Genomic DNA, 57,671 nt, shown 5'->3' with positions numbered 1-57,671 from the left:
AGCAGGCCTTTGATGGTCTCCGAGTCATGCTCGTTCATCTGACATCCATACGTATATACAATATAGTGTTTGCCTTTCCCTATGTTTTTCAGTTCATCGGGAACGGCATTTTCGTAAAGCACCTGGACGTCTTCCTTGCCCCGCTGTTTCTCCTGACGATGATTCGGTTCCGATTTGATGTTAATCTCACGGCCCCGGATTCTTATCTTTTTGCTGAATTCATCTTGCGAAATTACTTTGGCATCGGAGAAATCAAAATATTGGGAGTAATCCTTTTTTGAGTCTTTAGCCATTTCCTTCGGTCACTCCTTACAGCCTCTATTAATAAAAAATCGTTCATTCATCCCTGTTCCACGTGAATTTCTTGTCGGGAACATTAAAAGAGCATTACAGCAAATTATAGCATGAATTGGGCTGTAGTTCCACATCCAAACGGCATGTCCCTTCGTCTAATCCGAAACATGTCATGCTCAGAAGAACACTCAGAAAATACAAAAACCTGAGCCTTGCCATCAGGGCTGGAATTAACCGGCCCTTGTTGGCTGTGCTCAGGTTTATACGTTACTCAGACCGCCCCAATTGGCGGCTGAAGCTATTACATGTAATTAATCGATGATTTCAGCAGTGTCGCCATTACGAGCGCCAGCAGCATTAGCTTCATCTGTATCAATATGCATGTCCAGTGCGAAAGAATCGGATACACGAGCCAGTACATTTTCCAGTACAAGACCGCGATCTCCGCCGAGGCGAACTTTCAGCATTTGTTTGTCCTCGATACCCCATTTAGCAGCATCAGAAGTATGGAAGTGAATGTGACGAGCAGCAACGATAACCCCTTTATCAATCGTTACCTCGCCAGCAGGACCTTTAATTGTGATTCCTGGTGTACCTTCAATGCTTCCAGATTCACGTACAGGTGCTTTAACACCAATCGCAAATGAATCTGTCATGGAGATCTCCAGTTGCGTTTCAGGGCGAACAGGTCCAAGGATACGCACTTTATCAAACTGTCCTTTCGAACCAATTACCGCTACAGTTTCGTTAGCAGCGTATTGGCCAGGCTGGGACAGAGGTTTAAATTCAGTCAGTTCATAACCTTTGCCAAACAAAATTTCAACGTGCTCTTGGGATACATGAATGTGACGGGCAGATACGCCCACAGGTACTGTTTTACTCATTGTAAATTTCACTCCTTGTTTATCTATGGCCTGTACTCAGGCTCTTAACAATCCAATGGTATTATACTCCTTTTTGGAGTGAAATGAAAACGAACTGGTGAAAATTCATGAAATACACTTATTTCACCATCATTCCCGTCCTTTATTTGGAAAACAAGCCTCATTCCACCCATTGGGTCGGTCCCAGAGCCCACTTCACAATTTCACGGAAGCCCCCTTTATCTTCGGATTGTTCTCTGGCAAGTGTTCCCCCAGATAACTCATTGCATTCCCCCACAACCAGCCACGAACCAGATGTTCATCATAATGTTTGAGCAGGATTTCCGTCAGTCTCGGATAATGTCCTGAATGTTCAAGTCTCTGAATATACGTTGAAATTCCATCAAAATCGGACCCCATCATCAGGTGATGCTGCCCGCCCAGAGAACAGATCTCCTCAATATGAGGCAACAAATCTTCTATACTTACCACACCCTCCTGCTTTACAAACCAGGGCACAAACGTCAGTCCGATCCGCCCTTCCCGGGCAATGATGGCCTGAATCTGATCATCTTTCAGATTACGCACATGGGGACATACGCTATAGCTGTTGGAGTGGGAGGCGATAAATGGACGTTTGCTCAAGTCAGCCAGTTCCCAGAAACCTTTCTCCGTCAAATGTGACACATCTAACAGCATTCCCATTTCATTACACTGGCGCACCAGTTCTTTCCCCTTCTCGGTCAGACCTGCTCCTCGCTTCTCCATTACTCCGTCAGCCGCCCAATTGGCATAATTCCACGTTAGTCCAATAATTCGAACACCCATCTGATAACATAACTCCAGATAGAACAGGTTGCCCTCCAGGCCATCTACACCCTCCAGTGTGATTAATCCCCACGGACCCTCTGTCTGCCCCACCTGAGCCACCTGTTCACGCCATAACAACGTCTGTGTGCCGCCAGGCCGCTCCTGACTTCTCTCCACACGTCTACAATAAATCTCCAATTGCCCCATCACATGTTCAAACTTGCCTCTGCCAAGTACTTCGGGTAAATAGATGGCGAACGCCTGCAATCCTACATTCCCCTCATTCAAACGTTGCAAGTTCACATCCAGTTGTGGAGCATCTTGGAATGAAAGAGCAGGCTGCATCAAAATTTTGCTCAGTGCATCACAGTGAAAATCAGCTACACGCCAATCAGACACGGACATCTTAAACCCTCCTCCATATTTTATTGCAAAAAAAACGCAAAAAAACCTGTCTACATCGTAAACAGGTTCAATGCATACTACATGTATTATCTGGGCTCCACAATCAGCTTAATGGCCGTTCGGTCCTCGCCGTCGATCACAATGTCTGTAAAAGCTGGAATACAAATCAGGTCAACTCCGCTTGGTGCTACAAATCCCCGGGCTATCGCTACCGCTTTAATGGCTTGGTTCAGTGCTCCCGCTCCAATTGCCTGCAGTTCAGCATTTCCACGTTCACGAAGAACCCCTGCAAGAGCGCCGGCTACAGAATTAGGATTGGACTTTGCTGAAACTTTTAATACATCCATGGTAAGTACCTCCCTGGGAATGTTGAAAGTTTGTTTCCACTTACTAGATGTTATTCGCGGGAGGCAAAAAAATTCCTTCTTTTTAGACGGGTTTCCCTGCAAAATGGGACAATACCCCTATTCCATGCGCCACTCGTCCTCCGTCAGACGAATTTTTTCGATGCGTGTTGCCGCACCTGTGGTTTCATCAATTTCAACAAAAACACCATGGAAGTGCCATTTGCCATCATCCACAACAAAACGTACAGGTAGTTGGGTGTAGAACTTACGCAGCACGGCCTCACGCTCCATACCCAATATGCCGTCACGAGGTCCTACCATGCCTGCATCCGTCAAGTAAGCTGTTCCTCCAGGCAAAATCCGATCATCATTACTCTGTACATGCGTATGTGTACCTACAACGAGAGACGCACGTCCATCCAGATGCCATCCCATGGCAATCTTTTCTGACGTCGCTTCAGCATGCATATCAACTAAAATACATTTATAGTCTTGGCGTAGCTCATCTACAATTTCATCAGCTACACGGAATGGACAATCCAGAGCAGGCAGGAATGTTCTTCCTTGCAGATTGACAATCGCTAGCTCTTTCCCTTCGCCTTTGACAACCGTGTATCCTCGTCCTGGTGTGCCTGGTGGAAAGTTCGCTGGACGAATCATGCGCGGCTCATCATCTATAAAATCAAAAATATCTTTATTGTCCCAAGTATGATTACCAAGTGTAATACCATGTACACCCCAGTTGAAAAACTCATTTGCGATTGCACCGGTAATGCCGCGACCTGCTGCCGCATTTTCACCATTCACAATCACTACATGTGGCTTATACTTCGATTTCAGATACGGTAAATTTTCCTTTAATGCCTTACGTCCCACGTTACCTACAATGTCACCAATAAACAAAACTTTCATTGATTACTGCCTCCTCAATTCCTGCAAAGTCCTCTTACTTCAAATGTTGAACCTTTGCAGGACTCTATCTCATGCTCCATAATGTGTAGTTGCCTTTTAACAGGCTATCAACAGGAAAAGTGGCCCACTACTGCGGCCACTTTTCCGTAATGCTCTATTTTGCGTATTCAACCGCACGGGTTTCCCGGATGACGGTGACTTTGATGTGACCCGGATAGTCGAGTTCATTCTCAATCATCTTCGTGATGTCACGGGCTAAGCGGAAGGCTTCAGCATCATCGATCTTCTCAGGCTGTACCATAACGCGAACTTCGCGTCCGGCCTGAATGGCGTACGATTTCTCGACACCTTCGAAGGATTCTGAGATTTCTTCCAGCTTCTCCAGTCGTTTGATATACGTTTCCAGCGTTTCGCGGCGTGCGCCTGGTCTTGCTGCGGATAGCGCATCTGCTGCGCCAACCAACATGGCAATGACCGAAGTCGCTTCGCAATCTCCGTGATGGGACGCGATACTGTTGATTACAACCGGATGTTCTTTGTATTTCTTCGCCAGTTCCACGCCAATTTCGACGTGTGATCCTTCCACTTCGTGATCCAGCGCTTTACCGATGTCATGCAATAGACCTGCACGTCTTGCCAGAGTTACGTCTTCTCCGAGTTCGCCAGCCATCAGTCCAGCCAGATAAGCGACTTCCATGGAATGTTTCAAGACGTTCTGACCGTAACTTGTACGGAACTTCAACCGGCCCAAAATTTTGATCAGATCCGGATGCAGACCATGCACGCCCACTTCAAAGGTAGCTTGCTCACCGTATTCACGGATGCGCTCATCCACTTCTTTGCGGGATTTCTCAACCATCTCTTCAATCCGTGCCGGGTGAATACGTCCATCAGCCACCAGTTTCTCCAGGGCAGTACGGGCGATCTCACGGCGAATCGGGTCAAAGCCCGACAGAATAACAGCTTCTGGCGTATCATCGATAATGAGGTCAATCCCTGTAAGGGTTTCAAGCGCACGGATGTTACGTCCTTCACGACCGATAATCCGGCCTTTCATTTCTTCATTTGGCAGAGTAACAACAGATACCGTTGTTTCCGCTACGTGGTCAGCCGCACAACGTTGGATGGCGAGTGTAATAATCTCGCGGGACTTTTTGTCCGCTTCTTCCTTCGCTTGTTGTTCAATGTCCTTGATCATTTGAGCCGTCTCATGACGAACTTCCTGTTCTACGTTGGACAGTATGATACTGCGTGCGTCTTCCATGGTGAGGTTGGATATACGTTCCAACTCTGTCACCTGGTTTTTGTAGATCATTTCGATCTGCTGCTGAGTCTCATCAATTCGTTTCTCTTTGTTAGCCACTTGCTCTTCTTTACGTTCGAGTGATTCCAATTTTTTATCCAGCGACTCTTCTTTTTGCAACAATCGTCTTTCTTGTCGTTGAATTTCATTCCGACGTTCACGAGTGTCTTTTTCAGCTTCAGCGCGAATGCGATGGATTTCATCCTTCGCCTCCAGCACTGTTTCTTTCTTCAGTGCTTCTGCCTCTTTCTTCGCGTTCTCCACGATTTGTACGGCAGCTTGTTCCGCACTAGAGATTTTAGCCTCTGCAAGAGATTTGCGAATAAAATATCCTACTCCGAACCCAATGAATAGCGCGGCTGCAACGAGAGCGATCGTGATTGCAATTTCCATACTGTTCACCTCCTCGTTGGTTCCTCCAAGGCATTCCTTGGGTCAATTTGCAGTTTTCAAACCTTACATATGTTTGGGAATAACGAATACTCACGGCGATCCCCCGCCGATTTTCATTTCACATGTACATGTTTCCACGTACTATTCACTGTTTCCAGCGAACCCATAATTAAGAATGGTATAAATCTTAAGAAACCGAAACCGCTTTTTTGGAAGGAAAAAGGGTTGTCCATTTCTTACAGACTCATGTCCATTTTAGTATTTGACGAAAGAAATTGTCAAGAGAATGCAGTATAGAGACTCTAGTCTGCTAATCCCATAACAACGCTTCGTCATCTTCAGGGTCCCCAGCCTCATCTTCTTCAATTAAACAATTCACGACCCGGCGCACCATATCCATTGAAAAACCACGTCTCATTAGGAAGGGAAGCGTTTTATTTTTCTTCTCTTTGACGTCCCCTTTGACCTGATTCCATTTTTTGCGTCCGGCACTCAAGGCAGTCTCAAATTCCGCATCTGTACTAATACCTTCTAGTGCCTCAACAATGAGATCATTGGCAATGCCCTTTTGACGCAGCTCTTGCCTTATCCACAGTTTTCCCTTCCGCTTGCCCTCCATACGCTGTCTTGTCCATTCCTTCGCAAATAGATCATCATCCACTAACTTCTCCCGCTCAAGGCGATCCAGCGTCTCTTCAATTAATGGTGCAGCAAACTCCTTCTGACGAAGTTTCTGACTTAATTCATGGCGCGTACGTGGCTTATGCTCCAAAAAACGCAGAGACTGTGCATACGTCCGCTGTCGCTCATCAGCTACAATGATTTCCTCCAGATCCTTCTTCATAAACGTATTGCCTTGAGTCATCCTGTATTTAATCATCACATCTTCAAGAACCGTAATGGAGTGGATACCAAAAGTGATTCGATAACGAGCTTGCCTGCTCTTCGTTCGTTCTACACGTGTAATAATAAGTTCTTCGTTGTCCGGAAATTGGGATAGGCCATCCTGTTCTGCTTCTTCATATAAATCCTCGTCATGTTGATCCATTCAGGTCTCCCCTTTCATAACATTTTCATTCTGACTACGCCAAGCACATCTCCACACATAAGACAAAGAACACTAATAATACAAAAGACCGGGAACTCTGCCCGGCCTTTACTCCACAGTTAGCGTGCTAACAGCCCCTGTCCATTGGGACAGGGGCTGTTAGACAGCATGAGCACTCCCACTACAATCCATTATCCAGATTGATCCAAGCTCAATCAGATAAGTTTACGGAGTCCAGTGGGAAACACCCTCAGGGTCCTCCCTACAAGGGAGGATTTGAGAGATTACTCGTTGATTTCAAACAATTCTTGTTCTTCTTCTGCTTCTTTTTGTTGCTCTTCACTAGTTGGCGCAGGAACTGCGGTAGTCAAGTTACTAGCTACCCGAATTTTTTGTTCAATGATTTCAGCAATGTCTTTATGCTCTTTCATGAACTGCTTTGCGTTCTCACGGCCTTGTCCTAAACGCTCGCCTTCGTAGGAGTACCATGCACCACTTTTATTAACGATATCCAGCTCTGTACCAATGTCAATGATACTGCCTTCTCTCGAAATACCCTCGCCATACATGATATCCACTTCCGCTTGTTTAAACGGAGGTGCCACTTTGTTTTTCACAACTTTAATACGAGTACGGTTACCAATCATGTCATTGCCTGATTTGATACTCTCAATACGACGCACATCCAGACGTACTGTGGAATAAAACTTCAGAGCACGACCACCAGGTGTTGTTTCCGGGTTACCAAACATAACGCCGACTTTCTCACGAAGCTGGTTAATGAAGATTGCGATTGTTTTGGATTTGCTGATTGCACCAGACAATTTACGCAACGCCTGAGACATCAAACGCGCTTGCAAACCAACGTGTGAATCACCCATTTCGCCTTCAATCTCTGCTTTTGGAACCAAGGCAGCTACGGAGTCAATAACAACGATATCTACTGCACCACTGCGTACAAGAGCTTCTGCAATTTCCAGCCCTTGCTCACCCGTATCTGGCTGAGATAGAAGCAATTCGTCAATGTTAACACCCAATTTGCTTGCATATTGAGGATCAAGAGCATGCTCGGCATCGATAAATGCTGCTTGTCCACCAACACGTTGTACTTCAGCAATCGCATGTAATGCGACAGTTGTTTTACCTGAGGATTCAGGTCCATATATTTCAACAATACGGCCTTTAGGCAAGCCGCCTGTTCCTAATGCAATATCCAAAGCCAAGGAACCACTGGGAATAATTTCCACATTCATATGAGTGGACTCACCCAGTTTCATGATGGATCCTTTACCAAATTGCTTCTCTATTTGACGGAGCGCCATATCAAGCGCGGCACGACGGTCTGACAATAAGCTCACACCCTTTACTGTTTATAAGATAATGATACCTTGTTTTAACACGTTTGCCAAGCTTTTTTTCGAACATACATTCGTTTTTTTGTAAAGGCCGAGGCGCCTCTTCCTCAAGGAAACTTTCCATTAAACAGAAAAAAGAACCGTAAACAAGGCTGTAAAGCCTAATTCTACGGTTCTTCCGTCTTCCTTAATTATACTTGCTTGGAACTGTAAATGCAATCGAAGCTATTAACTAATCAATCCATCGCCACAAGTTTTTGCCATAAGCGATAGAGAATCGCTTTGGCTGAACGAATGCGAACAGTCTCACGATTACCATTAATACGCAGCTCATGAATTTCCGTCTCTTTTCCACGTTCAGCAAGAGCGATGAAGACAAGTCCGGGTGGTTTACGTTCCGAATATCCCGGTCCAGCTACACCGGTAACAGCCAGGCCAAAATCAGCATCGCCAATCATACGGATCTGTTCAGCAAGCACTTTTGCAACCTCAGGACTTACCGCCCCTGGTGCATCTTCACCTTCCAGATAATCATGAGGCACATTTAGCAACTTTTCTTTAATTTCATTGGAGTAACAAACAATTCCACCTTTGAGCATTGACGCACTTCCGGGTACAGAGGTCAGACTTTGCATGACAAGCCCTCCTGTACAGCTCTCAGCAGCGCTGAGCGTCAACCCCATGTCAGACATCATGGTTACAATCGTGTACTCTATAGGCACATCCTCGTTCGCGTAGAGATGTTCTGTCAAACGCTCCCGAATCTGAACCTCCATCGCATCCAGCTTCAGCTTCGCCTCTCCCTCACTCGCAGCCTTCGTGGAGACACGTACCGTAACTTCGCCTTCGCTCGCGTAAGGAGCAATCGTGGGGTCTGTCTGCGCGTCAATCAGATCCAATAGTCGATCTTCCAAAGCAGATTCACCAATACCTGCGAATTTGAGCATTCGGGAATAGATTGGCATCTCTTCTGTGAGCACATGCTGGAACAGCCAAGGCTTGACTTCCTGTTCAAACATTGGAATCAACTCTTTAGGTGGTCCAGGCATTACAACATAATATTTGTCATTGTCAGAAATCGCATTTCCCGCCGCAAGTCCTGTTTCGTTGGCAAGAGGTGTGCCGCCATCAATAACGATCGCCTGACGTCGGTTATTCTCTGTCATGTCCACATTACGATCTCTGAAAAAGCTCTCAATTTTGTCCATTGCCATTCGATCTGTATGCAGTTTCCGGTTAAGAACAGCTGCGAGCGCATCCTTGGTCAGATCATCTTGGGTAGGTCCGATGCCACCGGAAAACAAAATAACGTCTGCACGGCCCTGCGCAATGCGTATAGCTTCACTAAGACGGTTCAGGTTATCCCCAACCACCGTTTGGAAATATACATCGATCCCCATCGCAGCCAATTCACGGGATAGGTATCTGGCATTGGTATTGACGATTTGTCCAAGCAGTAGCTCTGTGCCAACTGCAATGATTTCTGCCTTCATTGAGCATCCTCCTGTACACGTGGTGAGTGATCAAAGGGCAATAGGATAATTTCCTATTGCCCCTGACCCAATGCTTCCTTCATGATTACCCATTTAAGAACAAACCATTATGCTTTTGTTAAATGAAGCAAATTTTTGTTTTTGATAAAGTAATCGATACCCGACCAGATGGTAATAAGCGCTGCTGCCCATACCGCAATAATATCGACGTGAATACCCGTGTATGAAAACGGGAAATTGTTCAACAGCAACAGCACAATCGCCACAATCTGCACTACAGTCTTCAGCTTGCCCCAAGCACTAGCGGCAACAACCGAACCATCCAGCAATGCAATTTGACGCAAGCCGGTAACTGCGAATTCACGACTAATAATAACAACTGCAATCCAGGAATCCAGCTTGCCCATCTCCACAAGCGAGATCAAAACTGCAGTAACCAGCAGCTTGTCTGCGAGTGGATCGAGCAGTTTCCCCAGATTGGTAACCATGTTATTTTTCCGCGCAAGGTATCCGTCAATTCCATCTGTGCTTGCGGCGATGATAAAAATAACAGCAGCAATCAGTTGATTATACGGAAGCGAAAAGCTTCCAAGCTGCAACGGCTCTGGATAAAATGGAAAATCCACGAGCAGGAACACCATCAAAAAAGGGATTAAGCAAATTCGTGCAAGCGTAATCCGGTTGGGTAAATTCACAAGACGCCCTCCCTCATATCCTCCATTACTCCAAACAATCATCATAATCCCGTTATCATCATCCGGAACATGAAATGTACAGTTTCAATGTCAATCCATATTAACATGATCCCACTATGTAGAAACGCAAAAAATAAAGTCAACCGCTCAAAAGCAAAACCGCTTTAAACGTTCCGGTGACTTCCAGAAGATGTACTGCTTTTCACAAAGTCAGCAAACGATGAGGACTGGACTTGATGCATGACTGCCAGCAATGCACACTTAGTATAATATACGCCCAATACAGTGTCAAAAAACACTTTTGCTACAAAAAGGCCATATTACTTGAAATTTGTATATTGCAAATCCAGAGGTAGGTTAGCACCATTTAGCAGCTGCATGACAGCTTGCAAATCATTTTTACTCTTACCAGTTACCCGGAGTTGGTCTCCCTGAATCTGACTCTTCACCTTCATCTTGGAATCGCGAATTAGAATATTGATTTTCTTGGCGATGTCCTGATCAATCCCCTGTTTAAAATTCAAACGCTGTCGGACTGTACCAGAAGACGCTGGCTCTACCTTTGCGTAATCAATGTTTTTCAATGGTAGACCACGCTTCGCCATTTTGGATTGCAGCACGTCAATGACAGCCTTGAGTTTGGTCTCATCATCAGATACGATCGTTAACGCATCCTTATCCAGTTTCAGGCTGCTCTTGCTGCCCTTGAAGTCATAACGAGTGCCAATTTCCTTCTCGGTTTGTGTAACGGCATTTGTCAGTTCTTGCAAGTCCATTTTGGACACGATATCAAATGAATTTTCTGAACTCAAACCAGTCACCCTTTCAGTTAATCGTATGTTCTGTAACATTATAGAGGATACCTTAAGCAAAAGTCTAATTTCAAGCTGTTTTAGACAAAGAAAAAAGCATTTTTGGCTTCCACTTGAAGTGGCTGCCAAAAATGCTTGCTGGTCCAGCTTCCAACCTAATAGCGGCTGCGGTTGGGCTGTCTGAACATATCGAGCACACCCAAAAGCACATGTGCAAGTCCAAAACCCAATATTCCGTAACCCCAAGCACTTGGAGTCAGGTAATAACCCAGGAGGCTGACAATGATCCCTAAACCTGTTACGATCCAGCTGACTGTCACAGCCATCCACCTCACTTCACCAAAAGTTAACTGCAAGTTAAGACACGGTTATTGTCTCCTGCAGTTGACCCGGTTATTCGTTCCCCGTGGTACCCCCTGTACCGTCCGTTGATCCATTTTCAACACCTGTAGAAGAAGTAGTACTACTACTACTGTCTTCACCAAGCTTCAAACGGATCCGATTGGTCGCCTTGCCATCCGTTACAACTTGCCCGCCAACCTCAATCGTGGTCGCTGCAGCGTAACCGGACTTAATATACATGCCTGCACTATCCAACTCAAAGGTATAGCTGTCACCTTCGGCTGTGTTACCATACTCCAACTTCTCTCCACTGGAGTTTTCGCCTTTGTACACTTCCAGCCAGCTATGACCTGTTGCTTTGATCGTAACCGTTACAGGTTGCCCTGCACTACCGTTAACTTTAAAGTTCGTAATATTTCCTGATTTCCCATCTTCCGCAACAGTCACATTAGACGGTGAATTGTCAGTTGGTTCTTCCTCAGTTTCATCCGTCTGTCCGTCCGTTTGGCCATCAGTTTGACCATCAGTTTGACCGTCCGTCTGTCCTTCCGTGTCTGTACCGCCGCCGTTACCGCCAGCTTCGCCCTCACCAGTACCGTCAGTACCTGAATCTGTCGCAGGCGGATTAGATGCCTGTCCGTTGTCGGCAGGTTGATCCGGTTTATCCTCAGGCTGTTGTTGACTGTCCGTAATTTTGACCTGATCAAGCCCCGGATTATCTGATTCATCACCATTGTTATACACCACGTATACATACAACAGTACTACGATCAAAACAGGGAATGTCCACATCAGCGCGACAGACATCCACCGATTACTACGCTCAACCGGACGGCTGGAACGCTTCTGTATAACCGGTTCCATCGTTGCTTCCGCCTCTTCTGCGGGTACGTCTTTTTTGTGTCCCTCCAGCAGCTCATCAGGGTTCAGTCCCACGGTCTCCGCATAGGTTTTGATGAAAGCACGCACGTAGAAGCTACCCGGCAGCACTTTATAGTCTCCTGCTTCTATGGCCTCCAGATACCTCTTGCGAATTTTTGTCATTTCCTGTACATCGTCAAGACTCATCCCTTTTTGCAGCCGGGCCTCCCTTAACTGCTGACCCAGTTCAGACATGCCATCTCCTCCTTATGTTTATCTCTTGAGTTGTTGCTAATCTATTTCATGATTCCGTACGGTTCCTTACAATTCGTCGGTGTAGCTAGCCGTAAACGTATCATAAATAATTTCTTCATTCGGATTGTTGCGAAGTTCAATAATAATATCAAAATCATTAAAATCATATTCGGATTCCTGTACAAAAATATCCGGATGTTCAATAACTTTGGTGCTAGGCATGGTCATAATATCCTGCAACAGGTTGTAATGCCGCTCACTGGAGCGTATCGTGCTAACAATACCGTCGATAATGAACACATTGTTCGGGTTCAATTCGTCTTCGGACATTTGACTCCTTATCGTCTGACGAAGAAGTGTAGAGGAAACAAACGTCCATCGCTTCATTGCACATACGCTACCCGCAATAATGGACTCCGTTTTACCAACACGAGGCATTCCGCGCAAACCAATGACCTGATTGCCTTCCCTCTTAAATACTTCACCCAAAAAGTCCACAAGTAACCCAAGTTCATCTCGTGTGAAACGAAATGTCTTGCGATCATCCGAGTCACGGTCAATGTATCTGCCATGACGCACGGCCAAAATATCCACCAATTTAGGTTGACGCAAAGCCGATACGGTGATGCTGTTTACTTTGCCAAGCATTTCACCAAGCAAACGGATTTTTTCATCATCATCCGATTCAAGCAGCATGCCTCGAGTTTTGCCTTCAACACCGTTAATGGTCAATATATTCACTTCAAGCATCCCCAGCATAGAGGCAATATCGCCTAACAAACCGGGTCTGTTCTTATGTATTTTATATTCCATGTACCATTGTTTAGATTCCATTTCAACACCCCGTAATGCATTATTCCACATTATTCGACAGCAACAGAACGTGTCCACTGGACAACAATCTGAGACATCTTCTAAAAATGGGTCACGTTAATGATATATAAAATGAAAATGAATTACAAGAACAGCTCTGTAATCCGTTTGTAATCATTAGAGAAAAGCCCCCTTGCGGGAGCTCTTCATCTGTAATCTTATGCGTTTTGTTTGGCCAATTTGACCATCAGGCACGCAATCGTACGACGCTCATCTGCATCGCCGACATCCCATAACTCTTTCAATGCCCGGTTGGAATGGTTCGCCGGATCGACTTTCTCATCAAGGAAGTCGCCGATTTCATACGCAAGTTTGTTGATGGTTTCTTCACTCATCCCCATCTTCTCTGCTTGCAGTACGCGGTCACCCAGGAACTTCTTCCATGTGTCAAAACTGGAGAGCACTGTTTTTTCTGTTGACATGATAAATCCTCCTTAGATGACGCATGAGATTTAAAATCAACAGTTGTAATATGTGCTTTCGAGGCATTTTATATACGAGCATTTTGAAAATAATCTAGAGACGGTTGCTTCCAGGCAATCTTCACCTGTTTCGTCTACAACCAGTCAAATTTTCTTGCTTTTTTACGTTAACCAACCGCCATTCGGACTGATAATCTGCCCATTGATATAACCAGATTCAGGGAGTGCCAGAAAATAAACCAGTGATGAGATTTCATCAGGTTGAGCAAGTCTTCCTGCCGGAATTTCCTCTTCCAGCATCTTCAGTTCACTCTGATCCAGATGGTTCAGCATGGATGTCTGAACGGCGCCAGGAGCAACGGCATTTACGGTTACTCCGGAAGGTGCGAGTTCTTTCGCCAGCGCTTTGGTGAATGCATTCACCCCACCCTTGGTTGTGGAATACAGCACCTCACAAGAAGCACCAGACAGTCCCCAGATCGACGATACGTTAATGATTCGGCCATACCTTTGGGAGATCATGTGAGGCATCATTTCCTGTGTGCACATAAACGTGCCTTTGAGGTTAATCGCCATCACTTCATCCCAGATCTCCTCTGTAACATCAGACAACATCCCGTAGTGCGAGATTCCTGCATTATTCACAAGAATATCTGGCATGAGATTATGCGACTCGAGCTTCTCACGCATGCGCTCAATCTGTTCCCGGCTGCGAAGATCCGCAGACACGGTCATGATTTTTCCACTGCCCTGTTCCATACACCGTCTGGCGGCTTCATTGGCTGCCTCATGCGATTTCATATAGTGTATAACAACATTCATTCCCACTCTGGCGAAGCGTTCTGCGATAGCCGCTCCAATGCCACCGCTTGCGCCAGTTACCAGTACAGTCATTTCCCCGATTGCCTTCAATTGTCCTGTTCCCCTCTCCATATCAAGGACTCACGACTAGCGATACAGCCAGTTGATCCCAGCGAATATGCTCTCTCAGTCTGAGATTTACATCTTCCAGTGTAATCGATTCATAGAGCGGGAGCATATTGAAAAAATCACCGCCACGGAATTGCTGACGTGTAAATTCATGCGCAATGTTCTCCGGAGAATTGAGCATACGCAAATATCCGCCTATTTTCTTTTTGCGTGCACGTTCAAAATCCGTGGATTCGAACCCATTTTCTACAATGGCATCCACTTCTTCACGTATACGCGCGAGCAGTTGATCCGGGTCTTTTGTATCACCACCAATGGCTGAAAACGCATATTGCGGCGAACTGTTATACTCATGGCCAAAGCTGTCCGAGATCAGATCTTCATCGTAGAGCTTCTGAAATAATCGTGTGCTTGAGCCAAACAAAAGATCCATCATCAGCTGTGTTGTCATATCTCGCCGTAACAACTGTTCTCCGGTAAGTCCAATGTCTGTCTCCTTGAATCCAAACAGACATTTGGGCAGTGAAACAGCCAGTTTTGCTTCCCGTCTGGCTTCTCCTACCTGCTCAGGCTCCGGTTCGAAGAAACGTTGAATGCTCCCCTGTGGCTTATAATCCTTCTGCTCCTGGTTCGATCGAACCATATCAATGACTTCCTGTGGATCTACACCACCCACCACAAACAAGAGCATATTACTCGGGTGATAGAAGGTGTTATAACACTCATACAACATCTCTTTGGTAATCGTACGGATGGATTCCACCGTTCCTGCAATATCGATATGCACCGGATGTTTCTGATACATGGCTTCGATCAATCCAAAATAAACACGCCAATCCGGATTATCAGCATACATGTCAATTTCCTGTCCGATGATGCCTTTTTCCTTTTCCACATTTTGATCCGTGAAGTAAGGATTTTGCACAAAGTTGACTAATGTTTGTATATTTTCATTCACATATTCGGTCGCTGAAAACAAATAAACCGTCTGATCAAAGCTCGTAAACGCATTAGCTGAAGCACCATGAGACGCAAATGTTGCAAAAATATCACCTGTTGGTTCTTCAAACATTTTATGCTCCAGGAAATGAGCAATCCCATCCGGGACCTTCACTTCTTCCTGCCCTTCAACCTGAAAATGATTATCCACCGATCCATACTTGGTTGCAAACGTAGCATACGTTTTCTGGAATCCCGGTTTAGGCAAAATATAGACATGCAGTCCGTTATCCATTACTTCGTAATATAGTGTCTCCTGCAAATGCTCATACCGAATGCTCTCCACCGATTATTCCTCCTTCTCATCCCGCAAGAAATAAATCGTATCCAGACGGAATTGTTCTGCCGCCTCACGCACATCTTCCTTGCTAATATGTTCTACTTGAGCCAACAGTTCTTCAGCCGTTCTTTCTTTGCCAGACAACTGTCGATTGAAGTCATAAGCGATCATCTCAAAAGCAGAATCCTGCATTTCCTTAAGCAGGTTACGGATCATCGCTTTGGTCTGGGACATTTCAAGGTCACTGATTGTACCGCTTTTCATTTCTTCCAGCTGCTGCTTGATGATCGTGACGGCCTTCTCATAATTCGGGATTTCAATCCCGGATTGAATCGTTGCAATGCCCTTATGTCCGTCATATCGCGAAGATGCGTAATACGCCAGGCTTTCTTTTTCACGAACATTGACAAACAGTTTGGAATGAGGATAACCACCGAGAATCCCGTTGTACATTAGTGCTGCAGCATACTGAGGATCTCCATAAGTGATAGATGTACGGAGTCCCATATTGAGTTTTCCCTGACTCACATTCAGTCGCTCAACAACGGTCTCCACTTCCTTATCTCCTCGAACCGCTGCCTGTGTCTGGTAATCAGAAGAGGACGTTCGATCTACATTGAAATGACGTTGAACGAGGTTCTCAACCTCCTCCAATGTCGTATCACCCACCACATACAGATCCATACTCGCCTGTTGCAGCCACTCCTGATAAGACGCAGTCAGTGTGTCAGGCTCAATTCCGGGCAGATCCTTTCGCTCACCCAGTGGGTGAAGACGGTACGGCTCGTTCTTGCACATTTCCTCAATACTGCGTTCAGCGGCATAGCGCATTTTATCATTCACGATGGACTCCAGCTTTTTACGAACAGTCTCTCGCTCTGCTTGTACATAAGACGTCCTGAAATGTCCATTCTCCTGTGCAGGTCGTGTAAGAACCTCTCCTAGGAAGGCAAATGAACGATCCAGTAGCTGTTCATCGCCTCCAACAAAAGAATCATTAATGGTATCCATTCGGAACTGTACGATCTGGTAATCCCCTCGTTTATAAACGTCAAAACCAAAACCTGCTCCATAGAGATGCTCCAGTTGCTCACGAAATTGCGTTGTTTCCGGATAGGACTCCGTGCCGCGTCGCAGAACAAAAGGTGTCAGCGCTACTTTGGTTACTGTATCTTCCCGTAAGGGAACTCCTGCATATAACGATATAGCAAACGTTTTGAAACGTTTAGTCGGAAGCACATGTATACGAAACTCTCTCTTGTTACCTCGTTCGAATCCTGATGTATTCAAATGTCAAAACCCCTTTACGGCGTCATTTGTCATGCAATCGTATTAAGCTAAACGTAACAACCATTTTAACCCATTCAAAAGGCAAGAAGCAACCGAAGTCACGCCTTCTGGTTGCTTCCAACATCATCACATACAAAAGATATGCTGTCCGATTGTTTTCACTTGTGGGCGGGTCCAGATCCATTTGGATGTTGCTGTCTTCGGGTTAAAATAATAGAGACATCCACCGGACGGATCCCAACCATTCAGCGCCTGCTCAACTGCCTTTTTGGCTTGTGCGTTCGGTTCCAGATAGATCTGTCCGTCCGCTACAGCCGTAAATGCACCTGGTTGAAAAATTACACCAGAAGGCGTACTTGGAAAGCTAGGTGAATTTACGCGATTCAAAATTACTGCTGCTACTGCGACTTGACCTTCAAACGGTTCACCCCGGGCTTCACCATACACAGCGTTAGCCATAATCTTGAGTTCATTCTCTGAGAGACCAAGGGCATTGGCAGATCCCATATTATCTTGCTCTTTATCTGCCGTATTGTTGCCGCCTCCACCCCCACCTGAGGATTCCTTGTGTAGCGGCGGCTCTGTTGGCGACCATTTGGTTGACGCATTGTACAGCTTGAGCTTGGTCTCAGCTCCAACCACACCATCTGCCTTCATGCCAAACTCGGATTGAAACCATTTGACGGATTTCAGCGTACTGCTGCCAAAATTACTGTCGATTTTACCATTGTAAAATCCCAGGTACTTCAGACGCCCCTGAAGCTCATATACATCCTGACCGTAACTTCCATATTTCACTGTATTGCTGCTAAACGTAGGCAAGGCCTTTTCTTCTACCTGCGGTGTACGCTCGGCTGAACTTTCAGTTGCTGTATTCGCAGGAAGCAAATAACGAATCCCCAATGCGGATATCAGCAAAATAGCAGTGAAAAGCCATAGGTTCATTTTTCGCATCGACTGTGCTCTACCTTTCTCTTGTGGGATTAACAGAATCGCTAAGCTTATTATGACAAGCCTGCTTATTTCCTATGCACCAAATCATCCGATCTTTGGAGTAGATGGCAAAACTTCAGTCTCCTGAGCAAGCAAAAAGCCCTCAACCAATATGGTTGAGGACTTAAACGATTCGTTGTAAGCATGTTACATGTTACACTACGAGCTTATTTTATTCTGCTGATACTGTTCAAGTGAAACCAGTACTTCCCTTGGTTTGCTGCCCTCGTAAGGACCGATTACACCCCGGGCTTCCATGGAGTCAATTAAACGCGCTGCACGTGTGTAACCAACCCGCATACGACGTTGCAACAGGGAGACTGAAGCTTGTTTTGCCTCCAAAATAATCTGTACAGCTTGCTCATATAACTCATCTTGTACTTCATCTGCTGCCTGAATGGAATCATCCACTTCAGGTACAATGGATTCATCATACTGCGCTTCACCTTGACCACGTACGTAGTTTACAATATTCTCGACTTCTTCATCGCTCATAAACGCACCTTGTACACGAACCGGTTTTGATGCGCCCATTGGCATGAACAACATGTCTCCACGACCCAACAGCTTCTCAGCCCCACCCATATCCAGAATCGTTCGGGAATCGACTTGGGAGGATACGCCGAAGGCAATCCGCGATGGAATGTTAGCCTTGATTACCCCGGTAATAACGTCAACAGATGGACGTTGTGTGGCAATAATTAGATGGATTCCGGCTGCACGAGCCATCTGAGCAAGTCGTGCAATGGCATCCTCCACATCTCCGGCTGCAACCATCATCAGATCTGCAAGCTCATCCACAATGACAACGATATAAGGCAGAACAGCCGCAGGATTATCTTTCATCAGGTTATTGTAACCCTCGACGTTACGCGTGCCTGATTTGGAGAACAGTTCATATCGTTTCTCCATCTCAACCACAATCTTTTTGAGAGCAAGTGACGCTCGTTTAGGATCAGTTACTACTGGTGCCATCAGATGTGGAATTCCGTTATATACGTTCAACTCAACCATCTTGGGATCGACCATCAGGAACTTCACTTCATCCGGCTTGGCTTTGTACAATATGCTGGTAATAATTCCGTTGATACACACCGACTTACCGGAACCTGTAGCACCCGCGACCAGCAAATGGGGCATACGAGCCAAGTTACCAATAATCGTCTGACCCGAGATATCTCGGCCAAATGCAATGGTCACTTTGGATTCTGCATCCTGGAACGTTGCTGTCTCCATTACTTCACGCATCGTTACAACCGATACCTCGCCATTAGGTACTTCGATACCAATAGCAGACTTTCCGGGAATCGGTGCTTCCATCCGAATATCCTTTGCCGCCAGAGCCAACGCGATATCATCAGTTAGGCTGACAATCCTGCTGACCTTAACACCAATATCAGGCTGAATTTCATACCTTGTAACGGCAGGGCCCCGGACCACTTCAAGCACCTTGGCGCGAACACCGAAACTCTCCAGTGTAGCTTCCAGCTTGCGTGCTGTCTGCATATAATCCTTCTGGTCACCCGCCTTGCCCCCATTGTTTGGCTTGGCAAGGAGACGGAATGACGGCAGCTTGTACGGCTTAGGAGGTGGCGGTGGTGGTTTCACCGGTTGTGTTTCCTGCCCTTCAGGAGTAGGAGTATCTGTTCCCTGTATTGCATCATTAGGTACTTCTTCTCCACTCTGAATCTCATCCACAGTATTCAACCCGTTCGTACCCGCATCGGATGCAGACCACTCTGTCTCTACCAGTTCATCCGTTATTTTAATGGCATGCTCACCCTGTTGTACTACGTTTGGATCGGCCAGATCATCCGGGAAAGGATAAGCATCGTCCAGATCATCTTCAATGCTTGCCTCTTCTGCTCTGACGTGCTCGAAAAAGTCTCGAATGATCGGCGCTGAGTTAGGTTTAGCCTGAACAGGAACACGTGATGAAGCTGATTTGTTCACTACGTCTTCGGTCGCATCCTGCCACGCCTCTACATTGTGATCTTGTTCGGCGCGGTACACAATCTGTTCTGTTTCTGCCGAATCGACCTCATCCATTTCACGTCCTGATGTCGCCCGTTCCCGATTAGCTCCCCATTTCCCAAAAAGCTGGAAGAATATTGGCGATTTTCGTTTTGGCAGATGCTGTTCCTCTAATTCATCCTCATACTCGTCTTCGTCATCTTCAACAGGAACAGGCACCACTTTACGAGCGTTACCTTTCTTCCTTCCATCAGATGCTGAAGCAGAACGTGCAGAGGGCCTCGACTCCAGCTTCTTGTACATCGAACTCCCGGCATCCCAAATCTTTGTACGGAATATTCGAATCAGATCCACATAAGATAGACTTGTGATCAGCATAAAACTGATGATAAACATGACAATCATGATGAGTCTCGCCCCAAGGCTGCCGAACAGCCACAGGAAAAGAGCAAATTGCCCAGCTCCGAGATAACCACCGCTGATGTCCTTATTAAGCATGGAGTCCCTCTCACCTGGCGCAGCAGGAGTTAGTAACTCGGTTTGCATATCATTATGTACCTGTGTAATTACAGCACCAGGCTCAAGCGCACCAACCGGAATGAGCTTCTGGTGCATTGCAGAGACAGTACTCATCAGGGTTAAAGCAAAGACCAGCAATACCAGTCCTGTTTTGCGTGTAGTCCAGCCACTCGGCCATTTCCGGTGAATCATCACCATAAGACCATAATAAATACCAACAAGTGGAATCGCAAAATAAAACTTACCAAGCATCAGTCCGAACATCTTGGAAAGCGAACGTCCAACGGTGGCTTCACCCGATAATGCTATGACAGCAAGGGTAATAAGCACAATCCCGTAAATTTCATATTTTAAAACGCCGCTAAAACCAGCGCCCTTTTTTTTCCTCTTTTTTCTTCTGGCCAAAATCAGGTCACCCCCAGAAGAATATTATACCATACAAATATAATCCGTACATATGTTCTTTTTCTGCTCAATTTGTCTGAATTCGTCGCGTTATGCTGATCCCAAGTTACCCGAAAGCGGAATGGTCGAACCGGGCATATTAGCAGGATTGAGATAGGCTTCAAGTGGACAATCCAGCAAACGTACAATGACGGCTTCATTGTCATTAACAGGTCTCACCTGCATCAATAAACCATTCATCTTGATCTCCTTTGTATCTTCGCCCTCTTTCCACATACCCGACCAGAGTTGTTCCGGGGGCATCACTGTATATAATGTCATTGGGTATAACCTCCCGCCTGCAGGGTCTGTCTCTTGTCTCCTATGAGCTGATTTAACTGAGCAATGGCTTGTCCAATTCCGCCTACTGCATCCATCAATCCATATTTCACTGCATCTGCGCTTCCTACAGCTGTGCCGATGTCCCGATTCAACTCACCGGTCTTAAACATCAGCTCTTTGAACATCTCTTCAGAGATATTCGAATGCGAAGTCACAAATCGAACAACCCTTTCCTGCATTTTCTCCATATACTCAAACGTTTGAGGTACACCAATGACAAGGCCGTTCATCCGAATCGGATGGATCGTCATCGTTGCACTTCCGGCAATCAGGGAATACGTTGAAGCTACAGCAATCGGTACTCCAATGCTATGCCCGCCTCCAATGACCACAGTAACCGTAGGTTTGCTCAGAGAAGCAATCATCTCTGCAATGGCCAGACCCGCTTCTACATCTCCACCTACCGTGTTCAAAATGATCAGAATACCTTCAATACGCTGATTCTGTTCCGCAGCCACCAGCTGTGGAATGATATGCTCATACTTTGTTGTTTTATTTTGTGGTGGCAAAATCAAATGCCCTTCGACCTGTCCAATAATGGTCATACAAAAAATATTCGATTCACCTGCAGGCGACTGTGTCTGCCCAAATTGCTGAATAGTCTCTGTCACGGGAGAGATGGCCTTGTCCTCCTGAATCGGAATCTCCGGCGCTTCAACTTCCGGTTGATTGGATCTTGATGCCTGCTTGCCATTCATACGTTCATTCATTTCAATAATCCCCTTCTCCATAAACATTTAATGTATTTCCTTAGTATGGGGATTTTTCCAACCGCCTTATACCCGGTACAGCAAATTGCTTCACATATTGATCCTATTGCAGATCTTCCTGAAAACGCAAAAAAAGCCCCTTCTCTACGAGGAACCGTCCAATATTACTCGTAGAGAAGGGGCGACTGTGTGCCTGAATATATGTTTTTGTTTAGCCTATTTTAAACTTCCATAATGATTGGCAAAATCATCGGTCTACGACGAGTTTGCTCATACAGGAAGCGTCCCAGTGCATCTTTAACATTTGTTTTGAGTGAAGCCCACTCGTTAACGTTCTCACTCATCAACTTCTGCAATGTGCTGCTAACGATCCGGTTGGCCTCATCCAGTAGTCCTTCCGATTCACGTACATACACAAATCCACGAGAGATGATGTCAGGACCGGAAACAATTTTTCCATCCTGTTTGCTCAGTGTTACCACAACAACAAGGATACCATCTTGTGACAACAATTTGCGGTCACGAAGTACAATGTTACCCACATCACCTACACCCAAGCCGTCGATCAACACATTACCTGCAGTAACTTTACCTGCTCTACGTGCTGCTCCACCTTGAATTTCGATCACTTCACCGATATCCGTGATGAAAATGTTCTCAGGTTCTACCCCTACAGATTCAGCAAGAACCGCGTGGCGACGCTGCATACGGAATTCACCGTGAATTGGCAAGAAGAATTTCGGTTTCATCAGGTTGAGCATCAGTTTCAGCTCTTCCTGGCTACCGTGACCAGATACGTGGACGCCACTGTTAGCACCGCTGTAATGCACGTTAGCACCCAGACGGAACAATTCATCAATCGTACGGCCTACATATTTTTCATTACCTGGAACCGGTGTTGCTGCGATAATGACGGTATCACCTGGCAGGATGTCCACTTTACGGTGTGTGGAACGAGCCATACGTGTCAATGCTGACATTGGCTCTCCTTGACTTCCTGTGCAGAGAATCACGACACGATCAGCTGCCATCTTGCCTACTTCTTCAGGTTCAATGATCATGCCATCCGGAATCTCAAGATAACCCAGTTCGGAAGCAATACCAACCACGTTCACCATGCTGCGTCCGATAACTGCAACTTTACGTCCAGTCACTTCTGCTGCATTGATCACCTGTTGGATACGGTGTACGTTGGAAGCAAATGTCGCTACAACAACACGTTGACTAGCTTTACGGAAGATATCTTCCAGAACGATACCCACATTTTTCTCCGATGGTGTGAATCCAGGTTTCTCAGCGTTTGTACTGTCGGACAACAGCGCTAACACGCCATTTGTTCCGATCTGTGCCATACGCTGAAGATCTGCATATTGACCATTGACTGGAGTATGGTCGAATTTGAAGTCACCTGTGTGAACAACTGCACCTTCCGGTGTTTCGACACATACACCAACTGAATCCGGAATACTATGGTTAGTAGCGAAGAACGATGCTTTCAGAACAGATCCAAGTTGGATCTCGGAATCAGCATCAATCAGAATACGTTTTGTTTCACCCAGCAAATTCGCTTCTTTCAACTTGTTTTCTACAAGTCCAAGCGTAAGTCTTGTTCCGTATACAGGAACATTCAGATGTTTGAGAACATATGGCAGACCACCAATGTGATCTTCATGTCCGTGAGTAAGGATGATTCCTCTTACTTTGTCACGGTTCTCAGTCAGGTAAGAAATGTCAGGGATGACAATATCAATACCAAGCATATCTTCTTCCGGGAATTTAAGACCAGCATCTACGACTACAATGTCGTTGGCGTATTGGATGACGTACATATTTTTACCAATCTCGCCTACGCCGCCCAAAGCAAAAATCATCAGTTTATCGTTATTATTTTTCTTAGACAAATGAATCTAAACCTCCTATGGTAGTTGGACGTCGTACCTTATTATTTATTGTAAGTTAAGAAAAGTAGTCCATACATCACATACCCACCTATCGGGATGAATGCAAAAGAACACCTTTATTCACGATATTTGGAAGAAGTTCTTCGAAGTTATTCCCTTTGACCAACAAGTTGGATTTGAAATTCCCTCTTAGCCGTTCCTTCCTTTTTCACCGCAAAGCTACACCACGAAACGATGTCGCTTTCAATTTCAAAAAAATACCGCACCCAGTCACTTGACATCATTATACATGATTAAAAACAAAAAAAACAAGTCACTCTCTCGTTAACCTGTAGGTTTCCCCTTAGCAGTGGAAAAGAAACCTCACATTACTCGTAAAAAAAAGAACCGCAGCCTCTACGAAGAGGAGCGGTTCTTTTGCTAATCTGAAGGATATTCCCATGATTAATAAAATAGTCCATATACAACCAAAATGATTACAAATTAAGCAAACCTTTGATATAAACCTTCTCCTCTTCCGTTGGCGGAATAAGGGGCAACCGTACGGAGCCAACGTCTAGACCACGCAATGTCAGCGCATATTTTACCGCTACCGGGTTCGGTAGAGGCTGTGGACACTCAAACAGGCCTTTGAACACTGGGAACAACTGCTGATGAATCTGAGCAGCCTGAAGAGGTGCTCCGCCATAGAAGGCGTCAATCATTTTTTTCATTTCTGCCCCTACGACATGACTGGCCACGCTGACAATTCCATGTGCTCCAACCGCAATCGCTGGTAAGCCTGAAGCATCATCACCGGAATAAACTCTGAAATTTTCTGGAGCACTTGCTGCAATCAGTGTAACCTGCTCCATAGACGCACATTCCTTCGTAGCGACGATGTTAGGAATCTGTGCAAGACGAAGCGTTGTGGCTGCTGACAGGCTGGTTACTGTACGCCCAGGCACATTGTAGAGCATAACAGGTAGTTTGGTTGAGTTTGCAATTGCTTCAAAATGTTTGAACAAACCTTCTTGACTTGGTTTGTTGTAATACGGAACAACCAGCAATATGCCATCCACTCCGGCACGTTCAGCTTCCTGTGTCAAATGGATGGAATGTGCCGTGTTATTGCTTCCCGTTCCGGCTATAATTTTGCACCGACCGGCCGCATGTTTCACTGCAAATTCGAATAATTGAACTTTCTCAGTATCACTAAGTGTTGGAGACTCCCCTGTTGTTCCAGAAACCACAAGCGTCTCCGACTTTTGATCTACAATCAGATAGTCGATTAGACGTGCCGTTTCCTCCCAATGAATCTCTCCTTGTTCATTGAACGGAGTGACCATTGCTGTAATCAATCTTCCAAAGTCCAATTCGATTCCTCCTTCAAAACAGGTTTGGCTCCTCTAACTTCAGTTATTTACAAATGAAGTTCGAATGAGGCGTGAAGTGCCCTCAGGGCCTGAACCATATCTTCTTTTTTTACGAGTACCCAGATCGTTGTGTTCGAATCTGCCGATTGCAGGATCTGAATGTCTGCCAGTGTCAAGGACTCCACGATTCGAGCCATGATTCCAGGTACACCATTAATGCCTCCGCCAATGACGGACACTTTGGCACAACCGGAAAGGCTTTGTGGCTTGAGACCTATCTCCTGCAATACCTGTATTGCTTTCTCGGAATCACTGTCAAAAACCGTATAGACAACTCCCGAGGGGGTAACATTAATAAAATCAACGCTAATTGAATTCTCAGCCATGGTTTTGAACACTTTTAGTTGCAATCGATCTGCACCACCAGGCACATCCACCGTAATTTGCGTTACATTGCTCACGTAGGCGATGCCTGTTACATAACGGTCAACAATGCCTGTCTGCACATCCTGGAATCCTTCCGGATGCGTAACCAGCGTTCCTTCCGTGTCTGCAAAAGTAGATCTTACCCGTACTGGAATCTGGGATTGCATCGCAATCTCAACCGCACGTGGATGGATAACCTTGGCCCCGTGGTGGGCCATGTTACAGATCTCTGCATAACTCACAACAGTCAGTGGACGTGCATCCTCAACAATTCGCGGATCAGCGGTTAGTATCCCGTTCACATCTGTGTAGATATCCACCATTTCAGCACGTAATGCTGCACCGAGAGCTGTAGCAGACGTATCGCTTCCCCCACGACCCAGTGTCGTGAAGTCTCCGTTCTCTGTCTGCCCCTGGAATCCGGTTACAACAACGACACGGCCAAGCTGAAGCTGCTCCAACACACGAACAGGACGGACATCCAATATCCGGGCATTCCCGAAATTGTCGTCCGTCACAAAACCTGCTTGTGCACCGGTCAGCACTGTAGTTGGAATGCCTTCATGTTCGAGTAAACTGCTCAACGTTGTCGCAGATATGATTTCACCACAGCACAGCAGTAAATCCTTTTCGCGTGCGGATAGTGCGTTTCCGTTCTGTGCAGCCCAGTCTAGCAACGTATCAGTCGCATATGGCTCGCCGCGGCGCCCCATCGCAGACACAACGATGACCAGACTCAATCCTGCTTCAAGTTCACGTTTAACGTGACGGAGCACATGCTCTCTCGCCTGAACAGTGGAGAGAGACGTGCCTCCGAATTTCTGTACCATGATACGCATCTTTATTCCTCCATTTGTGTACGCAAGAAGACTGGACACGGGTCAAATCAACAAATGGATCACTCTAGGGAGCGTTCTGATGCGATAATTTCAGCATTTTATACGGCATTCCATCCCGCTCCTTTTTTTGTAATTGTCTAGGACAATCGCAAATTTAAGGTCGCGGTTGTTATCGAGGTCATGACGCATACATTCACAATAGACCTCTCCCGCTTGCTTAACCTGTACTGCCCGCAAGCAGGAATGCCTTATATACAGGAACGTGGACATAGTAGCTGTTCAATCCAGCATATCGTCCCCCATGATTTTCTTTGTCTCTCGAACCCCTTCATTTCTCCAAGCGCATAAACGTTGTCACCGAATCATTGTTCCATCAAGCCTGTGAAGAACGCTCCACAATCATCGGCTGCAACTGTTTGCCCTCAAGAGCACTCCAGCAAGCCTCTGGAATCAATTCCATTTTGGCGACTAACGAGTTTGGTTTTTTCACTGGATCGTCTTGCCCAAATGGCACAAAATACAAGTATTTAGCCACGAGCAATTTGGCGATATTCGCAGCATTCAATCCCAGACCGTCATTCGTGGAAATCGCGAGCACAAGCGGACGCTGATTGCGCATCTGCGCTTTGGCTGCCATAAGCACTGGACTGTCGGTCATCGCATTAGCCAGCTTGCTTGTTGTATTCCCTGTGCATGGAGCAATCACCAGCACATCAAGCAGCTTGGAAGGCCCTAATGGCTCCGCTTCAACAATTGTAGAAATGATATCATTACCTGTTATATCTTTCAACTGTTTTTGCCAATTTTGCGCCGTACCAAAGCGTGTATCCGTCGTCAGAACCGAATTCGAAATAATCGGAATGACGTTGGCACCTTCAGCTACGAAGCGGCTAATTACCGGCATAACCTCTTCAAACGTACAATGAGAACCCGTAATTGCATAACCTACCGTTTTTCCCTGCCAGTTCATGATTTAACCTCCCGTGCGTTCTGTTCTTCCAAAAGCAAACGGATCAACGCGTCGGCAATAATGCCGCCAGCCGTTTTGGGAGCAACAATGCCGGGGAGGCCAGGCGCAAGTAGCGCTTTGATACCGCGTTTGTCGGCATACCTGAAATCACAGCCGCCAGGAGCGGATGCGAGGTCGATAATGACAGCCTTTTGCGGCATTCTGGACAGGATTTGTGCTGTGATTATCATAGTCGGTATCGTATTAAAAAGCAAGTCAACTTCCCCGGTTTGAGCGGCCAAATCCGTTGTCATGAAAGGCTTCCAGCCCATTATTGTAGCGCGGGCAGCATCCTCTTCCCGCCTGATTCCCACCCGTACATTTGCTCCAAGTCCCTGCAATGTTTTGGCCATTGTGAATCCTGTTCGACCAATGCCAAGCACAATGCATTCCGAACCATGGATTGTGAAGTCCGTCTCCCGAATAGCTATGGCGATGGCTCCCTCAGCTGTTGGAATAGAGTTATAAAGTGCAATATCATCACGATCAAGTACTTCAACAAGTCGCAGCCCATTTTCAAGACAAAGTTCGCGCAAGAACGGCTTTGCCATACCTGTGAACACAATACAATGCTCTGGTAATGCTGCAATATGTTCCTTTTTCAAATAGATCGGTGTGTCACTGAATGAAGTACTTACTTTTCCCTGGTCATCGCAACCGACAACAGGCAGTACCAGTACATCTGCGGAAGCAAACACTTCATCCTCCAGTTCCTGGTGCTCGATCCCTGGAATGGAACGCTCTATTTTATCGAAACCCACCACACTTACCGTTGCATCCAGCTCAGCGCACTTTTGAATGACTTCAAGCTGCCGCGCATCTCCGCCCAGGACTACAATCCGGACTCCGGTCAGCATCGGGACGTCACTCCTTTCACCACATGTATGCCTTATCGTATGCAGGGGCCCACAGGGGGGTGAAAACAATAATTGCATTCCACCTTCCGTTTCTCGAATGTAAAAAAGAGCCGCCCCTGTCAGGGACGACTCTAAAGAATGGGTATATTTACGTTGCTTATTTCCCGGTATGACCGAATCCGCCTTCGCCACGTACCGTTTCCGAAAGTTCATTCACTTCCGTCAATTCAACCGCAGGCACGGTCTGGAAGACGATCTGTGCGATGCGCTCTCCCCGTACAATCGTGAACGGTTCCTGACCCAGATTAATCAACAGCACTTTAACTTCTCCGCGATAATCCGCATCAATGGTCCCCGGTGTGTTGAGGCAGGTAATACCATGTTTGAAAGCCAGTCCGCTCCGAGGACGAATCTGTGCTTCCAATCCAGCTGGCATTGCCATCGCAAGTCCGGTAGGAATCAGCGTACGCTGACCCGGCTGCAGAACAACATCTTCTTGAAGTGCAGCTACTACATCAAAGCCGGATGCCAGCTCCGACATTTTTTGAGGCAGTTTAATATCTTCATTGCCCGGCAGTTTCTGTATTTGAACGTAATGCAACAAAATCATCCCTTCTCAATCCAGCGATCGTTTTATCTGAAGCGCCAACCATAGCAAGTGCAAAAGGTTCAGCAAACATCAGATCAAGTACCGCGTTAATATCGTCCATGGTAACTTGCTCAATTTTGGTGATCATCTCATCCAGCGTATGGTGTCTGCCCAGCATGAGTTCGTTTTTACCCAGACGATTCATGCGACTGCCTGTGCTTTCCAAGCTCAGAATCAAGCTGCCTTTGAGCTGTTCTTTTCCTTTACGAAGTTCATCTTCGGACAAGCCGTTTACAGCCAGATCGCGCAGAACCTCTTTGGTCAGATCGAGCACTTCTTTGGTCTGTTTTGGTGCTGTACCCGCATATATCGTGAAAAGTCCGCTGTCCGCATGAGAGCTATGATAGGAATACACGGAGTACGCAAGACCCCGTTTCTCACGAATTTCCTGGAACAGTCTGGAGCTCATGCCTCCACCAATGGCGTTATTCAGAACAACCATAGCGAATTGCAGCGGATCTCCGATTTTACAGCCCGGGAACGAAATACAGATATGATTCTGTTCCGTTTTCTTTTTGTGAAAGAGCTGTCCGCTTTGGAAGGCTGGCATCGTGACTGCTTCCGTTACTCCATTTACATCAAAAGCACCAAAATGTTTCTCCATCAGATCAATTACACTGTCATCAATATTACCCGCGATACTAATGACCGTGTTCTCAATCGTGTAGTGCTCCTTCATATATGCACGCAGATGACTGGAATCCATCGCTTTGAGACGTTCTTCCGTACCCAGGATTGGGTATGCGAGTGGATGCTCACCATAGGCGGCCAAGGCCATCAGATCATGAACCATATCATCAGGCGTATCTTCATACATCGAGATTTCTTCCAGAATGACGTTTTTCTCCTTGATCAATTCACCATCATCCATTTTGGAGCGGAAAAACATATCAGACAATACATCAACCGCAATCGGCAAATGTTCATCCAACACTTTAGCATAATAACACGTGTATTCTTTGGAAGTGAACGCGTTCACGTTACCGCCAATCGCATCGAACTGCTCCGCAATCGCCTTGGCATCATAACGATCTGTTCCTTTGAACAGCATGTGTTCAATAAAATGTGATACTCCGTTACTTGCAGGTTGCTCATTGCGCGAACCTGTCTTGACCCATATTCCGAAAGACACAGAACGGCAGGTCGGTATCTGTTCCATGACAACTCTGAGGCCATTGCCCAGCTGAATTTTTTTCATGGTTGGCCCTCCTACATCTCTATAATTGCCTTGATCTCAACCTTGAAATTGAAATCGACATTTGGTTCCAACTGTTTGATATTAACAAAAAAACAACGTTCACTCAACCGCAGAGGTATTTACACGTTCCGAGGACAGCGTCTCACTTACTGTTCCGAGCACCAAACCTTTGGCCCGTATGGATTGAATCATACCCTTTAAAGCTCCCGAAGAAGCAGCTGTAGGGTGCATTAGAATTAAAGTGCCTGCCTCGGTATTTTTAGCAATTTTGGCAACAACAGCATCCGGGCTTGGTTTACGCCAATCCACAGTATCTACTGTCCATAACACGGTTTGCAGTCCCATGGATGAAGCAATGTCAACGGTCTTTTGATTAAAGTCACCGGAAGGCGGAGCAAACCAACGATTCTCTACGCCCAGTGTTTTATGGAGCAGATCCTGGGTTTTGCTAATTTCCAGCTTGGCCCGTTCTGCGCTCAATCGGCTCATATTAGGGTGAGAATATGCATGATTGGACATCTCATGCCCACGCTTCTGGATTTCTTTGGCCAGTTCAACGTTTTTGCTTAACCAACTTCCATCCAGAAAAAAAGTAGCCTTCACTTTCTCGGCATCAAGCGTATCCAGCATCGGTTTAATGTATTCGTTCCCCCAGGCCACATTAATCATAAAAGAAACCATCGGTTTGTTTGCATTGCCCCGATAGATCGGATGTGCACCCAAATCTTTAAGCTGAATCTCCGGCTCAATCTGACGGTAGACATACGCTATTTTGGTATTCAACGTTCCACTCAGCGCCTTACGGTATGTCGCTTCCACATCAATCTCCATGCCATTATAACCAGGAATCGCTTTCCATACCCGATCCACTCTGGCATTCACCGGAGCAATTTTCGTTTCAGCCGCTTTATCCCGAATCGCAGACAACAGCGCATCTTCTCCAGTTGCCTCCTTAAACATGTCAAAAGCATTTTGCGTACCTGGCCCATCACGGATCTCCGTAATGTATGTACGTACACTGCCAACTTGTCCGATCAATATGACCGCAGTCACACCCGCCAGAACAGCCGCCAGCTTTTTGGATTGGTTTCCCACAGCTCCATCCTCCCGCCGTCTTTGTCCCCATCATATGAGGACAAGGGCAAAAATATGAATGCTAAGCCATGGTTTCATCCTTGCTTTACATATTTAAACGTTAAAAAAAGAGCCAGAAATTCACATTCTGTCTCTTCATTCAATCTATCCATTTATAACCTGTCGCTTCGGTATCCTAGGATTGAGCCGGAGCTTCAGCAGTCAAAACTGCTTTACGGGACAAGTTGATTCGACCTTGTGGGTCAATTTCCGTTACTTTTACCGTAATGGAATCACCGATAGCTACAACATCTTCCACTTTGGCAACACGTTCAGTTGACAGTTGCGAGATGTGCACCAGACCTTCTTTGTTCGGAAGTACTTCAACGAATGCACCGAATTTCTCTACGCGTTTTACTTTGCCGACATAAATCTCGCCGACCAATACTTCGCGCACAATACCTTCGATGATCGCTTTGGCTTTATCATTCATCTCCTGGTTGGAAGAAGCGATAAAGACACGTCCATCCTGTTCAATATCAATTTTAACACCGGTTTCTTCGATGATTTTATTGATAATTTTACCACCTGCACCGATCACATCACGGATTTTGTCCGGATTGATATGCATCGTTGTAATTTTAGGTGCATATTGTGATAACTGCTCACGTGGCGTATTCATCACTTCAGTCATTTTGCTCAAGATATGCAAACGACCTTCTTTGGCTTGAGCCAATGCTTCAGACAAAATTTGACGATCAATACCATCAATTTTGATGTCCATTTGAATCGCAGTTACACCTTCAGGTGTTCCGGCTACTTTGAAGTCCATATCACCGAGGTGATCTTCCATACCTTGAATATCACTCAGAATGGATACATGATCTCCATCTTTGATCAGACCCATAGCTACACCCGCAACTGGAGCTTTGATTGGTACACCTGCATCCATCATAGCCAGTGTGCTGGCACAGATACTTGCCTGGGAAGTTGAACCGTTGGATTCCAGAACTTCAGATACGAGACGAATCGTGTATGGGAAGTCTGTTTCGGAAGGGATGACTTTGGAAAGCGCACGCTCACCCAGAGCACCATGTCCGATTTCGCGACGGCCTGGAGCACGTAATGGACGAGCTTCACCTACGCTGAATGGTGGGAAATTATAGTGATGCATGAAACGTTTCGTTTCTTCAAGACTGATTCCGTCCAAAATCTGAACGTCGCCCAGTGCACCAAGGGTACAGATGCTAAGTGCTTGTGTTTGTCCACGTGTGAACAAACCTGAACCGTGCGTACGTGGCAGCAGGGAAGTATCACATTCAATTGGACGAATCTCAGCAAGTCCACGTCCGTCCGGACGAACTTTATCATGCGTGATCAGACGGCGCACTTCTTCTTTAACGATATCGTGCAGGACTTCCTTCACGTCTTTAAGCAATTCAGGACTTTCAATATATTTCTCTTCGAAGTGAGCAACAGTTTCGTCATTCACTAGATCGATTGCATCTTGACGAGCATGCTTCTCGGCAATTTTAACGGCTTCAACCAGACGAGCACTTGCGAAATCACGCACACTGCTGTTGACTTCCGCATTAACGGCATGTAACTTAACAGCCATTTTTTCTTTACCAGCAACTTGCACGAGTTGTTCGATTACCGCAACAATATTTTTGATCTCGTCATGTCCAAACATGATTGCTTCAAGCATTACTTCTTCCGGTAATTCGTTTGCTTCAGCCTCAACCATCATGATGGCATCCTTGGTTCCTGCAACCACCAGCTCAAGTTCACTGATTTCAAGCTGTGCAATCGTTGGGTTAATGATGAACTCGCCATCAATACGTCCAACTTTCACGCCACCAATCGGTCCGCTGAATGGAACATCCGAAATGCTCAATGCTGCTGATGTACCAATCATTGCAGCGATTTGCGGTTCGCAATCCTGGTCCACACTCATAACGATATTCAGAACTTGTACATCATTCCGGAAGCCTTCCGGGAACAATGGACGAATTGGACGGTCTGTCAGACGGCTTGAAAGAATGGCTTTCTCACTCGGTCTGCCTTCCCGTTTAATAAATCCACCCGGGATTTTACCTACGGCGTACAATCTTTCTTCATAGTTCACCGTTAATGGGAAAAAGTCCAAATCTTTCGGCTCACTTGATGCTGTCACGGTACACAATACCACGGTATCCCCGTATGTTACCTTAACGGCAGCATTAGCCTGCTTGGCCAAACGCCCGGTTTCAAACGTAAGCTTTCTTCCGCCAAGCTGCATTTCAACACGCTGTTCCATGAAATTCCTCCTTTTATTCGTCCTAACTCAATGGATTCTGCATATTCACAGTATTTCCTGCTTGTCCTGCATTCATTAGCTATGTAAGATCTTGCAACATGCTAATCTGCACAACAAAAGCTCCTCACGGAGCCCCATCTACAAATATATGGCAACATGTTCATCTACAAAACAACCCGGCTGTAGGTTCCGCTTGTCCTTTTAGACAAAAGAATGACGGATAACAGCCAGGTTGGTTTTGAAAACATGTACGATAATTAACGACGCAATCCGAGTTTTTCGATCAGTGCGCTGTAACGTTTAACATCTTTGTTTTTCACGTAAGCCAAAAGCTTACGACGTTGACCTACCATTTTCAAAAGTCCACGACGTGAGTGGTGGTCTTTCTTATGCGTACGCAAGTGGTCTGTCAAACTTCTGATGTTTTCCGTAAGGATAGCAACTTGCACCTCTGGAGATCCTGTATCGGACTCGTGAGTTTTGTGCTCGTCGATCAGTTGTTGTTTACGTTCTTGAGTCAATGCCATCCTGTTCACCTCCTTCAATATAATCGCCATTAGCCTCGTCACCGCCGGTGAGAGCAAGCAACCAAGCCAAGGTTAATGTTGTCTCAATCGACAACGTAGTACAGTATATCATAATTGCCTAGTTAAAGTAAATGTAAACATACATTTAATCCTGAACCTTTAAGATAACAGGCGGCCGGCAGTTAATGCATCTTCACGAATCTGGCTGATCAAGGCATCAATGGAGTCAAACTTTCGTTCTGCACGAATATAGTGAACGAGCTCAACCTTTAGTTCCTGGTCATATAGGTGTCCATCAAAATCAAGCAGGTGCACTTCAAACGTAGGTTTCATCCCGCTTTCGTGAAACGTAGGTTTCACACCGAGATTCATTACGCCATGCAGTTCCTGTTCGCCATACTGCACACGAACAGCGTAAACACCCTTCGACGGGGTAACGTAATGATCCGTGAGTTCAAGGTTGGCTGTAGGAAATCCAATCGTTCGTCCACGCTTCTCCCCGTGAATGACGGTTCCTCTGATGCTGTAAGGTCGGCCAAGCCAGTGACTGGCCTCATCCATCTCCCCACGCTTCAACAAGCCACGAATGAGAGAACTGCTCACTTTTTCACCATTTAACAAGAAAGGAGGAACGGTTTCCACCGTCATCTCTCCTTCTCCCAAAGTACGAAGAAGTTGTTCATCCCCTGCACCCTTGTGACCAAAACGGAAGTCAAAACCCACCACCGCTGTTCGTGTCTGAAGAGGAATCAACAAGTCGTGTACAAATTGTTGCGGCCTCAACCGTGAGAAATCTTCATTGAACTCCACCACATACAGTACATCAACGCCCATTCCTGCCAAGATGTCTTCTTTATCTCTCAAGGGAGTTAAATAACCCTCGTAATCCCCTTTGCGCATAACTTCCTTCGGATGTGGATGAAAGGTCATGACCGCTGCCTGCATGCCCGTTTCCCGCGCAATGCGGACAGCTGATAAAATGACACTTGCATGTCCGAGATGCAGTCCGTCGAATTGACCAATCGCAAGCACTTGGGGCAGTGTGCTCAGCTCAGTCGAATGTAACGTCTGCGGATAGGTTAGCATTACGGTTTTCACAATCATTCACCTGCATTTCACTAGATAGGCCAAGCTTGAGCATCACCACAACTCCAAGCCCGAGACCTCTTTATTCCGGCAAAAAGACTTTAACTGCCCTCACCGTTGGTTTTAGTTCATCCCGTTCAAATATCCCCAGAAACGTACCATCCTGAGCATACAACCGCAATAAACCAGGTTGCTCTACAGGCGGTTCCAGAAGACGTGCAGACAGTTTCTGACCTTGAAGTGCTCCTTTGGCCTGTTCTTCTCCAACCTTGTGGGCCGGAATTGAAGCAATAGCCTCGTCAACAGGAATCAGCGCCTCCGCCAAAGTCCCGTCAGCCATAAGTTGTTCCACTTCTTCAATACGAAGACAACGATCTGCAGAGATACCTGCCGATATCGTACGCTCCAGTTGAACCATGGTCGATGGATATCCGAGTTGCCGGCCAATGTCTACACACAATGTACGAATATAGGTACCTTTTGAACACAAGGCCCGGAAGGATATATCGGTGGTCTCACCCTGAGTCTCAATCCCTGTAAGTTCGAGCTCATAGATTGTGACCTCACGGCTCTTACGCTCTACCGTCTTACCTTCACGAGCAAGTTCATAAAGACGTTTACCGTCTACCTTTACCGCAGAATACATGGGTGGTACCTGAGAGATCGTGCCCAGAAACTGTTCAAGCACCTGTTGAACCTGTTCCTGTGTTACTTCCACAGTCGTTTCAGCCCGCTCAATGACTTCCCCTGTCATATCCTCTGTGTCAGTAGAGAGTCCCAATCTGAGCGTAGCAAGATATTCCTTCGGAAGCTCCTGCATGTACTCCACCACACGTGTCGCCCGTCCAAGACAGAGCGGCAGAACGCCTGTAACTTGTGGGTCAAGTGTCCCCGTATGCCCAATGCGCTTCATTTTTAGAATGCGACGCATTTTGGCTACAACATCATGAGAAGTAAATCCCGCCGGTTTATATACCGGAAGTACACCTTCAAATGGCTTTACCATTGTGAATTCACCTGCTTCAGTACTTTTGCGACAATATCATCAAGTTTTCCTTCCAGACGACATCCGGCTGCGAGCACATGCCCGCCTCCGCCAAAGGTCTGTGCTAGTGCAGCAACATCAATCTTCCCAGCTGAACGCAAAGAAACCTTGACTGCATTCTCGTTGATGACTTTGAAAAAGATACCAACTTCCACGCCCTGAATGTTGCGCGGATAGTTCACTACCCCTTCAAGATCTTCATTAGCTGCTCCACAAGCCACCATATCATCTGGTGTAATAACAACCCAGGCTATCTTTCCATCATCTGTCATCTGCAGGCTTGATAGTGCCTGATTCAAAATCCGAACTTGCGGAAGAGTCACCTGCTCCAACAATGTCTGGGCGAGATAGGGTCCATCCACGCCATGTTCAAGCAGTCTGGAAGCCGTTGTCATTACATTTGGACTGGTGTTGGCATAGCGGAACCCACCTGTATCCGTAAGCAATCCTGTATAAACTGCCGTCGCAACATCTTTATCCCATGTTACTTGGAACAGGTTAAGAAAATCGAACAAAATTTCAGCCGTTGCAGCAGCATCTGATTTAATGATGTTGACTGTACCATAACCGTCATTTGTAGGGTGATGATCAATATTCAAAATAACAGCATCGTCTTCGAAATAATGACGTGTCAAACCTACTCTGGCAAAGTCTGCACAATCCACACAGATAACAGCTTTGTATTTTCGCTGCGGTGGTTCTTCGGTCATGTTCACAATGTTGCCTGCTTCCCACAAAAATTGCATGCGCCCGGGGATTTCACCTTCATTAATCATCGTGAATGTCTTACCCAGACATGACAGCAGCCAGCCCACCGTTACCGTCGAGCTGACTGCGTCACCGTCCGGCTGTACATGCGACACGACCAGGTAATCATCATGCTCCAGCAGAAATTGCTTTCCCGCCTGGAGCGCCTGTTCATAAGTGTGCATTGCCGTCTCCTCTATTCTGTTACTGGGATTCGTTCTTGTCGGAACCAATATCGCCAAGCAGCTTCTCAATTCGGCTGCCATAAGCGATGGATTCATCAATCTTAAATATCAATTCGGGAACATGCCGGAACCGGATACGTTTACCCAGCTCGGAACGCAAAAATCCATTTGCTTTTGCCAGAGCTTTGAGCGTGTTATCTTTTTGTTCCTGTTCACCGAAGACACTCAGATAAACTTTGGCTTGCGACAAGTCTCCTGTCACTTCGACTCCCGTTACCGTAATAAAGCCGATACGTGGATCTTTCAGTTCAGACTGGATGAGTAGACTGATTTCTTTCTTGATCTGCTCGCCCACTCTACCTGTACGAATCTTAGCCATCGTTGTTCACCTCATGCTTCCTTGCTTATCGTTGTACTGTCTCCATAATGAAAGCTTCGATAACGTCGCCTTCTTTGAGATCATTATATTTATCCAGTGTGATACCGCACTCGTAACCTTGTGCTACTTCTTTGGCATCATCTTTATAACGTTTCAGGGAATCCAGCTTACCTTCGTAAAGGACAATGCCATCACGAATCAGGCGTGCTTCCGCAGAACGCGTAATTTTACCCGAGGTAACCATACAACCAGCGATGGTACCCACTTTACTGATGGAGAACGTGCTCCGAACTTCAGCATGACCGATAACTTTTTCTTTGTAGATCGGATCAAGCATACCTTTCATCGCTTGTTCAATTTCTTCGATAACACTGTAGATTACGCGATGTAGACGAATGTCTACTTGCTCTTGATCTGCAGTTGCTTTCGCCTGGTTATCAGGACGAACGTTGAAACCAATCACGATGGCATTGGATGCTGCCGCCAAAATGATGTCGGACTCAGTGATTGCACCAGCGCCGCTATGAATGATTTTCACGCGTACACCTTCAACTTCGATCTTCGCAAGGGAACCTTTCAATGCTTCAACCGAACCTTGTACGTCACCTTTGATGATTACGTTCAGATCTTTGATCTCACCATCTTTGATGTGCTGGAACAGATCATCCAACGTTACGCGAGTATGTGTACCCAGATCGGATTCACGTTGCGTAATCGCACGTTTGTCAGCGATGGAACGCGCTTTGCGCTCATCTTCAAACACCATGAATGGATCTCCCGCACCTGGAACTTCAGTCAAACCTGTGATTTCTACAGGTGTTGAAGGTCCAGCCTCTTTCAGACGACGACCTTTGTCATTGACCATCGCACGGACACGACCGAAGCAGTTACCTGCTACGAAAGCATCGCCGACTTTCAATGTACCGTGCTGTACGAGGATACGTGCAACTGGGCCACGTCCTTTATCCAGCTCGGCTTCAATCACTGTACCACGGGCACGTTTGTCCGGGTTCGCTTTGTATTCGTTCACTTCTGCAACGAGCAGAATCATTTCAAGCAGACCTTCCAGACCCATTCTTTGTTTCGCTGATACGTTAACAAAGATGGTATCTCCGCCCCATTCTTCCGGAACGAGTTCATAGTTAGTCAATTCTTGTTTTACTTTATCCGGATCAGCGCCCGGTTTGTCAATTTTATTGACAGCCACGATAATTGGAAGCCCCGCAGCTTTGGCATGGTTAATTGCCTCAACTGTTTGTGGCATAACACCGTCATCGGCAGCTACGACAATAATTGTAATATCCGTAACCTGTGCTCCACGTGCACGCATTGCTGTAAACGCTTCATGACCCGGAGTATCCAGGAACGTAATTTTTTTGTTGTTGATTTCGACTTGGTATGCACCAATATGTTGCGTGATTCCGCCTGCTTCGCCGCCTGTTACATTCGTGGAACGAATGGCATCCAGCAAAGTTGTTTTACCATGGTCAACGTGACCCATGATTGTTACTACCGGAGGACGAGCTTGCAAGTCAGCAGCATCATCATTCTCTTCCAGTGTTTCGAAACGGTCATCTTCAAGCACAATCTTCACTTCAACCTCAACACCGAATTCACCTGAAAGCAGAAGGATCGTTTCGATATCAAGCTCTTGGTTGATTGTTGCCATAACGCCCATAGCGATGAGCTTTTTGATAACTTCGGAAGCATCCTTATGCAGCAACTTCGCTGTTTCACCTACGGTCATATCACCACGAACGATGATTTTCTTAGGTGTGTTATCAATTTTCTCACGTTGTTGGTACTGTTGTTGATTTCTGTTGCGGTTGTTCTTTCCACCACGGTTACCACGGAAGTTGCCACCACGATTGTCATCATAACGACGTCCACCGCCACCGCTGTTCGAACGGTTACCACTATTGTTGTTGCTGCCAGTAGTACCACCTGGGCCGCTTCTGCGTTGGCCTTGTCCTTGGCTCTGACCTTGGCCACCGCTACGGTTGCCAGCAGTACCTGTATTGCCACCGCTGTTAGGTCCTGAAGTTCTTACTTGACCGCCACCGCTGTTATTTGGACGTTGACCCGATCCTTGCGGACGGGATGCAGTACTGCTTTGTCCACCTTGAGCTGGTCTTGGACGGTTAGTTGATTGTCCTCCTTGGCTTGAGCCTTGGGAAGAGTTCGTTCTGTTGCGGCTGTCTTGGCCGCTGGGTCTTTGGGTGCCATTGTTATTGTTGGAATTTGGTCTATTGTTCATACCTACCTGCTTTTCCTGTTGTATTTTTGTTTGTACGGGACTACCGGATGGATTACTGCTCTTCGGCGTGTTCACTCCGCCGGCCGGCTTGTTGCTGTCCACTGGTTTGTCACTGCGCACTGCCGAAGTAGCAACTGGTTTTGCATCGTTGCCTTGTTTCGAAGCAGCAGTGGATTTTATATCTTTAAAAAATTGTTCCACCTTACCGACTGAACCATTCTCCATGACACTCATATGATTGTTTACGGGAATTTCCAGCTTTTTAAGAATGGTTATAATTTCTTTACTACTCATATTAAGGGACTTCGCATATTCATAAACTCGCAATTTATCCTTGTTTTCCTGTTTACTCAATATACTCCACCTCCGACATTATACCGACTTGCTTGGAGATCATTTTTGCAAACCCTCGATCCGTTACTGCAAGAACAACACGCGTGTCTTTACCGATACTTGAACCCAGACTATCCCGGTCAAATCCGATCAACAGAGGAACCTTATAAGTTCCACATTTATCGCGAAATTTCTTTTGTGTATTGGCTGAGGCGTCACCCGCAACAATAACCATTTTAGCTTCGGAAGAACGGATCGCTTTAAGTACAATTTCTTCACCTGTTACAAGTTTGCCTGCACGCATAGAGAGTCCCAGATAAGACAGCGTTTTAATATTAGTCATGTTCACGCTCCTGTGCTGCTTTGAATTCATCCTCAACCGCGATGAAGTCAGCTGCTAATTGCTCGTAAATTTCAGGTGAGACTTTGCCTTTTAACGCCCGATCCAAAGCCCGGTTTTTGAGTGCAAGCTTAAAACAGGACTCTTTGCCGCATAAATAGGCACCACGTCCGGATTTTTTGCCAGTCAAATCGATCAGCACTTCATCCTCTGGCGTTTTAACAATGCGAATCAGCTGCTTTTTGGGCATCATTTCTTGGCATGCCACACATTTGCGCAGCGGCACTTTTTTTGGTTTCATACGTCAGCGCCCCCCGTACTTTACTTTAGTCGACGGAGACGGAATCCTGATGCATTTCAGAAGAAGAATCTTTTTCTCTGCCGAATTCCTGTTCCGCCTGGCTCTCGCTCTTAATGTCGATTTTCCAGCCGGTTAATTTGGCTGCCAATCTGGCATTTTGGCCTTTGATACCAATTGCGAGCGACAGTTGATAGTCCGGAACGATAACCCGAGCCATCTTTTCTTCCTCAAATACATGAACTTCCAATACTTTGGAAGGACTCAGTGCATTAGCAACATATTCGTCAACTTGATCGGAGAAACGAACGATGTCGATTTTTTCACCGCGCAGCTCACCCACAATGGTCTGCACGCGCATTCCCTTAGGACCTACACAAGATCCAACTGGATCAACTTCCTCGTTGCGGGAATGAACGGCAATCTTGGAGCGGAACCCTGCTTCGCGAGCGACGGAGCGAATCTCAACTACACCGTCAAAGATCTCAGGCACTTCCAGTTCAAAGAGACGTTTCAAGAGGCCCGGATGGGTACGGGACAAAATGATTTGCGGCCCTTTGGTCGTATTCTCGACCTTGGTGATATACGCCTTAATACGGTCACCATGAACAAACTTCTCGTTCGGCATCAATTCGGTCAGCGGTAAAGCCGCTTCGATTTTGCCCAGATCGATGTAGATATTGCGCAAATCCTGACGCTGCACCACTCCCGTAACGATATCTTCTTCCTTATCTACGAAAGCGTTGTAGATCAGGCCGCGTTCGGCTTCACGAATCCGCTGGGTCACTACCTGTTTGGCAGTTTGTGCCGCGATACGTCCGAAATCACGCGGCGTAACTTCAATCTCCGCAATATCTTCCAGCTGGAAGTGTGGGTTGATTTCTCGTGCAGCAGGCAATGAAATTTCGGTACGTGAATCCAGGACTTCTTCCACGATCAATTTACGGGCATACACCCGAATAACTCCCGTATTACGGTTCATGTCAACACGCACATTCTGGGCCGTGTTGAAATTCCGCTTGTAGCTGGAAATTAGTGCAGCCTCGATCGCTTCAAACAGCACATCCTTGCTGATCCCTTTTTCCCGTTCCAATTCATTCATTGCTTCAATAAAATCCATACTCATGAATGTTGATCCCCCTTTCAAACATGGCATCTCATACGTAAAACGGCGAAAGGCTCTGAACTCATGAGCACCTTGCCGTTATCGTGAGATGTGTCTTTTTCATTAATAAAGTGAACAAGGCACTTAAAACAAAATAGCTAGGCGCGCACTGGCAACCTTATCATAAGAAATGGCATGCTGTTTTTTGCCTGCTTCGATCACGAGTTCCCCGTCATCAAAGGAAAGCAGCTTGCCTTCAAATTCCTTCAATCCGTTCACCGGCTCGTAGGTTGTAACAAAAACATTTTTGCCTACAGATTTGGTAACGTCCTCAGGTTTTTTCAGTGGACGCTCCGCACCGGGAGAAGACACTTCAAGGAAATAGATGGTTGGAATCGGATCGTTCTCATCCAGCTTGGCGCTCAGCTTTTCGCTGATCAAGACGCAATCGTCGATGTCGATGCCACCCTCTTTGTCGACATACACCCGTAAAAACCAGTTGCTGCCTTCTTTGACGTATTCGATGTCAACCAGCTCGAAGCCTTGTTCGTTCAAGTAGGGTTGGATCATTTCTTCCACGGTAGATTTAATGTTCGTTGTGCTCAAAACCAATAACCTCCAACTTAGGTTACACCAGCAAAAAAGCACTGGCAGATTATTCAATACCCAAGATTCTTGTATACCAAAGACTAAAGAGTGGGTTTCCCCACTCTTTAGAAATTCGTACTATCTCGTTCACTTCAAAAATTATAACATAGTCTGGTAATAGTGACAAGTAAGCGATGGTTCAGGCAGTTTACTTACTAATGAAGGAAAAATCACGTCCCCCCAACAATCGCTATGTTTAAATCCAAATTCAATCCTAGAAAAGGGAAAGCTGATTGCTCTCTGGCAAGCCACGGAAACATCCCATATTCGACAGGAGTTCAACAATGGTCTTACTTGCTTTCGACTTCTGCTGGAAGTCCTCAACCGATAGAAACTCACCATGATCTCTTGCTGCAGCAATATTGCGAGCAGCATTATCCCCGATTCCTGCCAACGCCGAAAATGGAGGGATTAGTGATTTTCCGTCAACGATGAACTTTGTCGCTTCCGAACGGTATAAGTCAATGGACTTCAGCGAGAATCCGCGTGCTGCCATTTCCAGACCCATTTCCAGGACAGGTAACATGTTTTTCTCTTTGGGAGGTGCCTGGAAACCTAATTGCTCAATTTCCGTAATTTTGCGATAGATCGCGTCATATCCCTGACACATGAGTTCGATATCAATCTCATCCGCCCGAACGGTAAAGTAAGTTGCGTAATATTCAATCGGATGATACAGCTTGAAGAACGCCGTACGTACTGCCGAAATAACATAAGCGGCCGCGTGAGCCTTCGGGAACATGTACTGGATTTTGAGACATGAATCAATGTACCATTGAGGCACTTTACAATTCTTCATCTCGTCAATCCATTCCTGTGGCAGCCCCCGTCCCTTACGAACACTCTCGGTAATCTTAAAGGCAAGACTTGCGTCCATTCCCGTTTTATAGATCAGGAATAACATTATATCATCCCGACAACCAATTACCGTCTTAATGTTACACGTTCCGTTCTTAATCAGATCCTGAGCGTTTCCAAGCCATACCCCTGTACCGTGGGACAATCCGGAAATCTGCAGTAAATCGGCAAAAGACGTCGGCTGGGATTCAACAAGCATCTGACGTACAAACTTCGTTCCCATCTCTGGCACGCCAAACGTCGCGACTGGCGACCTAATCTGTTCCGGTGTAACACCCAGTGCGTCGGTTGAGTTAAACATGCTCATGACTTTGGGATCATTCATCGGAATGGTCGTGGGATCGACACCTGTCAAATCCTGTAACATCCGCATCATAGTTGGATCATCGTGCCCCAGAATATCAAGTTTCAGCAAGTTTTCTTCAAAAGCATGATAATCAAAGTGTGTCGTTTTCCACTCCGCATTAACGTCGTCAGCTGGGAACTGAACAGGTGTAACGTCTTCGACCTCAATATAATCAGGTACAACGACAATACCGCCGGGATGCTGTCCAGTACTCCGTTTCACCCCAGTACAGCCAGAGGCCAAACGATTCAATTCAGCTCCGCGCCATTTCTTGTGATGTTCTTCCTCATACTTCTTGGCAAAACCAAATGCTGTTTTCTCAGCCACCGTACCAATGGTCCCCGCACGGAAAACACTCTTCTCACTAAAGAGTACTTTCGTATAGTTATGAGCATGAGGCTGATAATCACCAGAGAAGTTCAAGTCAATATCGGGAACTTTATCTCCTTTAAATCCAAGGAAGGTCTCAAACGGAATATCTTGGCCTTCTCCTTTAAGTGTGCCACCACAATCCGGACACTCTTTCTCTGGAAGGTCAAATCCACTCCGAACACTGCCGTCCAGGAACCACTCGCTGTGTTTGCATTCTGAATTCACACAAATATAATGAGCAGGTAGTGGATTAACCTCGGATATACCCAGGAATGTAGCAACAACAGAGGAGCCTACCGATCCCCGTGAACCTACGAGATAACCATCCTGATTCGATTTTTTAACCAAGCGTTCCGAGATCAGATAGTTGGCAGAAAAACCGTATTTAATAATTGGAATGAGCTCTTTCTCTAGTCGTGCCACGATTACTTCTGGTAATTCCTCGCCATAGATGGACTTGGCAGTGTTATAACAGGTATTACGGATTTCTTCGTCTGCACCTTCCAGAATCGGAGTAAACAGTTTGTCCGGGAATAACTTAATTTCCTCAAATCGATCAGACAACTCCACCGTATTTGTAACAACGACTTCGTAAGCTTTATCTTGGCCCAGGAACTGGAACTCTTCCAGCATTTCCTCTGTCGTTCTAAAATGTGCATCCGGTTTACGCTGATCTTTCAGTGGACTAAATCCTGTAATACCGTGAATGGTGATATCCCGATATAACTTGTCACGCGGTTCCAAATAGTGCACGTTACCTGTGGCTATGACCGGTTTATTAAGTTTTGCACCTATATCAATGACTTTACGGATCGCTGTTTTGATTTCTTCGGGTGTAGCTACCAACCCTTTATCCACCAAATGCATATACATGGTAAGTGGTTGGATCTCCAGTATGTCATAGAACTCAGCGATCTCTTCCGCTTCTTCGAGCGATTTGTTAAGTACCGCTTCGAAAAATTCACCTTTTTCACAGCCTGATATAACAACAAGGCCTTCACGCAAATTAATCAGTTTTGATTTGGGAATGCACGGTACCCGCTTGAAATGTTCCGTATGAGAGAGAGATACCAGCTTATATAGATTTTTCTTACCGACATCATTTAATGCATAGATTCCACAATGGAAAGGTCTTGTATTCGACAAGTCGACACCTACATAATCGTTCAAGCGATCAAGCCTCGTTAATCCTTTCATCTGAGCAGCATCATTTAATAATCCGATCAGGATACCCGCGAGTGCAACCGTATCATCAATGGCACGGTGATGACTTTCGAGTCCAACCTTATATTTATCCGCCATCGTATTCAGACGGTGGTTCTTATTTTTTGGAAATAACAATCTCGCCAGTTCCAACGTATCAAGGACCGGGTTAGGAAGCTCTGGCAATCCAATTTGCTTCAGGGAAGCCTGGATAAAGCCCATGTCAAAACGTGCATTATGCGCAACAAGCACACCATCACCAGCAAACTGCACAAAATCACGAATAACAGGCTCCAGCTCAGGTGCGTCTTTTACCATGTCATCATTAATATTGGTCAACTGCTGAATGTTGTAGGGAATGCGTTCATGCGGATTCACAAACGTTGCAAACCGGTCAATTTCTTTACCATCTTGCATCTTCACGGCAGCAATCTCAATAATTTTGTTCTGCGTTACCGACAGACCTGTGGTTTCGATATCAAATACGATGTATGTCGCTGTTTGCAGATCCAATGGCTGAGGAGCCATTACAACGGCAACAGAGTCATTCACAACATTGGCCTCAAGGCCGTAGATCATTTTAATCCCGTTTTTCTTAGCAGCCTTGGAAGCCTCGGGATATACCTGCACACCACCATGATCAGTGACAGCAATCGCCTTATGTCCCCACTCGGCTGCCATTTTCACGTATTTGTCAATTGAAGTTACAGCATCCATCGTACTCATTGTAGAGTGCAAATGGAACTCCACCCGTTTCTCTGGTGCATTATCTTTGCGAGACGGCGGTGCTTTAACTTCAATCAAATCCGAAGGAATCATGGCGAGTTCAGGAATTTGCATAAACCGGTCATATTCTACACGACCACGCACTTTTACCCATTTACCGTTAGCCAGCAAACTGAGAATTTTAACATCCTCTTTTGTTTTGGCAAACATCTTCATTTGCATGGAATCCGTGAAGTCGGTCAGGTAGAAGGTAAACAACGTATTTCCGTTTCGCAATTCTTTACGATCCAGTCCAAACACCGAACCTTGAAGCGTGACCTTTTTCTCTTCATCTTGGATTTCCTGCATGGGTACTGCTGGCTCCTTGATGTCATAACCCATTTGCAAACGCAGATCACCCTGCTCCTCATCCACCGGGATTTCTGTGTCCACTTCACTCATCATCTTTTCGATGACCTCAAGTTCCTCTACACGTTTTTGGGCCTGGAACTGTTCCATGGCCTCTTTATTGCTTCCTACTTCGCCCACTTGCATCTTGATGCGAAGAGGTAGATGAAAGTATTTTTCATAGAATTTCGTAATAGCCTGATCAATCTGTTTCTTACGAGCCAATTCCATCGACGTTGCATCACTCATTGTCAGTTGTAGGAGATCCTCTTCACATTCAAAGGTTGTCCGATTCATCCAGCCATTTACAGACGGAATCTCACGGGTAACCCACTCCAGAAACAGATTCCAATATTCACTGACGATATCACCATTTTGTACCTTGTCCGTATATTTGAAGCCAAATGAAATTTTGGCGATATGATTCATCTTCTCTTGAATATGCAGACAAAATGTGCGATAGATTGGAGCGGGTACCAATGTGTCCTTCGCAATCAGAATATTCCATTCGCGATTACTTCGATTGGTCTCTACTTGTTCAATCCATCCATCCAAAAAATAGGGCTCTAACAGACCAGCCGGAAGCTCTGCCTGTTTCATCAACAACTCAAACCGTTTTCTCTTCTCCTCGAATCCGCTCATCGTGTTCCTCCTTGTACCCCCTTAAAGCATGAAAAGCCCCTGCATTCAAAAATGTCACCGATCCGAACTCGCACCGACTCATTTTATCCGACAGAAGCTCTCCATTCATTACCCTTACAGTCCGTACGTGCCATTATATAAATTGAACAAAAAGATATTTACACTTACCACTCCGATAACAGAACAACCTTCCGATCGCTGTTATCCCCAGATTTTTTGATTCCTTTTACAAAGGGGAAAATCCGGGGATAAAGGCGCAGCGTATGCTTCCGATGTAGCTTTCTTTCAGAAAGCTTTTAGCTCCGCTTCTTCAGGTTATTTCTGTTCTCTACGTTCTCATGTAAATGTTTAGTTCAAAGTATATAGCCAGGTCATCCTGACTTAATACGCTCTTGCAAACACAACCGTGTGTTCTGCCTGTTCACCACAAGCCAGGCACGTATGCTTTTCTTCCGCAGGCTGGAACGGAATGTTCCGGCTTGTTGCACCTGTGACTTCTCTTACTTTATCTTCGCAAGCTTCTGAACCGCACCATCCAGCCAGTGTAAACCCGCGTTTATTTTCCATCAGTTCTTTCATCTCATCGAGTGTATCCACGGAGTAGAAGTTATCCGACATAAATGTGCGAGCACGCTCTAACATATCAACCTGGATCTGTGTCAGCATAGACTGGATTTCTTCTACCAGGTTTGCTTGTTCTACTACTTTCTTCTCACCTGTGATGCGTGATACGAGTACACAAACACCATTTTCCATATCACGTGGACCAATCTCCAGACGAATCGGAACACCGCGCATCTCGTATTCATTGAATTTCCAACCTGGGCGAACATCGCTGCGATCATCCATTTTCACACGGACTCCAGCTTTTTTCAACTCAGTGAACAACTCATCTGCACGCCCAACAACAGCATCACGCGTTTTCGGAGGTCCAATTGGGATCATGACCACTTGTGTTGGTGCCACTTTAGGAGGAAGTACGAGACCACGATCATCTCCGTGAACCATAATTAATGCACCGATCAAACGTGTGCTTACTCCCCATGAAGTAGTGTAAGCCAGCTCCAGCACATTATTTCGGCTAAGATATTGGATTTCAAATGCTTTTGCAAAGTTCGTCCCCATGTAGTGAGATGTACCTGCTTGTACAGCACGTCCATCCTTCATCATGGCTTCGATCGAGTACGTATCCACCGCACCCGCAAACTTCTCGGATTTGGTTTTCTGACCCACAATTACAGGAATAGCCAAGTATTCCTCAACCACTTCACGATAAATCTCCAGCATTTTCATCGTTTCTTCACGTGCTTCTTCTTCCGTCTCATGCGCTGTATGACCTTCCTGCCACAGGAACTCACTTGTGCGAAGGAAAGGCAACGTTCTTTTTTCCCAACGAACTACGTTAGCCCACTGGTTGATCAGTACCGGAAGATCCCGATAAGACTGAATCCACTTGGAATACATGTGACCAATAATCGTTTCGGATGTAGGACGGATTGCCAGACGTTCTTCCAGCTTCTCTCCGCCAGCTTCCGTAACCCATGGTAATTCAGGGTTAAAACCTTCCACGTGCTCTTTTTCCTTTTGAAAGAAGCTCTCAGGAATGAACATCGGGAAGTACGCATTGCGATGACCCGTTTCCCGGAAACGACGATCCAACTCATCCTTAATGTGTTCCCAGATTTCAAAGCCGTCTGGTTTAAACACAATACAACCGCGTACGGGTGCATAGTCCATGAGATCAGCTTTTTTGATAACATCAATGTACCAGCGTGAGAAGTCCTCACCCTGTGGTGTGATTTCAGTCACGAACTGTTTATCATTTTCCTTTGACATAAGACTCCAGCGTCCTCCCATAACGACTATCTCTGAATGTCCAGAGCGTAGTCCAACCGTAATTATCCGTTAATTAAACGTAATATATCATTGTAAGTTACTGCCAGCATCAACACAAACAACATCGCAAATCCGATGAAATGCACCATGCCTTCGCGATTGGGATCAACAGGTCTGCCGCGCAGCGCTTCAATTCCTAAAAAGACCAGACGACTGCCGTCCAGTGCAGGTATTGGTAGCAGGTTGAAAATCCCAAGATATAGACTCAAAATCGCTGCCCATCTCGTTAACTGCTCAATCCCTTGTTTAGCAATTTGCCCTGTCACTTCGAATGTACGAACTGGACCACCAATATCATCCATGTTGAATTGATTGATCAGATGTTTAAAACCTTCAAATATTACTTTGGTTGTATCAACCATGGCCACGCCTGAGACTTTAAATGTCTCTACAAATCCAACAGATCGGGTTGGTAACGTAGGTACGATTCCCACTTTACCGCCCTCTTGTCCTTCTACAGCACGTGGAGTAATCGTTATATTAAACGTATCCGAACCCCGGCGCAGCGTCCATTCCATCGGCTTGTCTTTGGAATCGGCAATCATCGACACCATTTTTTGTGAATCTGTACCAATCACTGTACCATTGATCGTCTCAATAATATCACCTTTTTGCAGGTTCGCCTGATCGGCTGCCCCACCTTCAAGCACTTCACCAATTTCAAGATTTTTTGGATTTTCCACAGGAACTCCTGCCATCTGCGCATATACAGCAAACAGCACAAAGGCTAAGATAAAGTTCATGAGTGGGCCTGCAAAAATAGCCAATGCACGCTGTCCAACGGTTTTGCTGCCGAATTGACGATCTTTCGGTGCAATCTGCGTTTGTTTACCACGACTTACCAACATTGCTTGAGGATGAATACGATACTCCTGAATCTCACCATCTACATCCAGTTGAAGCTTCAGGGCGTTCTCCATATCAATGGAGATAACTTCACCACGTATTACATTTTTACGGTTATCCAACTGATCCAGATAGATCATCTTCACCTGGTCATCCGCTGATCTTACCGCAATGGTCTGTCCTTCCTGGATCTCTACCAGTTCCGGATCTTCCCCTGCCATCCGTGCATATCCACCAAAAGGCAACAAACGCAATGTAAACTGGGTCTCGTTTCTTTTATATGAGAACAATTTGGGACCAAAACCGATCGCAAACTCCCGTACAAGAATACCGGCGCGTTTGGCAAAATAATAATGCCCCCATTCATGAACCGTCACGATGACAAAGAACATGAGCACCGTTAGAAATACCACTTGTATGGTTTCCAATCCCTATCCATCCTCCTTCACGGCACATACCGCAGTCTGTCCCTCTAGATTATCATTATTCTCTGATGCCGCACAAGAGAATCACTTCTTCCAATTTGTTATGAAAAAAGAGATTACAGACTGGCCGCAAGCTTACGGCTCTCCTGATCACAACGCGCGATCTCCTGCAGATCAGGCTCGTCCACATTGTGGTGTGCTTCCAGCACAGAAGCAATAATATCTTCTATTTTAAGGAATGAAATCTCTTTACGCAAGAAACGGGCTACAGCAACCTCGTTGGCTGCATTAAACGCCGTTGTTGCGGTTCCTCCCATTTTACCACACTCATACGCCATTCTTAAACACGGGAACCGTACCATATCCATCTCACGGAAATGTAATTTCCCAGCTTGAGCAAGAGACAGACGCTTTGCTGGTGATGGCAAGCGGTCAGGGTAAGTCAGTGCATATTGAATTGGAACTCGCATATCCGGATTCCCCAGTTGTGCGATGATGCTGGTGTCATCAAATTCCACATAGGAATGAATAACACTCTCTGGGTGAAGTAATACATTAATCTGATCATATCGAAGACCAAATAACCAATGTGCTTCAATGACCTCGAGACCCTTGTTAACCATCGTTGCCGAGTCTATCGTAATTTTGGACCCCATTGACCAATTCGGATGTTTAAGCGCATCCTCTATAGTCACGCTCTTCAACTGTTCACGGGTAAGATCACGGAATGATCCACCTGAAGCGGTGAGCGTAATGCCTGCCAAGCGTTCTCTGTTTTCACCATTCAAGCATTGGTATATCGCAGAGTGCTCACTATCGATGGGCAGCAAAGAGACTCCTTTGGCAGCCGCTCTTGTAGTAACAATATGTCCCGCCGTAACCAATGTCTCCTTGTTGGCCAGCCCAATCTGTTTGCCTGCGTCTATGGCAGCAAGCGTTGACTCCAATCCAACACTCCCCACCACCGCTGTTACAACCGTATGCGCATCAGTTCCTGCCGCAACTTCTACGAGTCCTTCTGTGCCATAAAATAGTTGCGTTCCTGCAGGCAAATGTGGAGCTACCTTCTCCGCCAATTCTTTGGACCCCACCGATACTTTCTTCGGCCGATAACGTTTGGTTTGTTCGATCAGCAGGTCTGTATTGCCTCCGGCAGCCAGTCCCTCTACTTGAAAGAGTTCTGGATGCATGTCAACTACATCCAGTGTCTGGGTTCCAATAGAACCGGTTGACCCAAGAATCGCAATTTTTTTCATGCTGCACCTCATCTTAAATTATCCAATGCCTACGGCGAACAATGCTGGTATCTCAGACTCATGTTCTTCTTTAGTAGGGCAGTAGCATTAGTATATGTACGAATGGAAAAACAACAATCCAGCTGTCGCACCGATCAAGAATGCCTCCATGCCCTGGGAGAAGACTGCCTGAATCCTTGATATTATATACACGTTTGTATGCAGACTGGATCAAGTCACCCATCTGACCTACAACTGCACAGGCAATTCCGATCACAATCGCTCTCTGCCAGGAAAGTAAACCATCTGATACTAATGCAAAAATAACAGAAGTAACAATTGCAATCACGATGCCACCCAGTGCACCCTCCACGGTTTTGTTTGGACTAATGGAAGGCCACAGTTTGTTTTTACCAATTAGTTTCCCTACAAAATAAGCTCCTGCATCACTGGCCCATATGGAGCCCAGCAAAAGGAACGTCCAGAACAATCCATGATGCAGATGTCTGGATTCTGCAATGTAATAGAAACCGATCCCTATATACAACACGCCAAGGAAAAGCATGGCCACTGTATTCACGGGAACCTTATTTTTGGTGACAACCGAAGCTGTCATCAGTACAAGCATTACTATCCAGATGACCTGAAATAAGGATAGCGGTCTTGCCTCCCAAAGCATTTCCCAAGGAAACACAATGGCAAAAACACCAGCATATCCAATCAGGGCCACACCTGAAAAAGGCATCACCCCGGTCATTTTAACAAATTCATAATAACCGATGAGAGCCATAAGCAATACCAAACCATGGTACCAGGGTCCGCCCAGCATGCAAAAACCTAAAAACAACACACCTGCTATGATTCCTGTCGTTAATCGCTGTTTCAACGGCTTCATCCTCCATCTATTTCAAACCGCCGTAACGCCTTGTTCTGCGCTGATATTCGGCTACTGCTTCAAGCAAATGCTTTTTGCCAAATTCGGGCCAGTATATATCCGTAAACCATAATTCACTATATGCAAGCTGCCAGAGCATAAAGTTGCTTAATCTCAACTCTCCACTCGTCCGGATCAGCAGATCCGGATCGGGCATGTCAACCGTCAGCATATGTCTATCAATGAGTTCAGGTGTTATGTCCTCTGCCGATAGTTCCCCCGATTTCACCTGCAGAGCGATCTGTTTAACACAGTCCGTCATTTCACGACGACTTCCATAGTTCATTGCAAAGTTCAAAACGAGACCTGTATTATGTTCCGTAAGACGAATGGCTTCCCGCAAGGCATTAATGGTATGAGAAGGTAAATGTTCCTCTTGACCCATCATGCGAATGCGCACATTTTTTTCTATAAGTTCATCCAGCTCTATGGCTAGAAATTCTTGCGGAAGTCGCATCAGAAAATCCACTTCTTCTTTTGGACGCGTCCAGTTTTCTGTCGAAAAAGCGTACATCGTCAGATATTTGATGCCCAGTTCATCCGCCGCGATGGTCGCACGTTTGACCGCCTTCATGCCATTTTGGTGCCCGGCTATACGCGGGAGTCCCAAACGTTTGGCCCATCGTCCATTGCCGTCCATGATGATGGCGACGTGCTGCGGGATATTGTCCTCGGATATAGTCAGCGTTTCCTGCTTGTCAGCCCCATTCCACCACGACCGAACCCGTTTGATCATTCCTGTTCCTCCAAAATCCCTGAAGTTTCTTTATCTGAAGCTTGGAAAAAGAGACAAAACCCCACCGTATTGGAGGGGCTGCGCTTGTCTTACACTTCCATGATTTCTTTTTCTTTGGCAGCGAGTACCTTATCGACTTCAGCAATAAACTTGTCGGTCGATTTTTGGATGTCGTCCTGATGTCTCCGCGATTCATCCTCGGAAATATCTGACTTTTCCATTTTCTTGATGTCATCATTCGCGTCACGGCGAATGTTACGAATCGCTACTTTACCTTCTTCACCGAACTTCTTCGTCAGCTTAACAAGTTCCGCTCTGCGTTCTTCCGTCAATGCCGGAATAGACAAACGGATCATGCTACCATCATTGGCTGGAGTAAGACCCAGATCCGATTTCATGATGGCACGCTCGATGTCACCCATGGAGGATTTGTCCCAAGGCTGAATCATCAGTGTACGGGAATCCGGAGTACTGATATTAGCGAGTTGATTCAATGGCGTCATTGCCCCATAATACTCTACCTGAATTCGATCCAGAAGAGCTGGAGTTGCGCGGCCTGCACGCAAAGTAGCCAGGTCACGACGCAATGCTTGAATTGCTTTTTCCATACGCTCTTCGGCATGTTGTTTAACCGCTTGTGGCATTAATCTACACTCCCTTTAACGATTGTTCCGATACGTTCGCCCAGAACAACACGTTTGATGTTACCTTGTTCCGTAATGGCAAATACGATCAACGGGATGTTGTTGTCCTTACAAAGCGAGGATGCCGTTGAATCCATTACACCAAGGTCTTTGTTAAGAATATCCATGTAAGTCAACTGATCAAATTTCACAGCTGTACTGTCCTTAAACGGATCTGCTGAGTATACACCATCAACTTTATTTTTGGCCATCAAGATAACTTCTGCTTCAATCTCCGCTGCGCGCAGTGCTGCTGTTGTATCCGTGGAAAAGAACGGGTTACCTGTACCTGCTGCAAAAATAACGACCCGGCCTTTCTCCAGATGGCGAATAGCTCTACGACGAATATAAGGCTCTGCAATCTGTTGCATTGCAATAGATGTCTGTACACGCGTAGGCACTTCAATCTGTTCCAAAGCATCCTGCAGTGCCAGCGAGTTCATTACTGTCGCCAGCATACCCATATAATCGGCAGTTGCACGATCGATGCCGTTTTCGCTACCGGCAATACCACGCCAGATGTTTCCGCCGCCACATACAATAGCAACCTGTACACCAAGTGCAACAACCTCTTTTACCTGTTGGGCAATCGACGAGATCGTATCTGCATCAATACCGTAGCCGTTTTGACCGGAAAGAGACTCTCCGCTGACCTTTAAGACAACACGTTTAAATACTGGCTGTTCCAATTATTCACCCTCCACTTTGAATCGAACACGCTTGGTGTCCAACCAACAAAACTTCTCGCGCATGGCCTCCTGCTTAAAAAGAAAGGAACACAGTTGTGTTCCGCTCTTTTAGGAAAAACGTTTAACCGGTAAGGCACTGTTTTCCTGAGATATAAGGGAGTTTACGCTTCGAAGTTTCATCATTCTTATATCTTCGAAAATCAATTCTGCTCGCCGGTTTATAGAAACCGTCTTATTTGTTTACTTGGGACATTACTTCTTCTACGAAGTTGTCTACTTTTTTCTCAAGACCTTCACCCAGTTCGTAACGAACGAAACGACGGATGGAGATGTTTTCACCAATTTGGCTGATTTTTTCGTTCAGCAATTGAGAGATCGTTTTGTCTGGATCTTTAACGAAAGTTTGTTCCATTAGGCAGTACTCTTCGTAGTATTTACCGATACGGCCTTCAACCATTTTTTCAATGATTTTCTCTGGTTTACCTTCGTTAAGAGCTTGAGCTTTCAAAATTTCTTTTTCTTTTTCCAGCTCTTCTGTAGGAACTTCTTCGCGTGTAACGAATTTAGGATTAGCTGCAGCGATTTGCATAGCTACATCTTTAACAAAATCCTTAAATTGATCCGTTTTACCAACGAAGTCTGTTTCACAGTTAACTTCAACCAAGACACCAATACGTCCACCAGCGTGGATGTAAGATTCTACAACGCCTTCAGTTGCTGCACGGCCTGCTTTGCTTGCTGCTGCAGAAAGACCTTTCTCACGCAACAATTCAGCTGCTTTTGTTACATCACCGTTTGCTTCTTCCAGTGCTTTTTTGCAATCGAGCATACCAGCGCCCGTTCTTTCGCGAAGTTCTTTTACTGCACTCGCATTAACTGCCATTATAAATTCCCTCCAAAATTAAGTATTGTACGTACACTCTAAAAAAAGGGCAGTGAGAGGTTATCCACCTGCCAACCACCCTTTTCATTTAGTTTATAACATATGTTCGAATCTATTAAGCGGAAGTTTCTTCGCCTTGGTTAGCTTCGATTACAGCATCAGCCATTTTACCTGTCAGCAATTTAACAGCGCGGATCGCGTCGTCATTACCTGGGATAACATAATCGATCTCATCCGGATCGCAGTTAGTATCAACGATACCTACAATTGGGATACCCAATTTGCGAGCTTCCGCAACAGCGATACGCTCTTTGCGTGGATCGATGATGAACAGGGCGCTTGGCAGGCCTTTCATATTTTTAATACCGCCCAAGAATTTCTCCAGACGATCTTTTTCTTTGCGAAGCAAGATAACTTCTTTTTTAGGCAATACAGCGAATGTACCGTCTTCTTCCCAAGCTTCCAACTGTTTCAAACGATCAATACGTTTTTGAATAGTTTGGAAGTTAGTCAGGGTACCGCCGAGCCAGCGTTGGTTAATGTAGAATTGACCAGCACGTTCAGCTTCTTCTTTAACGGAATCTTGAGCTTGTTTCTTAGTACCCACGAAAAGAATTTTACCATTCTCTCCTGCGATTCCTTTAACGAAGTTGTAAGCCTCTTCGACTTTTTTCACCGTTTTTTGCAAATCGATGATGTAAATTCCGTTTCTTTCAGTGAAGATATAACGATCCATTTTTGGGTTCCAACGACGAGTTTGGTGACCGAAGTGTACCCCAGCTTCGAGAAGCTGCTTCATGGAGATTACTGCCATCTTCACACACCTCCTAATATGGTTTTTATTGTGTCCTCCGCCGGCATCATTTTTCGCCAAGACTCTCCATAAGGAAAGCACCCTCAACAAAATTAGCACATGCGTGTGTTTTAACACCGTTATCTAATATATCACAACTGACTGTCTGATGCAACAGTCTTTGAAGCTAAAATCTACTTTTTACTTTTTGCTAGTATCGAATCATTTTAAATCTGATATGTAAATCAACACTAATTATTATCAAGCTTTGAAAATGCACCGTTTAATACGCAAAAACCGCCCTGTCCGAGCATGCTCAGTTTGACGGTTCTTTCGTAATTTTTGCGATAATGGATTTGAAACTTTCACCTTTTTCAAGCGCATAAGTACCCACTTGGATTTTGGTATTGATTCGCTCAGCCTTGCCAGCCTTTATGAATGCTTGAGCATCATCTACGATTCCCGCGGTTTTGAGATTTGCTGCTACGATCGCCAGACTATTGCCTGAACGTACTTTGAATGATACTGTTGCGCCTTTTGGATTGCTTGGCGTTACAGGTTCTGTTGTCTTCGGCTCTGTTATCTCTTTCCGCCCTTCACCTTCACTTACAGCAGGCTCTTGTGGCTTCTCAGGCTCTGCGGGTGTTTCCGTAGAGGTTACTGTCTCAGGTGGCGTTGCTGTATTCCCCTGCAACTCACTGCTCTCCTGCTTTTTCTTTGCTACCCACTCTGCTTCTGTGTATAGTTCCTCTTCAGAACCGACCAACTTCATATCCAAGGTTTTTGCGACTGTTTCAAGCTGTTCTTTGGTCATATTGGCGGTCTGCTCGGGGTCCAGATTACTATCCGACAAAGCATTTTGTCCAACTGTGGCCAGTTGAAGCAAAACCGCACCAATAATCATGCCGCTCCCCAGACCAATCCATAAGGATCGCTTGTCCATGACTTAGCTTTCCTCCCGTTCTGCCAGTTGCAGTATTAACTGTACCTCACCACGCTGAATACCTGTCTGCTTGGATATGGCATCCATCGACTTACCCTCAGCGTGTAGATTAAAGAGTTCTGCATATCGATCTTTAATAGATTCACGCCCAGGCAAAGATTCGACTTCACTGGTCTGTACGTCTGCTTCTAAAGCCTGCTGGGCCGCCTCAGCTTGTACACTTTTCACGAGGGCTTGTGCTTGCAAACCTTCGGAAGATTGTACGGATACATTCCCGGAGTGTGGAACAGGTGATGCGACAGGTTCGTTCTTTTTGCTCTGTTCGAGCTGATCCAACCGCTGCTGTAATTCCTGAAGTTGCAATTGCATACGTTGATCGGCTGCTGTCGCTTCTCCCTTCATTTCAGCCACACGTTGAATAAGAGCATCATTATCATTTTCGATCTCGGTCATGTAGTGTTCAAGCGTAGATTCCATCTCCTGCACCAGTTGATGCCCGGGCTCTTGCGCCTTGTTTTTCCGAGGCATTATATAAGCGTAGGCGATGGCGCAG

53 protein-coding genes (2 of these 53 cut by a window edge) are annotated in these 57,671 nt (G+C 45.9%); all 53 read right to left on the bottom strand.

What is annotated here, in order from left to right:
* A protein-coding gene (gene miaB, locus QNO02_RS11390; RefSeq protein ID WP_289392053.1) for a tRNA (N6-isopentenyl adenosine(37)-C2)-methylthiotransferase MiaB crosses the window boundary here: on the bottom strand, positions 1 to 293 show its 5' portion. Its footprint begins 1,264 nt before the window's first position; only the first 293 of its 1,557 coding nucleotides appear in the window; the start codon lies at positions 291 to 293; its stop codon lies beyond the left edge, outside the window.
* 312 nt (positions 294 to 605) lie between these two features.
* On the bottom strand, positions 606 to 1,178 hold the full coding sequence (pduL, locus tag QNO02_RS11385) for a phosphate propanoyltransferase (protein ID WP_017689107.1): 573 nt from the start codon (positions 1,176 to 1,178) through the stop codon (positions 606 to 608).
* A gap of 195 nt (positions 1,179 to 1,373) precedes the next feature.
* Positions 1,374 to 2,372, bottom strand: coding sequence for a dipeptidase (locus QNO02_RS11380; RefSeq protein WP_289392052.1), 999 nt, complete (start codon positions 2,370 to 2,372; stop codon positions 1,374 to 1,376).
* 86 nt (positions 2,373 to 2,458) lie between these two features.
* A complete protein-coding gene (locus tag QNO02_RS11375) occupies positions 2,459 to 2,719 on the bottom strand; it encodes a stage V sporulation protein S (protein ID WP_007430104.1) in 261 nt (86 codons plus the stop codon).
* A gap of 117 nt (positions 2,720 to 2,836) precedes the next feature.
* A complete protein-coding gene (locus QNO02_RS11370; RefSeq protein WP_076330701.1) occupies positions 2,837 to 3,631 on the bottom strand; it encodes a TIGR00282 family metallophosphoesterase in 795 nt (264 codons plus the stop codon).
* A gap of 154 nt (positions 3,632 to 3,785) precedes the next feature.
* Complete coding sequence (gene rny, locus QNO02_RS11365; RefSeq protein WP_036670418.1) at positions 3,786 to 5,327, bottom strand: ribonuclease Y; 1,542 nt, start codon at positions 5,325 to 5,327, stop codon at positions 3,786 to 3,788.
* Positions 5,328 to 5,637: 310 nt separating this feature from the next.
* The gene (locus tag QNO02_RS11360; protein ID WP_091031821.1) at positions 5,638 to 6,375 is read right to left on the bottom strand and encodes a regulatory protein RecX; all 738 of its coding nucleotides are present in this window, start codon (positions 6,373 to 6,375) and stop codon (positions 5,638 to 5,640) included.
* A 284-nt stretch (positions 6,376 to 6,659) separates the two neighbouring features.
* Entirely contained in the window at positions 6,660 to 7,724 is a 1,065-nt protein-coding gene (gene recA / locus QNO02_RS11355; protein WP_062833851.1) for a recombinase RecA, read from the bottom strand.
* 242 nt (positions 7,725 to 7,966) lie between these two features.
* A complete protein-coding gene (locus QNO02_RS11350) occupies positions 7,967 to 9,223 on the bottom strand; it encodes a competence/damage-inducible protein A (protein ID WP_091017238.1) in 1,257 nt (418 codons plus the stop codon).
* A gap of 107 nt (positions 9,224 to 9,330) precedes the next feature.
* Positions 9,331 to 9,918: a CDP-diacylglycerol--glycerol-3-phosphate 3-phosphatidyltransferase gene (gene pgsA, locus QNO02_RS11345; RefSeq protein ID WP_062833849.1), complete on the bottom strand. Its 588-nt coding sequence runs from the start codon at positions 9,916 to 9,918 to the stop codon at positions 9,331 to 9,333.
* Positions 9,919 to 10,238: 320 nt separating this feature from the next.
* Positions 10,239 to 10,730, bottom strand: a complete 492-nt coding sequence (locus tag QNO02_RS11340) for a YajQ family cyclic di-GMP-binding protein (protein WP_017689115.1) — start codon at positions 10,728 to 10,730, stop codon at positions 10,239 to 10,241.
* Positions 10,731 to 10,885: 155 nt separating this feature from the next.
* Entirely contained in the window at positions 10,886 to 11,050 is a 165-nt protein-coding gene (locus QNO02_RS11335; RefSeq protein ID WP_167350848.1) for a hypothetical protein, read from the bottom strand.
* 73 nt (positions 11,051 to 11,123) lie between these two features.
* The gene (locus QNO02_RS11330; protein ID WP_289392047.1) at positions 11,124 to 12,188 is read right to left on the bottom strand and encodes a helix-turn-helix domain-containing protein; all 1,065 of its coding nucleotides are present in this window, start codon (positions 12,186 to 12,188) and stop codon (positions 11,124 to 11,126) included.
* 66 nt (positions 12,189 to 12,254) lie between these two features.
* Positions 12,255 to 13,022, bottom strand: coding sequence for a DUF3388 domain-containing protein (locus QNO02_RS11325; RefSeq protein ID WP_024630282.1), 768 nt, complete (start codon positions 13,020 to 13,022; stop codon positions 12,255 to 12,257).
* A 197-nt stretch (positions 13,023 to 13,219) separates the two neighbouring features.
* Complete coding sequence (locus QNO02_RS11320; protein ID WP_017689119.1) at positions 13,220 to 13,483, bottom strand: DUF3243 domain-containing protein; 264 nt, start codon at positions 13,481 to 13,483, stop codon at positions 13,220 to 13,222.
* Between the two features lie 162 nt (positions 13,484 to 13,645).
* Positions 13,646 to 14,416 carry an elongation factor P 5-aminopentanone reductase gene (gene ymfI, locus QNO02_RS11315; protein ID WP_026081137.1) on the bottom strand — a complete coding sequence of 257 codons (771 nt, stop codon included), beginning with the start codon at positions 14,414 to 14,416 and terminating at the stop codon, positions 13,646 to 13,648.
* Position 14,417: 1 nt separating this feature from the next.
* Positions 14,418 to 15,698, bottom strand: coding sequence for an EF-P 5-aminopentanol modification-associated protein YfmH (gene yfmH, locus QNO02_RS11310; protein ID WP_289392044.1), 1,281 nt, complete (start codon positions 15,696 to 15,698; stop codon positions 14,418 to 14,420).
* 3 nt (positions 15,699 to 15,701) lie between these two features.
* A complete protein-coding gene (gene yfmF / locus QNO02_RS11305) occupies positions 15,702 to 16,982 on the bottom strand; it encodes an EF-P 5-aminopentanol modification-associated protein YfmF (RefSeq protein WP_289392043.1) in 1,281 nt (426 codons plus the stop codon).
* A gap of 126 nt (positions 16,983 to 17,108) precedes the next feature.
* Positions 17,109 to 17,936 carry a spore cortex-lytic enzyme gene (gene sleB / locus QNO02_RS11300; RefSeq protein ID WP_091031830.1) on the bottom strand — a complete coding sequence of 276 codons (828 nt, stop codon included), beginning with the start codon at positions 17,934 to 17,936 and terminating at the stop codon, positions 17,109 to 17,111.
* Between the two features lie 198 nt (positions 17,937 to 18,134).
* The gene (locus QNO02_RS11295; RefSeq protein ID WP_289392042.1) at positions 18,135 to 20,873 is read right to left on the bottom strand and encodes an FtsK/SpoIIIE family DNA translocase; all 2,739 of its coding nucleotides are present in this window, start codon (positions 20,871 to 20,873) and stop codon (positions 18,135 to 18,137) included.
* 90 nt (positions 20,874 to 20,963) lie between these two features.
* A complete protein-coding gene (locus tag QNO02_RS11290) occupies positions 20,964 to 21,194 on the bottom strand; it encodes a YlzJ-like family protein (protein ID WP_036670404.1) in 231 nt (76 codons plus the stop codon).
* Positions 21,191 to 21,964 carry a ClpP family protease gene (locus tag QNO02_RS11285; RefSeq protein WP_223869123.1) on the bottom strand — a complete coding sequence of 258 codons (774 nt, stop codon included), beginning with the start codon at positions 21,962 to 21,964 and terminating at the stop codon, positions 21,191 to 21,193. The genes QNO02_RS11290 and QNO02_RS11285 overlap by 4 nt, the downstream gene beginning before the upstream one ends.
* A 221-nt stretch (positions 21,965 to 22,185) precedes the next feature.
* Positions 22,186 to 23,865 carry a ribonuclease J gene (locus tag QNO02_RS11280; RefSeq protein ID WP_076208870.1) on the bottom strand — a complete coding sequence of 560 codons (1,680 nt, stop codon included), beginning with the start codon at positions 23,863 to 23,865 and terminating at the stop codon, positions 22,186 to 22,188.
* Between the two features lie 476 nt (positions 23,866 to 24,341).
* The gene (dapA, locus tag QNO02_RS11275) at positions 24,342 to 25,220 is read right to left on the bottom strand and encodes a 4-hydroxy-tetrahydrodipicolinate synthase (protein ID WP_091031836.1); all 879 of its coding nucleotides are present in this window, start codon (positions 25,218 to 25,220) and stop codon (positions 24,342 to 24,344) included.
* Positions 25,221 to 25,267: 47 nt separating this feature from the next.
* Positions 25,268 to 26,485 (bottom strand): aspartate kinase, encoded by a 1,218-nt coding sequence (dapG, locus tag QNO02_RS11270; RefSeq protein WP_017689129.1) that lies wholly within the window; start codon positions 26,483 to 26,485, stop codon positions 25,268 to 25,270.
* A gap of 373 nt (positions 26,486 to 26,858) precedes the next feature.
* Positions 26,859 to 27,455 (bottom strand): dipicolinate synthase subunit B, encoded by a 597-nt coding sequence (locus QNO02_RS11265; RefSeq protein WP_062833836.1) that lies wholly within the window; start codon positions 27,453 to 27,455, stop codon positions 26,859 to 26,861.
* Complete coding sequence (dpsA, locus tag QNO02_RS11260; protein ID WP_076208873.1) at positions 27,452 to 28,351, bottom strand: dipicolinate synthase subunit DpsA; 900 nt, start codon at positions 28,349 to 28,351, stop codon at positions 27,452 to 27,454. Before dpsA ends, QNO02_RS11265 begins: the two co-directional genes overlap by 4 nt.
* Before the next feature lie 157 nt (positions 28,352 to 28,508).
* Positions 28,509 to 28,955, bottom strand: coding sequence for a dUTP diphosphatase (gene dut / locus QNO02_RS11255; protein ID WP_017689132.1), 447 nt, complete (start codon positions 28,953 to 28,955; stop codon positions 28,509 to 28,511).
* Positions 28,915 to 30,198, bottom strand: coding sequence for a M16 family metallopeptidase (locus QNO02_RS11250; RefSeq protein ID WP_062833834.1), 1,284 nt, complete (start codon positions 30,196 to 30,198; stop codon positions 28,915 to 28,917). Before QNO02_RS11250 ends, dut begins: the two co-directional genes overlap by 41 nt.
* A gap of 99 nt (positions 30,199 to 30,297) precedes the next feature.
* The gene (locus QNO02_RS11245) at positions 30,298 to 31,293 is read right to left on the bottom strand and encodes a polysaccharide deacetylase family protein (protein WP_047842504.1); all 996 of its coding nucleotides are present in this window, start codon (positions 31,291 to 31,293) and stop codon (positions 30,298 to 30,300) included.
* A 175-nt stretch (positions 31,294 to 31,468) separates the two neighbouring features.
* Positions 31,469 to 33,571 carry a polyribonucleotide nucleotidyltransferase gene (gene pnp / locus QNO02_RS11240; protein ID WP_249911080.1) on the bottom strand — a complete coding sequence of 701 codons (2,103 nt, stop codon included), beginning with the start codon at positions 33,569 to 33,571 and terminating at the stop codon, positions 31,469 to 31,471.
* Between the two features lie 257 nt (positions 33,572 to 33,828).
* Positions 33,829 to 34,098, bottom strand: a complete 270-nt coding sequence (rpsO, locus tag QNO02_RS11235) for a 30S ribosomal protein S15 (protein ID WP_056700672.1) — start codon at positions 34,096 to 34,098, stop codon at positions 33,829 to 33,831.
* 159 nt (positions 34,099 to 34,257) lie between these two features.
* Positions 34,258 to 35,196 (bottom strand): bifunctional riboflavin kinase/FAD synthetase, encoded by a 939-nt coding sequence (locus QNO02_RS11230; RefSeq protein WP_502921864.1) that lies wholly within the window; start codon positions 35,194 to 35,196, stop codon positions 34,258 to 34,260.
* 70 nt (positions 35,197 to 35,266) lie between these two features.
* On the bottom strand, positions 35,267 to 36,190 hold the full coding sequence (gene truB / locus QNO02_RS11225) for a tRNA pseudouridine(55) synthase TruB (RefSeq protein ID WP_076318528.1): 924 nt from the start codon (positions 36,188 to 36,190) through the stop codon (positions 35,267 to 35,269).
* The gene (locus QNO02_RS11220) at positions 36,184 to 37,161 is read right to left on the bottom strand and encodes a DHH family phosphoesterase (protein ID WP_289392038.1); all 978 of its coding nucleotides are present in this window, start codon (positions 37,159 to 37,161) and stop codon (positions 36,184 to 36,186) included. Before QNO02_RS11220 ends, truB begins: the two co-directional genes overlap by 7 nt.
* A 19-nt stretch (positions 37,162 to 37,180) precedes the next feature.
* The gene (rbfA, locus tag QNO02_RS11215) at positions 37,181 to 37,540 is read right to left on the bottom strand and encodes a 30S ribosome-binding factor RbfA (RefSeq protein WP_017689140.1); all 360 of its coding nucleotides are present in this window, start codon (positions 37,538 to 37,540) and stop codon (positions 37,181 to 37,183) included.
* A gap of 25 nt (positions 37,541 to 37,565) precedes the next feature.
* Positions 37,566 to 40,151, bottom strand: coding sequence for a translation initiation factor IF-2 (gene infB, locus QNO02_RS11210; RefSeq protein WP_091031850.1), 2,586 nt, complete (start codon positions 40,149 to 40,151; stop codon positions 37,566 to 37,568).
* A complete protein-coding gene (locus QNO02_RS11205) occupies positions 40,144 to 40,473 on the bottom strand; it encodes a L7Ae/L30e/S12e/Gadd45 family ribosomal protein (RefSeq protein ID WP_017689142.1) in 330 nt (109 codons plus the stop codon). Before QNO02_RS11205 ends, infB begins: the two co-directional genes overlap by 8 nt.
* Complete coding sequence (rnpM, locus tag QNO02_RS11200) at positions 40,466 to 40,771, bottom strand: RNase P modulator RnpM (protein ID WP_017689143.1); 306 nt, start codon at positions 40,769 to 40,771, stop codon at positions 40,466 to 40,468. Before rnpM ends, QNO02_RS11205 begins: the two co-directional genes overlap by 8 nt.
* A gap of 25 nt (positions 40,772 to 40,796) precedes the next feature.
* Positions 40,797 to 41,894, bottom strand: a complete 1,098-nt coding sequence (nusA, locus tag QNO02_RS11195) for a transcription termination factor NusA (RefSeq protein WP_062833827.1) — start codon at positions 41,892 to 41,894, stop codon at positions 40,797 to 40,799.
* A gap of 123 nt (positions 41,895 to 42,017) precedes the next feature.
* On the bottom strand, positions 42,018 to 42,479 hold the full coding sequence (gene rimP, locus QNO02_RS11190; RefSeq protein WP_091017262.1) for a ribosome maturation factor RimP: 462 nt from the start codon (positions 42,477 to 42,479) through the stop codon (positions 42,018 to 42,020).
* A 256-nt stretch (positions 42,480 to 42,735) separates the two neighbouring features.
* Complete coding sequence (locus tag QNO02_RS11185) at positions 42,736 to 47,055, bottom strand: PolC-type DNA polymerase III (protein WP_091031852.1); 4,320 nt, start codon at positions 47,053 to 47,055, stop codon at positions 42,736 to 42,738.
* A gap of 381 nt (positions 47,056 to 47,436) precedes the next feature.
* The gene (gene proS / locus QNO02_RS11180; protein ID WP_062833824.1) at positions 47,437 to 48,891 is read right to left on the bottom strand and encodes a proline--tRNA ligase; all 1,455 of its coding nucleotides are present in this window, start codon (positions 48,889 to 48,891) and stop codon (positions 47,437 to 47,439) included.
* Between the two features lie 62 nt (positions 48,892 to 48,953).
* Positions 48,954 to 50,225, bottom strand: a complete 1,272-nt coding sequence (gene rseP / locus QNO02_RS11175) for an RIP metalloprotease RseP (protein WP_091031857.1) — start codon at positions 50,223 to 50,225, stop codon at positions 48,954 to 48,956.
* A gap of 113 nt (positions 50,226 to 50,338) precedes the next feature.
* On the bottom strand, positions 50,339 to 51,478 hold the full coding sequence (locus tag QNO02_RS11170; RefSeq protein WP_091031860.1) for a 1-deoxy-D-xylulose-5-phosphate reductoisomerase: 1,140 nt from the start codon (positions 51,476 to 51,478) through the stop codon (positions 50,339 to 50,341).
* Between the two features lie 70 nt (positions 51,479 to 51,548).
* Positions 51,549 to 52,343, bottom strand: a complete 795-nt coding sequence (locus tag QNO02_RS11165; protein ID WP_091031861.1) for a phosphatidate cytidylyltransferase — start codon at positions 52,341 to 52,343, stop codon at positions 51,549 to 51,551.
* 16 nt (positions 52,344 to 52,359) lie between these two features.
* A complete protein-coding gene (gene uppS / locus QNO02_RS11160; protein WP_017689151.1) occupies positions 52,360 to 53,127 on the bottom strand; it encodes an undecaprenyl pyrophosphate synthase in 768 nt (255 codons plus the stop codon).
* 89 nt (positions 53,128 to 53,216) lie between these two features.
* A complete protein-coding gene (gene frr / locus QNO02_RS11155) occupies positions 53,217 to 53,771 on the bottom strand; it encodes a ribosome recycling factor (RefSeq protein WP_017689152.1) in 555 nt (184 codons plus the stop codon).
* On the bottom strand, positions 53,771 to 54,499 hold the full coding sequence (gene pyrH, locus QNO02_RS11150; protein ID WP_017689153.1) for a UMP kinase: 729 nt from the start codon (positions 54,497 to 54,499) through the stop codon (positions 53,771 to 53,773). Before pyrH ends, frr begins: the two co-directional genes overlap by 1 nt.
* 232 nt (positions 54,500 to 54,731) lie before the next feature.
* Positions 54,732 to 55,382, bottom strand: a complete 651-nt coding sequence (gene tsf / locus QNO02_RS11145; RefSeq protein WP_062833819.1) for a translation elongation factor Ts — start codon at positions 55,380 to 55,382, stop codon at positions 54,732 to 54,734.
* Between the two features lie 115 nt (positions 55,383 to 55,497).
* On the bottom strand, positions 55,498 to 56,196 hold the full coding sequence (gene rpsB, locus QNO02_RS11140; protein ID WP_017689155.1) for a 30S ribosomal protein S2: 699 nt from the start codon (positions 56,194 to 56,196) through the stop codon (positions 55,498 to 55,500).
* Between the two features lie 295 nt (positions 56,197 to 56,491).
* Positions 56,492 to 57,118: an endolytic transglycosylase MltG gene (locus tag QNO02_RS11135; protein WP_133384330.1), complete on the bottom strand. Its 627-nt coding sequence runs from the start codon at positions 57,116 to 57,118 to the stop codon at positions 56,492 to 56,494.
* Between the two features lie 3 nt (positions 57,119 to 57,121).
* Positions 57,122 to 57,671, bottom strand: partial view of a hypothetical protein gene (locus QNO02_RS11130; RefSeq protein ID WP_133384329.1) — the 3' portion only. 35 nt of this gene lie beyond the right edge of the window; 550 of the gene's 585 nt are visible here — the last part of the coding sequence; the start codon falls outside the window, past its right edge — the gene reads right to left on this strand; it ends in the stop codon at positions 57,122 to 57,124.

The sequence above is a fragment of the Paenibacillus sp. PK1-4R genome (assembly GCF_030369595.1).
Taxonomy (GTDB): Bacteria; Bacillota; Bacilli; order Paenibacillales; family Paenibacillaceae; genus Paenibacillus.
This window is presented reverse-complemented; position numbering and strand designations above follow the sequence as displayed.

What these genes read in the sequence shown, in the direction of transcription:
- pduL (WP_017689107.1), bottom strand. Translation starts at nt 1,178, where the DNA reads ATGAGTAAAACAGTACCTGTGGGCGTATCTGCCCGTCACATTCATGTA.
- QNO02_RS11380 (WP_289392052.1), bottom strand. Translation starts at nt 2,372, where the DNA reads ATGTCCGTGTCTGATTGGCGTGTAGCTGATTTTCACTGTGATGCACTG.
- QNO02_RS11375 (WP_007430104.1), bottom strand. Translation starts at nt 2,719, where the DNA reads ATGGATGTATTAAAAGTTTCAGCAAAGTCCAATCCTAATTCTGTAGCC.
- QNO02_RS11370 (WP_076330701.1), bottom strand. Translation starts at nt 3,631, where the DNA reads ATGAAAGTTTTGTTTATTGGTGACATTGTAGGTAACGTGGGACGTAAG.
- rny (WP_036670418.1), bottom strand. Translation starts at nt 5,327, where the DNA reads ATGGAAATTGCAATCACGATCGCTCTCGTTGCAGCCGCGCTATTCATT.
- QNO02_RS11360 (WP_091031821.1), bottom strand. Translation starts at nt 6,375, where the DNA reads ATGGATCAACATGACGAGGATTTATATGAAGAAGCAGAACAGGATGGC.
- QNO02_RS11350 (WP_091017238.1), bottom strand. Translation starts at nt 9,223, where the DNA reads ATGAAGGCAGAAATCATTGCAGTTGGCACAGAGCTACTGCTTGGACAA.
- QNO02_RS11330 (WP_289392047.1), bottom strand. Translation starts at nt 12,188, where the DNA reads ATGTCTGAACTGGGTCAGCAGTTAAGGGAGGCCCGGCTGCAAAAAGGG.
- QNO02_RS11325 (WP_024630282.1), bottom strand. Translation starts at nt 13,022, where the DNA reads ATGGAATCTAAACAATGGTACATGGAATATAAAATACATAAGAACAGA.
- QNO02_RS11320 (WP_017689119.1), bottom strand. Translation starts at nt 13,483, where the DNA reads ATGTCAACAGAAAAAACAGTGCTCTCCAGTTTTGACACATGGAAGAAG.
- ymfI (WP_026081137.1), bottom strand. Translation starts at nt 14,416, where the DNA reads ATGGAGAGGGGAACAGGACAATTGAAGGCAATCGGGGAAATGACTGTA.
- sleB (WP_091031830.1), bottom strand. Translation starts at nt 17,936, where the DNA reads ATGCGAAAAATGAACCTATGGCTTTTCACTGCTATTTTGCTGATATCC.
- QNO02_RS11290 (WP_036670404.1), bottom strand. Translation starts at nt 21,194, where the DNA reads ATGACATTATATACAGTGATGCCCCCGGAACAACTCTGGTCGGGTATG.
- QNO02_RS11285 (WP_223869123.1), bottom strand. Translation starts at nt 21,964, where the DNA reads ATGAATGAACGTATGAATGGCAAGCAGGCATCAAGATCCAATCAACCG.
- dapG (WP_017689129.1), bottom strand. Translation starts at nt 26,485, where the DNA reads ATGCGTATCATGGTACAGAAATTCGGAGGCACGTCTCTCTCCACTGTT.
- QNO02_RS11265 (WP_062833836.1), bottom strand. Translation starts at nt 27,455, where the DNA reads ATGAACTGGCAGGGAAAAACGGTAGGTTATGCAATTACGGGTTCTCAT.
- dpsA (WP_076208873.1), bottom strand. Translation starts at nt 28,351, where the DNA reads ATGCTGACCGGAGTCCGGATTGTAGTCCTGGGCGGAGATGCGCGGCAG.
- QNO02_RS11250 (WP_062833834.1), bottom strand. Translation starts at nt 30,198, where the DNA reads ATGAAAAAAATTCAGCTGGGCAATGGCCTCAGAGTTGTCATGGAACAG.
- pnp (WP_249911080.1), bottom strand. Translation starts at nt 33,571, where the DNA reads ATGGAACAGCGTGTTGAAATGCAGCTTGGCGGAAGAAAGCTTACGTTT.
- rpsO (WP_056700672.1), bottom strand. Translation starts at nt 34,098, where the DNA reads ATGGCATTGACTCAAGAACGTAAACAACAACTGATCGACGAGCACAAA.
- truB (WP_076318528.1), bottom strand. Translation starts at nt 36,190, where the DNA reads ATGGTAAAGCCATTTGAAGGTGTACTTCCGGTATATAAACCGGCGGGA.
- QNO02_RS11220 (WP_289392038.1), bottom strand. Translation starts at nt 37,161, where the DNA reads ATGCACACTTATGAACAGGCGCTCCAGGCGGGAAAGCAATTTCTGCTG.
- rbfA (WP_017689140.1), bottom strand. Translation starts at nt 37,540, where the DNA reads ATGGCTAAGATTCGTACAGGTAGAGTGGGCGAGCAGATCAAGAAAGAA.
- QNO02_RS11205 (WP_017689142.1), bottom strand. Translation starts at nt 40,473, where the DNA reads ATGACTAATATTAAAACGCTGTCTTATCTGGGACTCTCTATGCGTGCA.
- rnpM (WP_017689143.1), bottom strand. Translation starts at nt 40,771, where the DNA reads ATGAAACCAAAAAAAGTGCCGCTGCGCAAATGTGTGGCATGCCAAGAA.
- nusA (WP_062833827.1), bottom strand. Translation starts at nt 41,894, where the DNA reads ATGAGTATGGATTTTATTGAAGCAATGAATGAATTGGAACGGGAAAAA.
- QNO02_RS11185 (WP_091031852.1), bottom strand. Translation starts at nt 47,055, where the DNA reads ATGAGCGGATTCGAGGAGAAGAGAAAACGGTTTGAGTTGTTGATGAAA.
- proS (WP_062833824.1), bottom strand. Translation starts at nt 48,891, where the DNA reads ATGTCAAAGGAAAATGATAAACAGTTCGTGACTGAAATCACACCACAG.
- QNO02_RS11170 (WP_091031860.1), bottom strand. Translation starts at nt 51,478, where the DNA reads ATGAAAAAAATTGCGATTCTTGGGTCAACCGGTTCTATTGGAACCCAG.
- uppS (WP_017689151.1), bottom strand. Translation starts at nt 53,127, where the DNA reads ATGATCAAACGGGTTCGGTCGTGGTGGAATGGGGCTGACAAGCAGGAA.
- frr (WP_017689152.1), bottom strand. Translation starts at nt 53,771, where the DNA reads ATGCCACAAGCGGTTAAACAACATGCCGAAGAGCGTATGGAAAAAGCA.
- tsf (WP_062833819.1), bottom strand. Translation starts at nt 55,382, where the DNA reads ATGGCAGTTAATGCGAGTGCAGTAAAAGAACTTCGCGAAAGAACGGGC.
- rpsB (WP_017689155.1), bottom strand. Translation starts at nt 56,196, where the DNA reads ATGGCAGTAATCTCCATGAAGCAGCTTCTCGAAGCTGGGGTACACTTC.
- QNO02_RS11135 (WP_133384330.1), bottom strand. Translation starts at nt 57,118, where the DNA reads ATGGACAAGCGATCCTTATGGATTGGTCTGGGGAGCGGCATGATTATT.